The sequence below is a fragment of the Butyrivibrio proteoclasticus genome, assembly GCF_900115735.1.
GTDB classification, from domain to species: domain Bacteria; phylum Bacillota; class Clostridia; order Lachnospirales; family Lachnospiraceae; genus Butyrivibrio; species Butyrivibrio proteoclasticus_B.
On the sequence record NZ_FOXO01000011.1, the window covers coordinates 57,672 to 115,342 of the forward strand.

Genomic DNA, 57,671 nt, shown 5'->3' on the forward strand with positions numbered 1-57,671 from the left:
TTAGAAATGGCAGGTAGTGATTATGACAAAAAAGCAAAAGAAGACAAGAAACAGAATACTGATAGTGCTTGCACTTTTTATTATATTGCTTATTGCTGATAAGACAGGACTTTTGGATAACATTCCTGAAATCATCATATTTTTTGTTTATCTGATTCCATATATAATCATCGGATATGATGTTATCAGAAAAGCCTTTATAAATATCAGTCATGGCCAGGTTTTTGATGAGAATTTCCTTATGATGATAGCAACATTTGGTGCATTTGGAATCAGAGAGTATTCAGAAGCTTTGGCAGTTATGCTCTTTTACCAGGTAGGTGAGCTTTTCCAGAGTGTTGCTGTTGGAAAATCAAGACAGTCTATCTCAGATATGATGAGCATTGCACCTGACTATGCTGTGATCGTCAGGGAAGATGGACAGACTGATGAAGTTGATCCGGAAGAAGTTAGTGTTGGAGATACACTACTTATAAAGGCAGGTGAAAAGATTCCTGTTGATGCTATTGTCCTTGAAGGTGAATCCTTTATTGATACGGCTGCACTTACCGGCGAATCAGTTCCAAGGAAAGTTGTTAAGGGTGACGAGATCATAAGCGGCTGTGTTAACGGCGAGGGAGTACTTAAAGTTCAGGCAACAAAGGTTTACGAAGACTCAACAGTTGCCAAAATCTTAGAGCTTGTTGAGAACGCAAGTAATAAAAAGTCCAGAATGGAGAACTTTATTACAAGGTTTGCACGTTACTATACACCTGTAGTTACGATAGGTGCAGTAATTCTTGCGATACTTCCTCCAATCCTTGGCCAGATGGCTTTTTCAGACAGCATAAGAAGAGCCTGTGTATTCCTTATTGTTTCATGTCCATGTGCTCTTGTTATTTCTGTTCCTCTTGGATTTTTTGGAGGAATTGGTGCAGCTTCTAAGATCGGCGTTCTTGTTAAGGGAAGCAATTTCCTTGAAGCTGCTTCACTTATTGACAGAGTCGTTTTTGATAAGACAGGAACTCTGACACTTGGAGAATTCAAGGTTGCAAGCGTTAATCCCTTTAACGGAGTAACAGAGGATGAGCTTTTAAAGATTGCCGCTATCGGAGAGAGCATTTCCAATCATCCAATCGCCAAGTCAATCATTGCCGCATATAAAGAGAAATTCTCAGGTGCTACAGTTGACGCATCAAATGCCAATGCAAAAGAAATTGCGGGACATGGAATATCAGCTGTTTATGAGGGAAAAGAACTTCTTCTTGGAAATGCAGGGCTTTTAGAAGAAAACAATATCCCGTTTATGGCCCCCAATGAGTATGGAACTGTTGTATACGCATCTCTAGGAGGAGAGTTTATTGGTTCTATAGTAATATCTGATGTTATAAAGCCTGAGGCAAAAGAAGCGATACTGGCCATGAAGAAGGTCGGAGTTAAGAAGACGATAATGCTGACCGGAGACAGAAAATATACCGCTGATTATGTTGCTGCACAGGTTGGAATTGATGAGATACATTCAGAGCTATTACCTGCTGACAAGGTCGACAGGGTTGAAAAAATGCTTGATGAAGCGGATAATAAAAGTAATTTAGCCTTCGTTGGAGATGGTATCAATGACGCTCCGGTTCTGATGAGAGCAGATGTAGGAATTGCAATGGGCTCTCTTGGAAGTGATGCGGCAATTGAAGCAGCTGATATTGTTATTATGGATGATGATATCCGCAAGATTTCATCAGTAATAAAAATTGCACGTAAGACCATCAGAATTGTAAAAGAAAACATTGTTTTTGCTTTGTTTGTTAAAGTATTGATACTTATCCTTGGAGCCCTTGGAATTGCTTCTATGTGGCTGGCTGTTTTTGGAGATGTAGGTGTTGCAGTACTTGCAATCCTCAACTCTATGAGGGCTATGAAAATAGATAAGTGAGGTAATTAAATATATGGCGAGAGCAGGACTTGACGTTGGAGAACTTCTAGTGAAGCTGATGACCAGGGAAACCGGGGAAATCAGTAAGGTTGATTACGCTCCTCAAAAACCGGAATTTATTACTAATCCGGTTTTGGGTGAACAGTTCCTTGTAAGAAAAACACCAGAATCTCAAGGTTTGAGTTCTGCTTTTTTTACGGAACTTATAAGATTTTTATCTGAGAACAAAGAGTGCAATATGCATAAGCTCATGTTCGTAAGGCACGGCTTTGTTGTGGTAGAATGTGCCTTTGAGCCGTACGAGATGGATATCTGGCATGTTTCATATTCCATGTGCAAGAGTATTGTTGGAATGGCGATAGGTCTTTTGGTTGAAGATGGAAAGCTAAGTACTGACGATAAACTCAATGATATATTCAGCACAAGGATGGGACCTCTTGGATTCCTTAAAAAGAATGTAACTGTAGAAAATCTCCTTAATATGTCCAGCGGAGTTGAATTTAATGAGGCCGGTTCTATTAGTGGCAATGACTGGAGAAAAGAGTTTTTGAACTCTGGGTTTAAATTCGAGCCAGGAACTTCTTTTGAATACAATAGCATGAATACCTACATGCTGTCGGCTATCGTAACCGAGATTACAGGTAAATCTCTTTTTGAATTCTGTAAGGAAAGAATATTTGAACCAATGGGCATAAAGAGAGTGTATTGGGAAAGCTGTCCTCAAAGCATAACAAAAGGCGGCTGGGGACTTTTTATGCGTACTGAAGATATGGCAAAACTCGGAGTTATGTATCTTCAAAAGGGCAGGTGGAATGGACAGCAGATAATCCCTGAAAAGTGGGTTGAAAGGTCAACAGCCTGGCAGATTGAAACAGGCAAAGATGACAATGAGCACTATGGCTATCAACTTTGGATAAATGATGACAGGCCAGGTTCTTATGCCTTTAATGGAATGCTTGGACAAAATGTGTTTGTATATCCTGATCTTGATATGGTTGTTGTGACCAATGCCGGAAACAGCGATGTTTTCCAGACAAGTCTCATGGCTGTCAGCATTAGAAATCATATGAAAGAACTTACGGAAGTTTATGATAAACCTCTGCCGGAAGACTTTGCGGCATTATCAGAACTTAAGGCAATTTGCAAATCAGTCAGCGGAAGAACGGTAGATTTTCCGCAAATCTTAAATGGTGGTTACAAGAGAAAAAGTATCGCTATGACCAAGGGCCGCCCTCAAAAAACTGAAGTTATGGTGAATTCAAAGAGGGGAGCATTTAAAAAATCTCTTTATTCATATAACAATGTCAGCGAAAATATTTTAATAGACAGATGGCTCTCAAAGCTTGATGGGAAAACATATGATCTTGATATTAAAGGTATTGGACTGTTTCCTTTGATGATGCAGATAGTTCACAACAATTTTACTGATGGTATTCATAAGATTGGTTTCAGGAAGGGATACAACAATTCTTTTTATATTGAAGTTTATGAGGGTGAAACCATATTTAGCTTAAGGTGCGGATTTGGTGGTCGCAGATATAAAAGTGTAATTAATATGCATGGTGAGAAGTATATCGTATCTCTTTCTTCTGCATGTAAAAGAGATGAATATAACAGGCTGGTTCTTAGGAATGAGATCTATTTTCTTGAGGAAGCCTGCACCAGAGTTATGAATATTTACTTTGAAGATGATGCTGTGGACAGAGTAGATAGGAAAGGAACCTTTATACATCCATCAGTTCCGGGCTCTATTGAGATAAGATTTCATGAGATTCCGGGCACGGATATGCTTATGACAACCCTTGATAATCTGGCTCCTGATACACTTGGCGGAATGACAGGTATGATCTACAGCAGATTTTTAAAGGGCGGAATGAAGGGAATCCTCAACGAGGCAATAAAGACAACAATGCAGCCCGTTGTTAAGGGGACTTTGTGCAGCTTTTTACCTGATACCGAATAAAGGCTTAATATGCTATACTTTATCTGATGTTTGAAAAAGAAAGTAAGAGGTGACAAAACTATGAGTTATGAAAAATTATTAGCTTGCAAAGAAGCTGTTAGAAAGAAGACAGATTTTGTTCCGGATGTAGCACTTGTACTTGGCTCTGGACTTGGCGGATTTGCAGATAATATAAAGATTGAGACAGAGATTGAATATAAAGATATTCCGGGATTCCCTGTTTCTACAGTTCCTGGCCATGCAGGAAAGTTTATTTTTGGCTATCTTGGAGATGTTAAGATCGTATGCATGAAGGGACGTGTGCATTTTTATGAGGGATACGACGTTCATGATGTTGTTCTTCCCGCAAGACTTATGGGACTACTTGGAGCAAAAATACTATTCCTTACAAATGCTGCAGGAGGTCTTGGAGAAGGTTTTAATGCAGGTGATCTGATGCTTATTACAGACCATGTTTCTATGTTTGCTCCTAATCCGCTTATCGGACCTAATCTTGATGAGCTCGGAGCAAGATTCCCTGATATGTCTGAAGTTTACAAAAAGGACCTTCAGGATATCATCAGAAATACAGCAAAAGAAAATGGCATAGAGCTTAAAGAGGGCGTATATTGTCAGCTTACAGGTCCTTCATATGAATCACCTGCAGAGATCAGACTTCTTCAGAAGCTTGGAGTATCGGCAGTTGGTATGAGTACTGTCAATGAAGCAATCGCAGCTAATCATATGGGACTTAAGGTGTGCGGAGTATCCTGCATAAGTAATCTGGCTGCAGGTCTTTCAGAGAATCCTCTTTCGCACAAGGAAGTTCAGGAAGCAGCTGACAAGGCAGCTCCTTTATTTACAAAATTAGTTACAGAATCAATCAGGAAATTCAAGTAATATAAAGGAAAAACTTACATCTATGGAGAGCATAATTTTTTTATCTGTCCTTGTAGGCATATCTTTGATCGCTTATCTGCTAGGACTTAGAGACAGTAAAAGAGCTGAAAAAACTCTATTAACCAGATTAAAAAAGAACTTTGGAGAAGCACCAAAACGAAACTACAAACAAGATGACCTTGATCATTTGCAGGGGTATTTTAAAAATCATAAATCAGATTATCAGATTGATGATACAACCTGGAATGACCTTAATATGGATGGTGTATTTGCCAGGATGAATTACTGCCTTAGCGCTACAGGAGAGGAGTACCTTTATCATATGTTAAGGACACCCCTTCTTGATGATGATTTTGATTCTTTGGAAAAAAAGGTTTCTTTTTTACAGAAAAATGAAGATGCAAGGATCAGCCTTCAGCTTATTTTTTCTAAGATTGGCAGAAACATAAGGTATTCAATTTATGATTACATTGATTATCTCAAAGATGCCGGTAAATTCAGCAATAGAGAGCATTATTTGATGCTTGTTATGATGGCGCTCTCTATATGTGTCTGTTTTTTCAATTTTTCTATTGGATTTGTAGCTTTTGTTGTACTTGTAGTTATAAATCTACTTAGATATTTTGCCGTAAAGGGTGATATTGAGCCATATCTTGCTTCATACAGGTATATTCTAAGGGTCATCAGATCTGTTTCGTTTTTTGAAAAGGTGAATATTCCGGAACTTGAAGATGACATTTCAGCGCTCAAAAAAGCGGCTTCAGGATTAAAGGGCTTTTCAAAAGGCTCATATATTCTTATGTCTCAGAGCAGGATGAATTCAGGCGGCAACCCGGCCGAGCTTATTCTTGATTATATCAGGATCGCTACACATATTGATCTTATTAAGTTCAATCAGATGTACAAAGAGATAAACCTTCACAGAGATGATCTTGATACGATCCTTACTATTACAGGCAGGATCGAGGCATACATATCAATTGCCTGCTTTAGGGAGTCATTTAATGGTAGTTTTTGCATTCCTGCATTTGAAGGTGATCTCTTTGATGCAAAAGAGCTGATCCATCCGCTCATTCAAAATGCTGTAGCCAATGATATAACCACCAAGGAAGGAATACTTATTACGGGATCAAATGCTTCCGGTAAGTCCACATTCCTTAAAACCTGCGCTATAAACACTGTTTTGGCGCAGTCCATACATACAGTTCTTGGAAAAGAGTATAAGGCTCCTCTTTTTGAAGTTTATTCATCTATGGCGCTTAATGACAACATTTTTGAGGGCGACAGCTACTATATTGTAGAGATAAAATCGATCAAGAGAATTCTTGATGCTGCAGCAAAGTCCGGTAATAGAGTGCTTTGCTTTGTAGATGAGGTACTCAGGGGAACTAATACAATTGAAAGAATTGCAGCGTCAACTGAGATTCTGAAAACTTTTGTAAAAAGAAATGTGACCTGCTTTGCAGCTACTCATGATATAGAGCTTACATCTTTATTGAAGGACAGCCTTGGCATTTATCATTTTGAGGGCAATGTAACTGACAATGATGTCCATTTTGATTACAAGATGAAATCAGGACCTGCCACAAACAGAAATGCCATTAAACTCCTTGGAGTTTTGGGCTACGATGAGGCAATCGTTGATAATGCACAGGCTCTTGCTGATAAGTTTTTAGCTACAGGAAACTGGAACTGATTTTATTTTTTTGAATTTAGAGGTAATGAATTGAAAGTTGAATTATATTCAGATGGGTCTGCCAGGGGAAACCCGGATGGACCCGGAGGATTTGGAACAATACTAAGGTACGTAGATACCAAAGGCGCTATCCATGTAAAAGAGCTCAGCGCCGGATTTGACAAGACCACAAATAATCGAATGGAACTTTTGGGCGTAATATCAGGGCTTGAATGCCTTAACAGACCCTGTGATGTAGTTGTTACTTCGGATTCACAGTACGTACTTAAGCCATTTACTGATCATTGGCTTGATAACTGGATTAAAAAAGGCTGGAAAACTTCCGGCAATAAACCGGTTAAAAATGTGGAACTATGGAAGAGACTTCTAGAGGCAACAAAGCCTCACAATATAACCTGGAACTGGGTTAAAGGGCATAACGGACATCCGGAGAATGAGAGATGTGATGAGCTTGCAACCACAGCTGCAGACCAGCCCAAAGAGCTTTTGAGGCATGATGATGGTGGTGATCTTAGATGATTTACTATATTGCAGATTGCCATTTTTTTCATGCTACTCTCAATACCAAGATGGACAAGCGTGGCTTCGCAGATGTAACCGAAATGAATGAATACATGATAAAAAAATGGAATGACAAGGTTACAAATGCGGACACTGTTGTTATTTTAGGTGATTTGTCACTTGGAAATGTTCAGGAGACCAATGAACTTATTCACAGACTAAAAGGAAAGCTTTGCCTTATTGTTGGGAACCATGATAAATATATCGGAAAACCTGACTTTGACTTGGGGAGATTTGAATGGATAGATAATTACAAAGAGATTACAGATTCTCAAAAGAAAGTTATCTGCTGCCATTATCCAATACCATTTTATGAAGGACAATACAGAAAGCGTCATAATGGGGATACTAAGACGTATATGTTGTATGGCCATGTGCATGAGACGAGAGATGAAATGCTCATGCAGAGGATCATAGAGATGATCAGAAATACATCTTATTTTCCTATTGGGAGTGAAACAGAAGGGTTCATTCCCTGTAACATGATCAATTGTTTTTGCAAAAGATCCGATTACACACCACTAACTTTGACGGAATGGATCAGGTATGAAAAAGGGGAAAAATAAATTTAACTGTATAATAGCATCTTTAGCTTTAGTGTTCAGTCTTACAGGTTGTCTGCCGGGATATAATTCCGCAGATGTTTTGATAGTTGATGCAAAAGCTTGGGTAAATGGAGCAAGTTATCTTATTACCCATGAGGCATTTGCATTTCTCTACGATATTGACCATATTTCGATTTTTAATTTTTTATCAAAGAACCCTCTGCTTAATGTTTGCAGAGGGAAGTACTTTTATAAGTTTAAATCTCACAACTTATATGTAAATAATAATGATGGAAAAGTATATACAGATGAGCTCTTGCCTTACGCAAACAGCTGTTTTGAAGATCTGTTTAGAAATAGTCTTGAGCTGTCTGACTCTGAAAAGCTTGTCGTAGACTATGATCCAAACTATGAAATTCAGACTACAAGCTATATTAGAAATAATGGCTCTTTTTCAAAGAAATACTCAGGTAGTACAGATTATTATGTGAAAGCTTTTCCTGCTGAATATACCAAGGCAAATGTAGATAACTATATCTATTCGGAATACCCCTATTGTGGAGATATTGATGAATGCCACATCATTACTGATAAATCTTGTGAAAACCTTCAGGAGATAATCTCCCTAAAGGAATATGCAACGAATTTTAAAGACAGTGAGAGTTTAATGATCTATTGTCCTGATGGATATATGGAAGTGAATGTTATAGGCTTCGGTGATGATGGGGACATGGATATTTCTGCAGAAATATATAAAAAGGAATCAATTGTTTTTGATGATAAGGTGAAAATTGAGTTTTTTAATGAGTTTTCTCAGCATTATTCCTATGTTCGATCAGCTGACGATTATGAGCTTATGGAATCTGATTACTATTCGGCTAATAGAGATTTCAGAGTGATCTTTTCGAGTACTGATCCGGAACAGATATGTTCCATACATGTAAACGGTGATGAACCCTATGATATATATCTGGCCAATGCGCCCTACAGAAGGGTGCAAATAAAGAAGGCTTTAACAAATGAAGCTGTTTACTCTGAAAAATGTGCGACAAAAAAGTATGATGATAACTGGACAAAGCTGGTAACTTCTTCGCTAAGAGAGAAGGAAATTCATGAAGAGGGCCACCTGCAATCCAAAATGGATACAATGTTTTCCAATGATGGAGGATATACTTTAGAATTATATAAATAATGATTTTGAATTTAGAAGATTATAAATAAAGAGTCGCTCGCGACTCTTCGCGCACGAGCGGTATTGCGAAGCAATTAATTTCATTGCCGCGAGGTGCGCATCCTTAGCGGAGCGTTTTTTTATATCATAGGAAAGCAATTTCCTATGATATTAAAAAAGTCCACGCACCAAAAGCCGGTGTGTGGACTTTTTCTTTTTGAATGCAAATTTTTATTTTAAATGATTACTCGCCAAATACTGCAAGGTAGTCTTTCTGGAACTTCTCGATTCCTGCATCTGTAAGAGGATGATGAGTCATCTGCTCGATAACCTTGTAAGGAACTGTAGCGATATCAGCACCGGCAAGAGCACAGTCTGTTACGTGCATTGGATTACGGATAGAAGCAGCGATGATCTCTGTCTGAATGTTGTGGATGTTGAAAATCTCTGCAACTTCTGAAATAAGGTCTGTTCCACGAACGCTGATGTCATCAAGTCTTCCGAGGAATGGGCTTACGAATGCAGCGCCTGCTCTTGCACAAAGAAGTGCCTGGTTAGCAGTAAAGATAAGTGTCATGTTTACTTTAATTCCTTCACTTGAAAGAACCTTACATGCCTTAAGTCCTTCAACAGTCATAGGAATTTTAACAACCATGTTCTTGTGAAGCTTTGCAATTTCTCTGCCTTCTGCAATCATGCCTTCAGCATCTGTAGTTGTTGCCTTTACTTCTCCGCTAATAGGTCCGTCAACAATAGAAGCAATCTCTTTTACAACTTCATATACATCACGACCTTCTTTTGCTATGAGTGATGGGTTGGTTGTAACTCCGCAGATAACCCCCATGTCATTAGCTTTTTTGATTTCCTCAATGTTTGCTGTGTCAATAAAGAATTTCATACCTGTAACTCCTTTTATAAATAAATAGTTTCCGCATATGTAAAATAGTTTAGCACTTTTTGAGCATTATTTATGGCTTTTTATTGCTCAATTTCTATCATTTTGTGCTTAAGCGTCTTTTTTACGTGTTTGATGCAATTGTTTGAATTCTTAGATAATGCTTATTTTTTATATTGTGTACGATACATCGAATCCTTTCACACAATCTACACAAATCAAACACTATTTTTTCAATAAAAGTTTCCATAATACTAGTAATGAGTAGTATACAATTTAATTCATTTTAATTATGTACAATTTTTTAAAGGGGACTGTGTTAATGAAAAGTAGATTCGTAAAGGCATGTTTATGCCTTATTTTAAGTTTTAGTTTTAGTTTATTTGGTAGTAGTATCGTTACTTATGCAGAGGAAACTAATGAAATTTTTGATATTGAGAATATAGATGAGGAGAAATCTTCAAATGAAGAGAAATCTTCAAATGAGGAGAAATCTTCAAACGAGGAGAAATCTTCAAATGAGGAGAAATCTTCAAATGAGGAGAAATCTTCAAATGAGGTTCACGATATAGAAGAGATTGATAACGAAGAGTCTGATGACGAATCCAATGATAAGTCACAAGATATAATTCTGGATGATGATCAGGAAGTTGAAACTGAAGAAGCTGTAGATGATTCTGAGGGCAATGACTTTTTTGATGAAGTTAAGATTGATGATGTTAATGTATCTATAAAAGCAAATGATGGTGTTATTCCAAGCGGGGCATCACTATTGGTCACAGCTGATGATAACGAAGAGGCGGCTAAAAGTATTGTTCTTACACAGTTATCAGAGGGCGTAAGTATTTCATATGCCAAGATATTTGATATAAGTATAAAAAGTGGTGAAGACAGCAATTTTCAGCCAAATGGTGAAGTGAAAGTATATTTGGATTGCGATGATATAGAACAGGTCCTTTCCGATGAAACAAAAGAAATAAAGGTTTTCTATGTTACGGACAATTTTGATGGTGCAAAGCCTGTTGAATCCGGTATTGAAGATGGCAAGCTTTACTTTTCTCCAATGCATTTTTCTAAATATGTACTTGTTGTATTAAATAAAACTGAAAGTACTTCAAATGACGTAAATACAGGTAATGGCGATCAAGATGAGGAAAAAATTGCCATTTCTGATTTTGTTGAATCTATTAAAGTTTATGCTGATGGCCAGGAATTATCCAATGATCAGGTGGTTTCATTAAATGATACAACGTTTAGAGTTGAATACAAATTAAAGAGCAAAATTGGTGTAAATTTCCCTGACGATGAAAAATATGAAGACATTCCATATGTGAATACTGGTGATGTGTTTGTTATTCCAAAGATTGATTCTTTCTTTTCATTGACTACAGATAGTATTCCTGAAATTGTATCTAATGGAGAAAGTTTCGCAACTTTAAATGTAGAGGATGATGGGATTCACCTTACTGTTATAGATGATAACGAAGAAAGATTTATTACAGATGCTACTTTTGGATATGCATTCAGATTTAATTCATCTAATGAGGAGATAAAAGATAAAGGAACAATTAACATAGTAATTGGTGATGTGACATATTCAGTTCTAATAGCTGAGAATCAGCCCAAAGCGCCTAAAATAACAAAAACAGGTGTTTATAACGAAAATGATGAACTTATTCACTGGACTGTAAACATTACAAATGATTCCAATCCAATTCAGTATGAAAACGGATATAGTTTAGTTGATATATTTGATGATAAGCAGGAATATATTGTCGGGTCTTTTGAGATAAATGATGTAAATTCGGACGAAGTTGTATTCGATTCAGAGAATAATAAGTTAAGCTACTCAATAGATAACTCTTCTGCAAATGTGGCTGGCAGAAATATTAAAGTTTCATACAACACAAAGCCCTCTTTGGATTTTTTGGAGACTTCATTTAAGAATAATAAAAGTGGTGAGAACAGTGTTACATTTACAAATAAAGCTTCACTATATGATGGAGAAAAAGAAATTGTATCCTGTGATCCTGCTTCAGTTAAAATAAATAAGAATTTTGTAACATGGGTTACAAAGGACAAAACAACAATTAATGCTGATGGTACAGCAGATTGGAAAGTAACTGTAAATACTAATGGTTACGTACTTAAAAAGCTTACTCTATATGATAAATTCAATACAGATGATAAGACATCGATGAAGCTTGTTGAGGGCAGTCTTAAGATTGATGGAAATAATGCTGATGCAAGTTTATTTTCAAGTGGAGATACTTCCTATGATTTTAGTTATTGCTTAGGAAATACAACTTCTGCAAAAACAGAATACGTTATTACATATAGAACACAAATAGAAAACTTTGATGATTTCCAAAAAGGAAATCATACTATTCCCAGCAATAAAGTATGGCTATCCTATGAAACAACTGATGGCCAAAATGTCGAAATGATAGTTCGCCCCACTGCAGTAATTGATGGAATCAGTGCAAATGCAGGAATTGATAAAGTATACACAAGTTATGATGCCGCAAATCATCTGATTACCTGGACTGTGACTGCTAATAAAAATAAGCAGTTATTAAATGATCCTCATATTATTGAGACACCTGGCGAAGGCCTTGAGCTTGTTGAAATAAAAAACATTATTTTAACAGATGCTGAGGATCGTACTGAGAAAATTGATGATATATCACTTGATGATCAGGAAGATTATGATTTTAAGCTTGCCAGTCTTAGCGGCAAAACGGTTACTTTTGATGTAGTTACAAGGATTACAGATAAAACATTTTGGTCCAATAACTCAAAAAGATTTTTTAATAACAGTGTTGTTCTTAAAGGTAATGTAAGTGGAAACGATGAAGTGATTGCTGCGGATTCTGCGACTAAGGAACTAACCAGTACAGTTATTGAAAAAGAGGCAAGACCTTATAATTACATAGATCATACAATCGATTACACTATAAGTGTCAATCATAACAATATGGAAATGAAAGACACAGTTATTACTGATGATCTTGGAACAAATGGCCTTGAACTTGTCGAAGGAACTGTAAAGCTTGGAGGCGAAAGCATTTCATCAAATGGATCTGACGGCAACAGTTATACATATAACAATGGAACATTAGTGGTGAATCTTTCAGATATGGATGCTGATAATTCGCTGTCAGGTGCAAGAGCTGTGCTCACTTTTACTGCAAAGGTAACTGATGATAAGTTAAAATCCATTGAAAATAGTGTTGATGAAACTCTGGGATTGACTAATAAGAAATTTAAGGTTAATAATACAGCAAATATAACTTTTGATAATAACACATCAGGGCAGAATGTCTCTTGTGAGACTGATATAAATCACATCGTTCTTGTCAAGGAAGGTTCATTTGATAAAACTACAGGTGTGGCTAGTTATAGAGTTTCTTATAATGGTTCTGCATTGGAAATTCCTGTAGGAACCACAATTCAGGATACACTTGGTGCTAGTTTTGTACTTGATAAAAAATCTGTTAAAGTTTATGAAGCTACAGTCGAGTCCTCTGATGGTAAACTTAATGAAACCGATAAGGAAATTGATACGGATACAGCAGTAATCAGCTTTGAAAAGACCGAAGATGATGGTAAAAGTCATGATGTCATGAAGGTTACGTTCAAAAAGCAAATTAGTGTACCAATTATAATAAAATATAATGCAGCAGTTGAGTATCCGGAATACAACGATATTACTAATTCTGTTAGTGTCTATAGCGATACTGAGAGAACAACATCAGTTGCTAAAAAAACTATTTCATTAACAGGCTATTCTTCAGCTGGTGGATCTAGCCTTGTGAAAATTGTTGTGACAAAAGTTGATGAGGAAGACAGTTCTGTACTTTTACAGGGAGCAACATTTGTAGTTAGTAAAAATGGTAATGGTAGTGACCCTATAGATACAATTACAACCAATAAGAAGGGTATTGCAAAATGTCTTAGTGGTCTTACTGATGGTGAAACCTATTATCTTATTGAGACTGTAGCGCCTGAAGGTTATGTACTATCAAGTGTGCCTTACAAAGTAACTATTACAAACAGAGTTGGAAATGTAAAAATTGCAAATAAAAAGATTACTACAAGTGTTTATGTAGAGCTTCAAGACACATTTGGTGAAAAACTAAATGGTGGTTCTCTTGTATTAAGAAGAGCTGAAGATAACAAAATAATTGAATTAAACGGTGATAAAGGTGAAGTTAACTATAATACTGAATATATAGTTAGCGAAGAAAAAACACCTTATGGATATAATACGGCTGAGGATGTTTCATTTAAGATTGTAAAAGAAGATGAAAAAGACGTTATTTATATTAAACAGGATAGTGAGTTTAAAAAGATTACTGATGATAAGGTGATTCTGCAAAATTCCAAAAAAGAGAATGTTGAAGTTACGATCAATCTTGTATCCGATAGCCATAATGAGAATCTTACTGATGCAGAGTTTGTGGTTTCAATAAATGAAGATGGTCATGATCCTATATATGAATGGACAACAACGGGAATTGATAAAAAGTTAGAGTTGACACCTGGAACGTATTATTTGGTGCAGACGAAAGTTCCTGAGGGCTTTATTACATCATCAAAGTACAAGATTGAAGTATCTGATGGAAATAAAATATCTATATCTAAGAAAAATACTGAAACAGGTACTTATTCAGACTTGGTGGAAGATGACACGATTAGTGTAGTCAATGAAGTTGACGTATCAAAAACGAAAGTTGTAACATTTGTGAACAAAGATACAGAAGGAGTTCTTTTAAAAGGATCATCGCTTACTGTTTCTGAAGATACAGATGAATCAAAGACATTTAAGTGTGTGGTAGCAACTGAGGTTGAGCCCAATGTTGACGAGAAAGATAAAGTTTCACTTAACTATCAAACAGCTTATACAGTTGAACAATATGTTACGCCTGAAGGATATATTACTTCTGATCCTGTAAAGTTTAAAATTAGTAATGATGGAAGTGTTTTAAAACTAGTCGATGGTGTATATAAGCCAGATAATTCATCATCTGAAGTGTTGATTGTAAATGATAAGATTGTCGATGATGATGAAAATGAAGATAAGCCATCTGATATACCACAGTTTGGAAATGTTCCAAAGCCTGGTGATAAAGAACAGACTATAACACCTCCTGGGGATAAAGGTGATAAAGAACAGACTGAAACAAAGCCTGACAATACTGGCGATAAGGATAAGACTGAAATAAAGCCGGAAAATCCGGGCGATAAGGATAAGACTGAAATAAAGCCAGAGAATCCGGGCGATAAGAGTAAGACTGAAATTAAGCCAAAGAATCCGGGCGATAAGGATAAGACTGAAATAAAGCCAGAGAATCCGGGCGATAAGAGTAAGACTGAAATAAAGCCAGAGAATCCGGGCGATAAGAGTAAGACTGAAATTAAGCCAAAGAATCCGGGCGATAAGGATAAGACTGAAATAAAGCCAGAAAATCCGGGCGATAAGGGTAAGACTGAAATAAAGCCAGAGAATCCGGGCGATAAGGGTAAGACTGAAATTAAGCTAGAGAATCCGGGCGATAAGGATAAGACTGAAATTAAGCCAGAGAATCCGGGCGATAAGAGTAAGACTGAAACAAAGCCAGAGAATCCTGAAGATAAGAGTAAGATTGAACTAAAGCAAGAAAATCCGGGCGATAAGAGCAAAACTGAAATAAAGCCGGAGAATCCAGCTGACAAGGTTCAGATATCATTAATACCTGAAAATGGTAAGCCTGTAATGGATAGTGCTTCAGTTGAAAAAAATGAATTGACATCTATATTTGAGCCATTTGGTAATGATCATCAAGAGGATTCAAAAGATGAAACAGATGATGAAGAACAGAATAGTGAAAAATCTGAAAGTAATAATACATTAGTAATTGTTTCATCTCAAAAGGATTCTTCAGAGCAGGTTGTAGAGAAGAACAATGATATTTCAGATGGTGGCGAAACAAATACGTCTCAGGGTGATGTTAATAATGCGAAAAGACTTGCTAAAACAGGTGGATTTATTGGTACATTATTTGGTTATGCATTTGGTATTGCCTTCCTTATTGGTGGTTTGTACTTGATGTTTGGTAAGAGAAATGAGAAAAAATAATATTAGAAAACTGTCAGGGATTGCCCTGACAGTTTTTGGAATCATAATGATATCTGCTTCAATTGCCACTAATATTTATCAATACACTAAAAAGCAGGAGATTATAGCAACTTTTGATAATACTGTGAGTCATGAAGATATTCTTTCACCAATTCAAAGTAATCAGGATATTGATGAACAAGATAATAGTGATATTTCAGAATTCTCAGCAGACTATATTTTAGAGATACCATGTATAGATTCTTTGGAACCGGTTGTAGAGGGCACGGATAGAAGTGCCTTGTCTGCAGCTCTTGGACATGAAGAATCAACTGTTTTACCCGGTGAAGTCGGTAATTGCGTAATTGCAGGCCATAGAAATTATACTTTTGGTAAATATTTTAATAGATTAAATGAAGTTGAGATTGGCGATATGATATATATTCATACGCCTACAGACGAATACAGCTATCAAGTATCTGAAATAAAAACGGTAAGACCTGAAGATGTTGATATTCTTGAAAATACTGAGAACGAAATATTGACACTCTATACATGTACTCCAATCTATATTGCAACACATAGATTAGTTGTAGTGGCAGAAAGAGTCTATAACTAAAAAAGAAAAATAAAAGTTCCAATCGAAGTGAAATTGCACGATTGGAACTTTTTTGTTATATTTATTGACTTGTACGATTTAAAGCGTTAAAGTATTAAAAGAACATATCAAACTGATTGGGAGGTTTCTATGATTATTAAAGTATTGTTGCTTGTGGTGTTTTTTGCAGTGATGCTCTTTATTGGTTTTACCTGCAGGAAAAATTCGACAGATGTTAATGGATTTGTCCTTGGTGGAAGATCTGTTGGTCCATGGGTGTCTGCTTTTGCCTATGGAACAAGTTATTTTTCTGCTGTAATTTTTGTTGGTTATGCAGGACAGTTTGGATGGAAGTACGGAATAGCTGCTACTTGGGTAGGAATTGGAAATGCTATAATAGGATCGCTTATGGCATGGTCAGTTCTTGGCAGGAGAACAAGGATCATGACACAGCATCTTAATTCTGCTACAATGCCGCAGTTCTTTGCTTCCAGATTTGGAGGATCATCACTGAAAATTGCTGCATCTGTGATCACATTTATTTTTCTTATTCCATATACAGCATCTTTATACAATGGCCTTTCAAGACTCTTTGGAATGGCATTTAATATCGACTACTCTGTTTGCGTTGTAGTTATGGCAGTTCTTACCGGAATATATGTAATTGCAGGTGGTTATATGGCTACAGCCATCAACGATTTTATCCAGGGAATTATTATGCTCTTTGGAATATCAGCAGTAGTTATTTCTGTTCTTAACAGTCAGGGCGGATTTCTTGCATCACTTGACGGACTTGCAAGGATCTCTGATGAGTCTGTAAGTATAACTCCAGGTATTTTTGCTTCCTTCTTTGGACCGGATCCTTTGAACCTTCTCGGAGTCGTTATCCTGACATCTCTTGGAACCTGGGGACTTCCACAGATGGTACAAAAATTCTATGCAATAAAGAGCGAGAGAGCAATCTCTAAAGGAACTATAGTTTCTACATTCTTTGCCTTCGTTGTTGCTGGTGGATGCTATTTCCTTGGCGGTTTCGGAAGACTTTTTTCAGACAGGATAGATATTGCTGCAAATGGATATGACAGCGTGGTACCTGCAATGTTATCAGGACTTCCGGATATTCTTATTGCAGTTGTAGTAGTGCTTGTTTTATCAGCTTCTATGTCCACACTTTCATCACTTGTTCTTACAAGTAGTTCAACGCTTACTCTTGACCTTTTAAAGGGCCATATTATCAAAAAGATGGATGAAAAGAAGCAGATTCTCATAATGAGATGCCTTATTGTTGTGTTTGTAGCTGTTTCAGTTATTATAGCAATTATTCAGTACAAACAAAATGTGACTTTTATAGCTCAGCTTATGGGAGTTTCATGGGGAGCCCTTGCAGGAGCCTTTCTTGCACCTTTTTTATATGGACTTTACTGGAAGGGGACTTCTAAAGCCGGAGTGTGGTGTAGTTTTATCTTTTCAACTGTTGTAATGCTTGCAAATATGCTTGTAAGACCAAGTTTTCCAAATCTTTTACAGTCTCCTATAAATGCCGGATCTTTTTGTATGATAGCAGGACTTGTAATAGTTCCTCTGGTTTCTTTATTTACTAAAAAGCCTGATAAAGCCTTGGTTGATAGCGCCTTTGCATGCTACAATAAGGAAGTTATGGTTCATCAGAGTACATCACTTTCTGATGAAGAAAACATAGCTTAAAACTTATTTAGGAGATTTACTTTTTTATGATTAGAAGAGCAAAAGAAACAGATATTCCACGCATGATTACATTACTTAATCAGGTGCTTGAGATACATGCAAAGATAAGACCTGACATTTTTGTATCAGGCAAGACTAAGTATTCAGTAGCAGAGTTAAAAGAAATCCTGGCTGATGATAATAAGCCTGTTTACGTTTACACAGATGAAAATGATGAATGTATGGGCTATTGCTTCTGCGTTCTTAGGGGGATTCCCAAGGCAGATTTTATGGCTCCTATAAAGATTCTTTTTATTGATGATCTGTGTGTGGATGAGTCAAAAAGGGGAGATCATATAGGAAAGAAACTATTTGACCATGTTAAAGAAGAAGCTAAAAAGCTTGGATGCTATGAAGTTACTTTAAACGTCTGGGAAGGCAATGACAACGCTATTGCCTTTTATAACAGCCTTGGCATGAAGGTAAAAGAGTATCAGATGGAATTGATTTTATAATAGATACCTTTGTAAAAAGAGCTGACGAGGCTTTATACAATGCAAAAAAAACCGGAAGAAATAAAGTAGTATTTGCAAAATGACATAAATAAACCCTCTGGCCAAATGGTCAGAGGGTTTGTCTTTTAGATGTTTGCAATATCTTCCTGTGAAAGGAGCTTTAATCCTTTTCCTGTAAGTTTTGCTTCAGCAGCCTTTGTATCAGCAACTCTGAAGATCATGTAAGCGTGGTTGGAAGAACCTCTTCCGGGAAATGCATACATATACTCGATGTTAACAGATGCATCGGCAAAAACTTCCAAAAGCTTATCAAGTCCACCTGCCTCATCAGGAATCTCAACTGCAAGAACTGAAGTAAGGCTTGCGACGAAGTCATTTTCTTTTAAAGTATTTACAGCTTCTAAAGCGTCATCAACGATTATACGGGCAATTCCAAAATCCTTGGTCTCAGCAAGGGAAGTGGCACGCATATCTATGTTGTTTTTGGCCATTACGCTTGTGAGCTTTTTTAATGTGCCGGGTTTATTTTCAAGGAAAACTGATATCTGTTTTATACTCATGATAGAATCCTCCTATATTTCTAGTATAGAATAATTTTTGAATAAATACTGCAAAAATATAGATAAAACTCAGATTTTTCTCTTATCGATAACTCTTACGGCTTTTCCTTCGCTTCTTGCAATTGACTTTGGTGCAAGGAGAGAGATCCTTACCTTGATTCCAAGCATTGAGTACATATCTGTAGCAAGTTTTTTCTGACGTTCCTCGATTTCACCGACATTATCTGTGAACATCTCAGGTGTCATTTCTACCTGAACATCAAGAGAGTCAGTGTTGTTGGCTCTGTCAACAACTATCTGGTAGTTTGCAGCATATCCATTGTTCAAAAGAACTGTTTCAATCTGGCTCGGGAATACATTTACACCTCTTACTATAAGCATGTCGTCTGAGCGGCCCATTGGTTTAGCCATTTTGATGAATGTTCTTCCACAGGAGCACTTGCCTCTTGTAAGTTTGCAGATATCTCTCGTGCGATAGCGAAGCATTGGGAAAGCTTCTTTATCTACGGCTGTAAATACCAGCTCGCCCTGTGAACCTTCAGGAAGCACTTCCTCAGTGTCAGGATCGATGATTTCTGCAATGAAGTGGTCCTCATTTATGTGCATACCGTTTTGTTCACAGCATTCAAAGGCAACTCCGGGACCTGAAAGCTCTGTAAGACCATAAATATCATAGGCTTTGATTCCTAAAGTGGATTCTATTTCCTGACGCATTTCTTCACTCCAGGCCTCTGCACCAAAGATTCCTGCCTTAAGAGGAATATCTTCAGGCTTGTAGCCTTCTTCTTTGAAACGCTCTGAGATATATGCAGCATAACTTGGTGTGCAGCAGAGGATAGTGGCCTTAAGGTCATTTATAAACATCATCTGTCTGTCAGTGTTGCCGGAGCTTATCGGAACTGTAAGGCAACCAACTTTATGAGAGCCACCGTTAAGGCCGGCGCCGCCTGTAAAGAGACCAAAACCATATGCAATCTGGCAAATATCCTCGTTAGTTCCACCGGCAGCCATGATAGCTCTTGCGCAGCAGTCTTCCCAAAGATCAATGTCATGCTGTGTATAGAAAGCGACAACTCTTTTTCCTGTTGTTCCGGAAGTTGAGTGGATTCTTACGCAGTCCTTCATTGGAGCACCAAGAAGTCCTGTCGGATAAGCATCTCTTAGATCTTTTTTTGACAAAAATGGTAGCTTATGTAGGTCGTCAACTGACTTTATATCATCGGGAGTAACGCCTTTTTCCTCCATTTTTTTCCTGTAGTAAGGGACGTTATCCCAAACTCTTTTTACCTGCTTTACAAGCTTTTCACTCTGAATCTTTTTTATTTCTTCATAAGGTGCTGTTTCAATTTCTTTCTGAAAATATTGCTCCATATCTTTTTCTCCCCAAAACAATTCTTATTATGCGAAGTTTTTGCCAAGCTCGAAAGCTTTTTTATTCATATCGAGGAATTTGGCAGGTACATTGGCTTCAAGGCTCTTCATCCATTCATCTTCAGGAAGATCGAAGTAGTGTGAGAGTCTTCCAAGTAAAACAATATTTACAGCCTTTGAGGAACCGGCCTTTTCTGCAAGAGTAAGGCAGTCGAGAGCATCCACCTTTGCACCTGTAGATCTAATCTTATCAATAATATTTTCAGGATATTCAGCTGCTCCTGTAATTACCGGCATAGGATCTATCTGCTGAGTGTTTGTGACGATCTGTCCATCCTTTTTAAGGTATGGAAGCCATCTTGCAGCTTCTAAAGCTTCAAAGGAAACAATGTAATCAGCCTGACCTTTATCGATGACAGGAGAGAAGACTTTATCGCCGTACCTTACATAAGTTACAACACTTCCTCCTCGCTGGCTCATGCCGTGTACCTCAGAAACTTTTACATCAAATCCCTGAGCCATTAAAAGATGTCCTAAAAGTTTGCTGGCAAGAAGTGAACCCTGTCCGCCTACACCAACGATCATAATATTTTTAGTTTCCATTGTTTCAAGCCTCCTTTTCCGGAGCATTAAAGGCTCCAACCGGACAGAGCTGGCTACATACATTGCAGCCTACACACAGTGTTGTATCAATTCTGGCCTGTCCATCTTTCATGGAAATTGCAGGGCATCCAATTCTCATACAGGATTTGCAGCCCACACATTTATTCTTATCCACGCTAAGAGGAGGATTGTGTTTTACGTATTTTAACAGTGCACAAGGGCGTCTTGATATTATTACGGAAGGAGCGTCCGCAGAGAGTTCTTCCTTGAGGACTTTATCACATTCTTCAAGATCATAAGGATCAACTACGCGAACTCTTTCAAAGCCCATAGCTCTGCAAAGGGCTTCAAGATCGATCTTTCCTGCAGGGTCACCTTTTATGTTGTAGCCGGTTGTAGGATTTTGCTGGTGACCAGTCATTCCGGTGATGGAATTGTCGACAATTATGATAGTTGAGTTTGACTGGTTATAAGCAACGTTTGCAAGACCTGTCATTCCTGAATGCATAAATGTAGAATCACCGATAACAGCAACAGTTTTGTGCTCACTTTCGGCACCTCTTACTTTGTTAAAGCCATGGAGCGCGCCAATTGAAGCTCCCATACAAAGAGTCATTTCAATTGCACCAAGAGGTGGAACGGCGCCTAATGTATAGCATCCAATATCGCCTAAAACAGTGCAGTTATTCTTTTTAAGGGTATAGAAGAGTCCTCTGTGAGGGCAGCCTGCACACATAACAGGCGGACGATTAGGAATCTCGGCATCAAGGGCAAAAGAGTTCTCGACTTCTTTTCCGAATTTCTGTGCAATGAGGTTCTGTGAAAATTCATCAACGATTGGTAGAAGCTCTTTTCCTGTTACTTCAATTCCAAGAGCTTTTACATGATTTTCAATGATAGGATCAAGTTCTTCTACAACAAAGAGCTTCTCAAACTTTGCAGCAAAGTCCTTTATAAGCTTTTCAGGAAGAGGATTGGTCATACCAAGCTTAAGAACGCTTACGGAGTCTCCAAAAACCTCTTTTACATACTGGTAAGAAGTTGAACAGGTAATGATACCTATCTTTGTATCACCCATTTCAACTCTGTTGAGAGGACTCTCTTCAGCATAAGAAATAAGGTCTTTAGTTCTCTGCTCAACGATAGGATGGCGCTTTTTGGCATTGCCCGGCATCATTACGTATTTTGCGATATTTTTTTCGTATGGCTTATCGGGAACAGTTCTTTCGCCTGTACTTACGAGAGACTGAGAGTGTGCAACTCTTGTGCACATTTTTAAAAGAACAGGAGTGTCAAATTTTTCAGAAATTTCATATGCAAGCTTTGTGTATTCAAGGGCTTCGCTTGAATCAGAAGGCTCGATCATAGGAACTTTGGCAGCGATAGCGTGGTGTCTTGAATCCTGCTCGTTTTGAGATGAATGCATCCCTGCGTCATCAGCAACTACGATCACGAGACCTGCATTAACTCCTGTGTAAGACATTGTGTAAAGTGGATCTGCAGCCACATTAAGACCAACGTGTTTCTGAGCGCAGAAAGCTCTTTTTCCTGCAAGTGATGCGCCGAAAGCAGATTCCATAGCCACCTTTTCATTAGGAGCCCATTCACAGTATATATCATCATATTTTGCAGCTTCTTCAGTTACCTCTGTACTTGGAGTACCGGGATAGCTGGAAATGAAGCATACTCCGGCTTCATATAATCCCCGGGCAACAGCCTTGTTGCCAAGCATGAGCTGTTTGCCATTGTTTTTGCTCATTTATAATCCTCCTACCTTCTTGAATATTTCGCACAATTATATAAAACAGATATTGTTCTGATTTAAAGTGATAAAGTGCATATACAATTAGGATAATAAAAATAAAAAAATAAATCAAGGATGAAATAATCGAACTTCACTTGTATTGACCTTTTTAGCAAATGTCTTTATAATTAACTTTAGCGCTTTAAAGCGTACAAGAAGGGGATTACAATATGCCGATTACAGATTTACTAGAAAGAAACAGCAAACTTTATGGGGAAGAGGTTGCTCTTGTGGAGATAAATCCTGAAATAAAAGAAGAGCAGCGAGTAACATGGAAGGAATATGAGCTTATTCAGCCCACAAGTACTTCCTATTACAGAAGACAGATCACATGGTCTGTATTTGATGAAAAAGCTAACAGAGTAGCCAATATGCTCATGGAAAGAGGCATAAAAAAAGGACAGAAGTGCGCTATCTTGCTTATGAACTGTCTCGAATGGCTGCCTATATACTTTGGAATATTAAAATGCGGAGCTGTAGCTGTTCCGCTTAATTTCAGATTTACATCTGAAGAAATTGATTATTGCCTTAAAGCTTCTGATTCTGATGTCCTTTTCTACGGACCAGAGTTCATCGGAAGAATCGAGGATATTGCTGAAAAGTTGAAGAAGGAGATGCTTCTTTACTATGTTGGAGACCAGTGTCCATCCTATGCTGAGGATTATTACAAGCAGGTTTCAAACTCATCTTCAACAGCGCCAAGAGTCCTGATTGAAGATAAGGATGATGCAGCGATATATTTTTCCTCAGGAACTACAGGATTTCCTAAGGCAATTTTGCATATACACACTGCACTTATGCAGTCTGCCAAAATGGAAGCAATACATCATGAGACGACACATGATGACAATTTCCTCTGCATTCCGCCGCTCTATCATACAGGAGCCAAAATGCACTGGTTTGGATCACTATATACAGGAAGCAGAGCAGTTCTTTTGAAGGGCAATTCACCGGAAGCGATATTTAGAGCAGTTTCTGAAGAACACTGCACAATTGTATGGCTTCTTGTTCCGTGGGCGCAGGATATTCTTGCTGCACTTGATAGCGGAAAGCTTAAGATGGAAGATTACAAATTAAGTCAGTGGCGTCTGATGCACATAGGTGCTCAGCCGATTCCACCAAGTCTTGTTCGCCATTGGCTTCAGTATTTTCCTCATCATAAGTATGATACCAACTATGGCCTTTCAGAATCAACAGGCCCAGGCTGCGTGCATCTTGGAATGGAAAATGTCCATAAGGTAGGCGCCATAGGTGTTCCAGGTTATGGCTGGAAGACCAAGATAGTAGATGAAGAAGGAAATCCTGTTAAGCAGGGCGAAATCGGAGAGCTTTGTGTCAAAGGTCCGGGGGTTATGGTCTGCTATTATAAAAATCCTGAAGCAACAGCTGAAATCCTTAAAAACGGATGGCTCTTTACCGGTGATATGGCTCGTCAGGATGAGGATGGCTTTATATTCCTTGTTGACCGTAAAAAGGACGTTATTATTTCGGGTGGTGAGAATTTGTACCCTGTTCAGATTGAGAGCTTCCTGATGAAAAATGACAAGATTCACGACGCCGCTGTTATAGGTCTTCCTGATCAGCGTCTTGGTGAAATTGCTGCTGCAATTATCCAGGTGAAAGAGGGAATGACTCTTACTGAGGAAGATGTAGATGCTTTCTGTGTTGACCTTCCAAGATATAAAAGACCAAGAAAAATTATTTTTGACAAAGTAATCAGAAATGCTACCGGCAAGATTGATAAGCCTAAGCTCAGACTAAAGTATTGCGGCGATCATCTTGTAGAAAAGCAAAATCAGGGATGATCATATTACGGGCATACGTATTTGTGACAAAAATAAAGGGAAGTACCTTATTTGGCGCTTCCCTTTTTTCATTAGATTTTTTTATCTTTATCGGCAATCATCGCAAGGGTAAAAGAGATATCATTAAGAGTCTGAGTCATATTCTGTATCATTAGTTCTATTTTCTTAGAATCTGATACTTCTTCTTTTTGGAAGCGTTCCTTCATTTCTTTGATTCTCTTATCCTGCAATGTTTTAACTTCTGATACTCTGCTCATCACTACCTCCTTGATAATATGATTGATATTGAATAAATATCTTTACATTCAATTATAAAGGTTTTTCGATGGAAAAACTGATTTTATGTTTAATTTAATATCTTTTTAACTATTTGATAATCGATTATCTGTGATCCCATGATGCAACACTTAAATTTATTTCGATTTCAATTGCGATAACTGTTGCAAATGAGATTGAAATAATCTAAAAAATGTATAAAATTTATTGTTTGGTTTAATTTAATTTCAAAATATTCGTATAATAAAGTAATAGAGCACTTTAATTTGCAACTATTTATCTTTTTGTGCATATTAAAGGGATTTATAATCAAATATAAAATAATATTTTTATGGAGGAGTTATTATGTGGAACAGAAGTGAAGTTAAGGAAAATGGTAAAGCTAGTTTTAAGAGGAATTATTGGAAGTCTGTAATAGTTGCATTTATTTATACACTATTTTTTACATCAACTTCAGCTACATTTAAGAACAATCAGGAGCAGCTTTCAAGTTCTTTCTCTGAAGAGGCTGCAAGTGATCCATCATTTATGGTAATACTTCTTATTGCTCTTGGAATTGTTGGTACAATCTTACTTATCCTAAAGTTGGTTGACCTTTTTGTTTTCAATCCATTGGAAGTTGGATGCAACAGATTTTTCCTTGTTAATCAGGAAACTGATGCTGATTTTCCTGAATTATTGCATGCATTCAAAAACAATTACATAAATACAGTTTTAGGTCTTTTTATCAGAGATATAGTGATCGGACTTGGATGTATCTGCTTCCTGATTCCTGGATTTATCCTCATGTATTCATACAGGATGGTTCCATATATTCTTGCTGAAGATCCAACAATATCAGCTATTGATGCTCTTAAAAAGTCAAGAGCCATGATGAAGGGACAGAAATGGGCATGCTTTGTATATGATCTTTCATACATTGGATGGTATATTTTATCACTTATAACTATTGGAATTGTTGGTTTGTTCTATGTTAATCCTTATAAGCAGAATGCCGATGCTGAGCTTTATAGAAGAATCAGAGGGTAAAAGATATATAGCAACAATTTAATAATTACTGACATATCAAGGATAGGCTTGTAAATACGAGCCTATCCTTTTTGCCATTACAGGTGATCACTGCTCAATAATATTCCAAGAAAAAAATACTTGCATTATACCCCATGGGGGTATATTATGTTTTCAACAAATAAATTTTGTAAAATCTATCGTGTACAGGAGATTGTTTATGTCGTGTCCGAAATGCGATGCTAATGCATCAGTTAAGACAAAGGTTAGGGAAGAAAAAGAATATAAAGATCTTATCAACAGGCTTAAGAGAATTGAAGGCCAGATAAGGGGCATAGAAGGAATGGTTGAAAATAATTCCTACTGTACAGATATCCTTACTCAGGTCGCTGCTGCAAATAAGGCACTCAACAGTTTTGCAAAAGTTCTTTTATCTAATCATATAAAAACCTGTGTGACAAATGACATAAGGGCAGGCAAGGATGAGACTGTAGACGAACTTCTGGATGTTTTACAGAAAATGATGAGGTGATAAAAATATGGATAAATACATTGTTACAGGCATGAGCTGTGCAGCTTGTCAGGCAAGAGTTGAAAAGGCTGTAAGCAGTGTAGAAGGTGTTAAGAGCTGTAATGTTAATCTGCTTACCAATTCCATGGGTGTTGAGGGTTCTGCAAACGAAGCGGATATTATAAAAGCAGTAGAAAATGCCGGATATGGCGCACAGCCTATGTCACATAAGATAAATGCTCAAAGCGGTGAGTCTTCTGAAAATTTAAAATCAAATGATTTTGCGATGGAAGAAGAGGCTCTTAGAGATAAAGAGACTCCTATCCTTAAGAAAAGACTTATCACATCAATTGGATTTCTTGTGGTTTTGATGTACTTTTCCATGGGGCATACCATGTTTGGATGGCCACTTCCTTCATTCTTTGAAGGAAACCATGTTGCTATGGGTATGGTACAGATGATACTTACGATCATTGTCATGTTTATAAATCGCAAGTTTTTTATAAGCGGATTTAATGGGCTTTTCCATGGCGGCGCCAATATGGATACGCTGGTTGCCCTTGGAAGTTCAGCAGCTTTTGTGTACAGCCTTGTAGCTCTTTTTCTTATGACAGACGCACAGGTAAAAGGCGACTCGGAAGCAGTAATGTACTTCATGCATGAGTTTTATTTTGAATCTGCTGCAATGATCCTTACACTTATCACTGTTGGCAAGATGCTTGAAGCAATGAGTAAGGGCAGAACAACAGATGCCATAAAGAGCCTTATGAAGCTTGCCCCCAAGACTGCAAATATCATCAATGAGTCAGGTGAAGAAAAAGAAGTATCAATCGAAAATGTTCAGATCGGAACAGTATTTGTAGTAAGACCTGGTGAAAGCATACCTGTAGATGGCGTAGTCATTGAAGGAAACAGTTCTGTAGACGAGGCAGCCCTTACAGGCGAGAGTATTCCTGTTGATAAGGCTGTTGGAATGGAAGTATCTGCAGCAACCATTAATCAGTCAGGATTTATCAAGTGCAGAGCTACAAGAGTTGGAAGAGATACAACGCTTTCACAGATAATTCAGATGGTAAGCGATGCTGCATCAACAAAGGCACCTATCGCAAAAGTGGCAGATAGAGTTTCGGGAGTATTTGTCCCTGTAGTAATGGGAATAGCTCTTTTGACAATTATAGTCTGGCTCTTACTTGGAGCAGATTTTGGAAACGCACTTGCAAGAGGAATAGCGGTTTTGGTTATCAGCTGTCCATGTGCCCTAGGTCTTGCGACTCCTGTTGCCATAATGGTTGGTAATGGCATTGGTGCTAAAAACGGCATTATGTTCAAGACAGCAGCTTCACTTGAAATGCTTGGAAAGACTCAGATTGTTGCACTTGATAAGACGGGAACTATAACAAAGGGCGAGCCTATTGTCACTGATGTATTTTCTGCAGACTCAATTGATAAAAGTGGATATACCCCCAGTAAGTATGAAAATTTTGATGACAAACTAATTAAGATAGCAGGTCTCCTCGAGTCAAAAAGTGAACATCCTTTGGCAAAAGCAGTAATGAAGCATGTTAATGACCTTAACGTTGAGCTTGATGAAGAAATCACAGATTTCAAGGCGGTCTTTGGTAATGGACTTGAGGCAAACCTTGATGGTCACATTATACGAGGTGGTAAAAGACATTTCATAGAAAAATACGCAAGGATTCAGGGAGAAATACTTGAAAAGGCTGACGGGCTTGCAAGTGAAGGAAAGACACCACTTTATTTTTCTCAGGACAATAAACTTGTGGGCATAATCGCTGTTGCAGACACTATCAAGGATGATTCAGAAGAAGCAATCTCCCAGCTTAAGAACATGGGAATTAAAGTGGTCATGCTTACAGGTGACAATGAGAAAACTTCGATTGCTATTGGTAAAAAGGCCGGAGTTGACAACATTGTTGCAGAAGTCCTTCCTGAAGAAAAAGCGAAGGTGGTAGCAGACCTTTCAAAGCAGGGAATTACAGCCATGGTCGGTGATGGTATTAATGATGCGCCTGCACTTACAAGGGCTGATACAGGTATTGCCATAGGGGCAGGAACTGATGTGGCGATTGACGCTGCAGATGTCGTTTTGATGAAGAGCAGCCTTCTTGATGTTTCAAAAGCAATACGACTTTCAAGACAGACTCTTAAGAATATCCATGAGAACCTGTTTTGGGCATTCTTTTACAATGTAATAGGAATCCCGCTGGCCGCAGGCTGTTATATAAAGCTGTTTGGCTGGTCACTTAGTCCAATGTTTGGAGCTGCAGCCATGAGTTTATCAAGCTTTTTTGTAGTTACAAATGCTCTAAGACTTAATCTTTTTAATATAAATGATTCATCAAAAGATAAGGCTATCAGGCATAAAATTAAAAATATAGTTATAGAAGAAAGGAAAGATAAAATGACTAAGACACTTAAGATTGAAGGAATGATGTGTGGCCACTGTGAGGCTACAGTAAAGAAAGCTCTTGAAGGAGTTAGCGGAGTAGAAAGCGCTGTAGTAAGCCACCAGGACGGAACAGCTGTTGTAACAGTTTCAGAAGATGTTGCAAATGATGTTCTAAAAAAGGCAGTAGAAGATAAGGACTACAAAGTTACTGATATAGCATAAATAATAAAAAGGATTGGTTTGCCTCTTATGGCATACCAATCCTCTTTTAATAATAAGATTATATTTTTTACTGTTTTCCTGTTGTTCCAAAGCCGCCACGGTCTGTGTTTCCAAGGTGTTCACATTCATTAAAGATTATTTTGGGCTGGTTTTCCATAATGCGGAATTGGCAGATCCTGTCGTTGAAAGAAATATGAGTATCACGCATAGCGATAGCTGCCATGAACCATTGATCATTGTCACCACAGTATGAGTGATCAACTACGCCCATATGATTTGACTGGATAATGCCAAAGTTCTTATAAGTTGAACTTCTTGGTACAATGTGGGCTTCATAGCCTTCAGGTATTTCCATGGCTACGCCAAGCGGTATGAGATGAAATTCACCTTTTTTCAGGTCTACATCTTCGGCACTTCTTAGATCGATCCAGTCTGATTTTCCATCAATGTATGTAAGCTTTTCGATTTTGTCATTTAAATATTTGATCTTGATTTCTTTTTCCATTTTCTCTCCCAGCGTTATTCTTAATAGATATTATTGAACCATTATACAACGTCTTATGATGATTTGGGTAGAAGAGTAAGTATTGAAAAATATATTTGATATGGTAGAATGTCATTTGTTGTTTTGTTATAAAAAACGTGATATTACTATATAGAGACGCTTAAAGATAGTCATTTTCGGCGCCTCTAATAAAGAAGATAGGAGCAATTATGGTTAAGATTCGTACAAGATATGCACCGAGCCCAACGGGACGTATGCATGTAGGAAATTTAAGAACAGCTCTTTATGCTTATCTTATTTCTAAGCATGAAGGCGGTGACTATATATTAAGAATCGAGGATACTGATCAGGAACGTTTTGTAGAGGGTGCAACAGAGATCATCTACAGAACACTTAAGGAAACAGGTCTTATTCATGATGAGGGTCCGGACATTGGCGGACCTGTTGGACCATATGTTCAGAGTGAGAGACAGAAGGCCGGCATTTATATGCAGTATGCAAAAGAACTCATTGATAAAGGTGAGGCTTATTATTGCTTCTGCGATGAAGATAGACTTAAGACTCTTGTTCAGAAAATTGAAGTTGATGGTGAGACAAAAGAAATCAGTGTTTACGACAAGCATTGTCTTCACTTATCAAAAGAAGAAGTTGAGAAAAACCTTGCTGAAGGTAAGCCATTTGTTATCAGACAGAATAACCCAACAGAGGGAACAACTACATTCCATGATGAACTTTACGGAGATGTATCCGTTGAGAATAAAGAACTTGATGATATGATTCTCATTAAGTCTGATGGATATCCAACATACAACTTTGCTAACGTTGTAGATGACCATCTTATGGGAATCACTCATGTTGTTCGTGGTAATGAGTACATTTCATCATCACCTAAGTACAACAGACTTTATGATGCATTTGGCTGGGAAGTACCTAAATACATTCACTGCCCACTTATTACAGATGAAGAGCATCATAAGCTTTCAAAGAGATCAGGACATTCATCTTTTGAAGATCTTATCGAGCAGGGCTTTTTACCTGAAGCAGTTGTTAACTTTGTAGCTCTTCTTGGCTGGTCTCCTGAGGATAATGAAGAGATCATGAGCCTTGAAGACCTCATCAAAAAGTTTGACTACAAGAGAATAAACAAATCTCCTGCAGTATTTGATTATACAAAGCTTAAATGGATGAACGGCGAGTACTTAAAGAGAATGGATGATGACAGATTCTTTGAGCTTGCAAAGCCTTATCTTGAGAAAGCTATCACAAAGGATCTTGATCTTAAGAAAATCGCCAATATGGTTAAGACTAGAATTGAGATCTGGCCTGATATTGCACCAATGGTTGACTTCTTTAACGAAGTTCCTGAATATGACACAGCAATTTATTGCCACAAGAAGATGAAAACTGATGTTGAGAGCAGTTTAAAGGTTCTCAAGGAAGTTCTTCCTGTTCTTGAAGCACATGATGATTATACAAACGATGCACTTTATGCTTGTCTTTCAGATTTTGTTAAGTCTCACGAGTACAAGAACGGATATGTTCTCTGGCCAGTAAGAATCGCTCTTTCAGGAAAAGAGATGACCCCTTGCGGAGCTACAGAACTTATGGAAGTTATTGGCAAAGAAGAGTCAATTAAGAGAATTAAAGAAGGAATAGCATTACTTGAAAAATAATAATTTTCAAGGTAATTCCGCTCAAATGATGGCTATAAGTCATTACAAAGGCCCTGCAATGGTACTTGCAGGGCCCGGTAGCGGAAAAACCTTTGTTATAGTTTCGAGGATACGCTATCTCATAGAAGAAAGAGGCGTTGTACCATCCGGTATTCTGGTAATCACTTTTACCAAAGCGGCTGCTTTAGAGATGCAGCAGCGATTCATGAAAAATACGGATAGTTCTTATCCGGAAGTGACTTTTGGAACATTTCATTCTATCTTTTATCAGATAATCAAAAACTCTGGTCACTACAATTCCAAAAATATAGAAATTGCAAATGAAAGCTTTAAGCAAAAGATCATTTATAATATTCTTTTTTCTATTGCAGAAAAAGATCCGCTATTGAAAGAGGAAATGGACTCGGATACAGACATATGTAAGAATGTGCTCTCTGAAATATCAAGAATTAAGAACAGCTCTTTAAAGAGTGATGACTGCAACAGCTGTTTTGCCTTTTCAAAGTATTTTAATGAGATATTTGAGAAGTATAAAAGGGCATTAAAGGAATTTGAAAAAATAGACTTTGATGACATGATACTTTTGTGCTATGAGCTATTGTCTGAGGATGAGGCACTTCTTGAGCTGTGTAGAAAAAAGTATAGTTTTATCCTTATAGATGAATATCAGGATATCAATTTAATGCAGTATAAAGTTATTGAACTGCTGATGGGACAAGATAAGAATCTTTTTATTGTTGGCGATGATGACCAGTCAATTTATGGCTTTAGAGGTTCTGAGCCCAGGTTCATGCTTGAATTTGAGGATTCCTTTAAAGCTCATGACCCTAAAACCTATAATCTTAACATTAATTACAGGTGCGGCAGTGATATACTAAATAACGCACTTCTTGTTATTGGTGAAAATAAAGAAAGACTTTTAAAGAATCTAAAGGCAGATGGCTCAAATGGCACAGGATGTCTTGTTCCATTAAAGTTTACAACAAAAGAAAAACAGTATAATTCTATAAAATCTTTTCTTCACAGGCAAAAGGATAATCTTTCAAATATTTCTATAATCTGCAGAACCAATTCTGAATGTATGTCTATAGCAGCAATGCTAAAAGAAGAGAAAATCCCTACTAATCTTGATGAGTGCTCAAAGAGCTTTTTAGAGGCAGAAAGCGTTATGGTCTTAATTAATTATCTTAAGTTTTCGTGTGTAGAGAAAAGAAGAGAATTCTTTTACAAGATCATGAATAAACCTCTAAGGTATATTTCAAGAGAAGCAGTTCCTACAGAGATTGTAAATGAAATGGAAGTTAAAAGATTCTATAAGTCAAACAAAAGAATGCTTGAACAAGTTAATAAGCTTTTTTCCCAGATAAATATGATTTCGCATATGAGGCCGTCCTTGTCAATCAGGTATATAAGAAAAGAAATCGGGATAGACAGAGAATTTCAAAAAGAAAAAGAGCAACTTGATGAATTTGAAAGGCTTGCAAGAACATTTGAAGATACTAAGAGCCTTTTGAATGAAATTAACAAGAGATTTGGTGAAAGAGCTGATGAAAAAACTGTGATAAAAAGAAATAACGGAAATTTTGTAAAGCTACTCACTATGCATGGTTCGAAGGGGCTTGAATTTGATATGGTCTGGATTCCGGATGTTAATGAAGGAATCATTCCGAGCAGAGGTGCGGCTACAAACAATCAGATAGAAGAAGAGCGCCGCATGCTCTATGTTGCAATGACCAGGGCAAAAAAGGCGCTCATGATAAGTTATGTTACCGGAACTAAAGAAAATGCTATTCTTCCATCAAGATTCCTGCGGCCGATAAGATCAAAGTGGATGTTAAAATATGGTGATCAGCCGTCAAGTCCTTCTTCAGGAAGTTCTACAAGTTCATCAAATTCTACATCATCAAGATAGAGGTTGAAAGCTTCGGCAACAGCCTCATATTCAGCATCGTCACTTATATATCCAAGTTCAGGATCTTCATCCTCACCCTTGTAAATAAACTCATAAAACCAAACATTGCCATCGTTATTCTGTCCATTTTTATCGAGAGGAAGAAGCACAATGTAGTCTTTTGAATTAAAAGTAAGGACGATGATAATAGCACAAGTTACTACTTCGCCTCCGTCAAGCTCTACATCTACGGTCATCTGCTCATCGTTTTCAATCTTTGTATTCATGTCTGTGGCAATTTTAGAAAATTCCATTAATAATCCTCCTGAAAAAACTTTTCGATTTATACATCAAGATTATAGCACGATACGATGCAGCATGAGAAGTTTTGTGGTAAAATATTATGGCTTATGTTATTTTAGAGTTACTGTACAGACATAAAATGCGCACAGTGCTGCGCATTTTTAGATAATATGATCCAATGCAGAATGGAGCAAAGATGTCAGAAAAGCTAGAAATAATTAAGGAAAAACCTTATCCGCTTGGTTGTTATATTGATTATGATAAGAGTCTTGTGGTGCGAACAGTTTTTGAAGGTGATAAAAACTGTGGAATTGCATTATATAAGGGAACTTCGAATGATGGAGAAACCGCTCTTAAGATTAAGCTACCCAAATCTTTGAAGCGAGGCTCAATATATGCTGCGAGGATCAAAGGAATTAGTAATGTTGACGAATACTCATCTTATAACTATTTTGTTGATTCAACTTATTTTTGTGATTCCTATGCCAAGCATTTGATTGGACTTGAGACTTTTGGGCTTGATGTTCCAGATTGCGATATAAGAGCTAAACTTGATAATAGATCAACGTTAAAAGCTTCTGAGTATTCTTTTGACTGGGAAAATGATTCTTTCCCGGAGGTGCCATATGAAGACAGTTTTGTATATCTTCTTCATGTAAGAGGTTTTACAAAATCTTCCGGAAGTGGCGTTCCTGCTCAGCACAGAGGAACATTTCTGGGAATACTTGATAAAATACCTTATCTTAAATCAATAGGCGTTACTACTGTAGAAATCATGCCTGCCATAGAGATGAATGAAATTGAAACACCAAGGACTCATGGAGGTATTTTATCAAAAGAACTTTTGTATTCGAAGGATGGAAGCATTTCAAATACTAACAGTATCAAGCCAAGGCTTAATTTTTGGGGTTATAAAAAAGGCTTTTATTTTGCACCAAGGACGGCTTATTGTTCAAATCCTTATGATGCCGAAAATGAGTTTAAATTTTTTATTAAAACAATGCATGCAAACGGCCTTGAAGTCATTATGCAGTTCTTTTTTGAAGAGAGTGAAAATGAGAGCCTTATTATTGATGCATTAAGATACTGGAGATGTTCTTATCATGTTGATGGTTTTCATTTAAAAGGTGCCAGAATTCCTATCAGACTTATTACGAAAGAGCCTTTATTTTCAGATGCCAAGATATGGTATGACTGGTTTGAAGATGGTCCTGTTCCGTCAAAACGTTATCTTGCTATTTACAATAATTCATTTTTGTATGCCGGCAGAAGATTTTTAAAGAGTGACGATAACTCTGCAGGTGATTTTTTTCACGCAATGATTGCTAATGGAAATACACATGGTGTTATCAATTATATCTGCGATTATGAAGGGTTCAGGCTTTCTGATCTCGTTTCTTATGAACATAAGCACAATGAAGAAAATGGTGAAAACAATAAGGATGGAACCGACAACAATCTTAGCTGGAACTGCGGAATTGAAGGAAGAACCAGAAAGCAGAGTATATTGGAACTTAGAAAAAAGCAGGTAAAGAACATTCTTACTATGCTTCTTTTGGCGCAGGGAACACCGATGATATTTAGTGGTGATGAGTTCTGTTCTTCTCAGGGAGGTAATAATAATCCATATTGTCAGGATAATGAGACAGGATGGGTCGATTGGAAGGCACTTGAAAAAAACACTGAGATTTTTGAATATTTTAAGTTCCTGATCAGGTTCCGTTTTGAGCATAATATTCTTCATAATGCATCAGCATTTAAATTAATGGATTATATATCATGTGGTTATCCGGATTTATCATGCCATGGAAGAGAAGCCTGGAGACCGGATTTTACAGGACATAGTCATATTTTAGGGATGCTTTACTGCGGTAAATATGATAAGGACGATAAAAATAGTCCGTTTATATATGTCTGCTATAATATGTACTGGATGAAAGAAGAGATTGCCCTTCCTAAGCTTCCGGATGGACTTAGATGGAAGATGATTTCTGATACAGAAAGAGTTGACAAGATAGATAGTATAGAAAAAAAGGACAAAGCAGTTGAAAAAATGAGTGAAAGGTCAGTTAGAATCTACATGAGTGAAATTGACCCTGATAATAAAAGTAAAAGGAAGTTGAAAAGAAAATGAATAGACCCGATGTTATTTCAAAATTTTTAAACTATGTAAAATATGATACTCAGTCTGATGACACAACAGGAACTTCTCCTTCCACAATGAAACAGCATGAACTTGCGCGTTTCCTTGTAAAAGAATTAAATGAGATAGGTGCATCAGATGTTTATTATGATGAGGACCATTGCTACGTTTATGCTTCAATACCTTCTAACATAAACGACAACGTTGACAGACCTGCAATTGGTTTTATCTCTCATATGGACACATCCGATGAAGTTAGCGGTAAGGATGTTAAGCCTAGAAAAGTTGAAAATTATGATGGAAAAGATATTGTTCTTAATAAGGAACTTGGTGTTGTATTATCACCTGAAGATTTCCCTGAGCTTTCTAATCATGTGGGCGAAACACTTATTGTTACAGATGGAACAACACTTCTTGGTGCTGATGATAAGGCCGGTATTGCCGAGATTATGACTATGGCAGAAGTTCTTTTGACAAATCCTGATATTCCTCACGGCGATATCAAGATTGCGTTTACTCCTGATGAGGAAATTGGTGAGGGAACAGCTCACTTTGATATTGAGAAATTTGGAGCAAAATTTGCTTATACAGTTGACGGCGGAAAGCTTGGAGACCTTGAGTATGAGAACTTCAATGCTGCAGAAGGCAAGATAGTAGTAAATGGAAGAAGTGTTCATCCGGGCGATGCAAAAGATAAAATGGTGAATGCTTCACTTATCTGCTATGAGTTCCATTCTCTCTTACCTGTTCAGATGAATCCTATGTACACACAGGGAAGAGAAGGGTTCTTTCATTTGACAGAAGTAAGCGGATCAACAGAAAAGGCAAGTGCAAGCTATATTATTCGTGACCATGATGAAGCTTTGTTTGAGAAAAAGAAACAGCTCTTTATTGATGCTGCTGAGTATTTGAACAAAAAATATGGCGAGGGCACTGTAGAGGTCAAAGTTAGAGATCAGTACAAGAATATGATCGAAAAAATCAGACCTCATATGCATCTTATAGAAAATGCTAAAAAGGCTATGACAGATATTGGTGTTACACCTTTGGAATTCCCAATCAGAGGAGGTACAGACGGAGCAAGCCTTTCATATAAGGGACTTCCATGTCCAAACCTTTGTACAGGTGGTTACAACTATCATGGCAAGTATGAGTATGCATCAGTACAGGAAATGGAAAAGACTGTAGATATTCTGTTTGGAATTGTTAATGAGTACGGAAAGAGTTATAAGTAATGGAATTTAAGAAAGATATAAATATTTTAAACGCAAACAAAGAAGAAGTAACTGATGCCGAGAGCTTAAAGCAACTTGGCTTTATTGAAGAAGCAAAGGGCTATGTTGAAGAGCTGAAAAAAGAGCTTGGAAGAACACCAAAGGCCTGTGTTGTGACTTTTGGATGCCAGATGAATGCAAGAGATTCTGAAAAGCTTCTGGCTATCTTAAAGCTTGTTGGATATGAAGAGACTGATTCCGAGGAGGCTGATTTTGTCCTTTATAATACATGCACAGTCAGAGACAATGCAGATCAGAGAGTCTACGGACGTCTTGGTGCATGTGGAAGCCACAAGAAAAAGAATCCTCATATGAAAATAGCTATTTGTGGCTGTCTTATGCAGGAGGAGAGCGCAGTTGAAAAGATCAAGAAGAGCTATCGCTTCGTTGACCTTATTTTTGGAACACACAACATTTATAAATTCGCTGAACTTTTGTGTACAGCCCTTGTATCTGACAGAATGGTTATAGATATTTGGAAGGAAACAGACAAGATTGTCGAGGATCTTCCTGTTTTCAGAAAGTATCCATTTAAGTCAGGTGTGAATATCATGTTTGGATGTAATAATTTCTGCACATATTGTATCGTGCCTTATGTACGTGGTAGAGAGCGTTCAAGAAATCCAAAGGATATTATCAGAGAGTGTGAAAAGCTTGCAAATGATGGCGTAAAAGAGGTTATGCTTCTTGGACAGAATGTAAACTCCTATGGCCTTGATTTTAAAGAAGGTGATCCGGAGCGCATATCATTCCCTGAACTGCTTGAAGAAGTATCAAAGGTCAAGGGAATTGAAAGAGTGAGATTTATGACTCCTCATCCTAAGGATTTTTCTGATGATCTTTTGGATGTAATTGCTCGTAACCCTAAGATTGCAAGACATATTCATCTTCCTTTGCAGTCTGGAAATACTGAGATATTAAGGCGAATGAACAGAAAGTACACAAAGGAAAGTTATCTTGCACTTGTAGATAAGATCCACGAAAAGCTCCCTGACGTTGCTATAACTACGGATATTATCGTTGGTTTTCCGGGAGAAACAGAAAGTGATGTTGACGACACAATTGATGTAGTCAAGAAGGCTGGTTTTGATAATGCGTTTACCTTTATTTACTCAAAGAGAACAGGTACACCTGCTGCCACTTTTGAGAATCAGGTTCCTGAAGAAGAGGTAAAAAAGAACTTTGATAAGCTTCTTAAAGTTGTTCAGGAAACAGCACGAGCACAGTCTGAAAAGATGACAGGAAGAGTTGATAATGTGCTTGTTGAGAGCGTTAATGAACAGGATAGTTCGCTTATGACAGGACGTCTTTCAAACAATACATTGGTTCATTTCCCAGGAGATGAGTCACTTATTGGTTCATTTGTTGACGTCAGCCTCGATGAGTGTAAAGGCTTCTACTTCATGGGCCACATTGTTTAATGGTTTAGATGAATTACTATGGCTGTAGGTGAGTGTTAAGTGCGTAGGCAATTTTGCGAGCCTTTGTGCTCGTCGGTACTTGCGAATGTTTTTTATGAGCTAGTACCGCTACGAAGCACGAAGGAGCGGGAGCGTCCGCAAAATGAATACGCACGAACACAAACCTACATCATTGCGTTACATTGCACAACATAAAATAGAAATGGGGATATAAACGTGGAGAACACTACCATGTTTGAAAGTATAGATATTGCAAAAGTTTCACCTATGATGCAGCATTATCTTCAGACGAAAGCTGAATATAAAGATTGTATTCTATTTTACAGATTAGGTGATTTCTACGAACTCTTTTTTGATGATGCGCAGATAGCTTCAAAAGAATTGGAGCTTACTCTTACAGGAAAAGCCTGTGGTCTTGAGGAGAGAGCTCCAATGTGCGGAGTTCCTTTTCATGCAGTTGATTCTTACCTTACAAAGCTTGTTTCAAGGGGCTATAAGGTTGCAATTTGTGAGCAGACCGAAGATCCTAAACTTGCAAAGGGAATAGTAAAGAGAGATGTAACAAGAATAGTCACACCGGGAACGAATCTTAATATGCAGTCCCTTGAGGAAACAAAGAACAATTATATTATGAGTGTTCTTTATTCTCCTGACAACATTGGAATATCCATAGCGGATGTGACCACAGGTGATTATTATCTTACAGAGGTTGATAATTTAAGGGCCTGCAATGATGAAATCGTAAAATATATGCCATCTGAGATCATCTGTAATGAGGCCTTTACATTTTCCGGAATTGATATAAATGATCTAAAGAACAGACTTCAGATTTTTGTAAATCCTTTGGACTCAAGATACTATGATGAAGATTCCTGTAAGAAACTTCTTTTAAAGCATTTTAAAGTTTCTTCACTTATCGGTCTTGGTATAGATGATTTTCCTAATGGAATAGTTGCTGCCGGTTCACTGTTACAATATTTAACAGATATGCAAAAATCGGATATATCAAACATTACACACATATATCCGTATCTAACAAGTAAGTATATGCTTCTTGACAGTTCTACAAGGAGGAATCTTGAACTTGTTGAAACTATGAGAGACAAGCAGAAAAGAGGGACGCTCCTTTGGGTTCTTGATAAAACAAAAACTGCAATGGGAGCAAGAACATTAAGAAGCTTTATTGAGCAGCCGCTTATTGAAAAGGATGAGATTCTTTTGAGACAGGGGGCGGTAGATACCCTTTTAAAGAATGTTGTGACAAGGGAAGAGATAAGAGAGTACTTAAATCCTGTATACGATCTTGAAAGACTGATGTCCAAAATTATTTTCAAAACGGCTAATCCAAGAGATCTTTTAGCATTCAGGAATTCTATCAAGATGATACCTGCGATCAAAACAGCTCTTTTGGACATTCAGGATGATCCTGAAATAAAGAAACTTACTGAAAGACTTGATACTTTAAGTGATATACATGATCTTATTGATAGTGCAATTGTTGAAGAACCACCGCTTGCTATTAAAGAGAGTGGAATCATAAAAGATGGTTTTGATGCAGATATTGATCATTTTAGGGAAGCCGGAACCAATGGAAAAGTATGGCTTTCACAACTTGAAGAAGAAGAAAAAGAAAAAACCGGAATAAAGAACCTTAGGATCAAGTACAGCAATGTGTTTGGCTATTCCTTTGAAGTTACTAACTCATTTAAGGATAAGGTTCCCGATTACTTTATTAGAAAGCAGACTCTTACTAATTGCGAGCGATATACTACGCCTAAATTAAAAGAACTTGAGGATACCATTCTGAATGCACAGGACAAGCTCAACAATCTTGAGTATGATATGTTCTGCAAAATAAGAGATTCTATAGCACTTGAAATAAATAGGATACAGAGTACGGCAAAATCTATAGCTCTTTTGGATGTATATGCGTCTCTTGCTTATGTAGCTGAGAAAAACAGATATATAAAGCCTTCAATCAATGAAAAAGGGATAATAAATATTAAAAATGGAAGACATCCTGTTGTTGAGAGAATGCTTGATTCATCAGATATGTTCATATCAAATGACACATATCTTGACAATAAAAAGAACTGTATTTCAATCATTACAGGGCCTAACATGGCAGGTAAGTCAACATATATGAGGCAGACAGCATTAATTGTGTTGATGGCACAGATTGGCTGTTTTGTACCTGCAGATAAAGCGGATATATGCGTTGTAGACAGGATATTTACAAGAGTTGGAGCTTCTGATGATCTTGGTAGCGGTCAGTCTACATTTATGGTTGAGATGAATGAGGTTGCAAACATTCTTAGGAATGCAACACCGGATTCACTTCTTATCCTTGATGAGATAGGACGTGGAACCTCAACATATGACGGACTTGCAATTGCCTGGGCTGTTATAGAGCATATAAGCAACAGAAAGATACTTGGTGCAAAGACTTTGTTTGCAACCCATTATCATGAACTTACAGAGCTTGAAGGTAAGATGGATAATGTCAATAACTATTGCATTGCAGTCAAGGAAAATGGTGATGATATTGTTTTTTTACGTAAAATTATAAAAGGTGGTGCAGATAAGAGCTATGGTATTCAGGTTGCCAAGCTTGCAGGCGTGCCTGACATGGTAATTGACAGAGCGAAAGAAATAGTCACTGAACTTACTGACAATGATATTACTGAAAAGGTGCAGAGTATTGCCAAAGAATCCAAAAGTGATAAAAAAGTCAAAGTTCAGCACTATGATGATGTAGATATAGATCAGATGACTCTTTTTGATACTGTTACCGACGAGGATGTATTAAAGAGGCTTCAGGAAATTGATATAACAACTCTTACTCCAATGGATGCGCTTAACACACTTTATAAGCTTCAAAGTGATTTGAAAAACAGGTGGAAAAACTAAATGGCTTTCATAAATGAACTTGATAAAAATACCATAGATCAGATTGCTGCAGGAGAAGTTGTAGAAAGGCCTGCAAGTGTAGTAAAAGAACTTGTTGAAAATGCTATCGACAGTGGGGCGAATGCAGTTACTGTTGAGATAAAAGGTGGCGGAATCGATATGATTCGCGTGACAGATAACGGCAGTGGAATAGAGAAAAGTCAGATTCGTAAAGCTTTTAAGAGACATGCTACAAGTAAACTTACTTGTATAGATGACCTTTATACCATTCATTCACTCGGCTTTAGAGGTGAAGCACTCTCTAGTATTTCATCTGTTGCGCAGGTTGATATGATCACCAAAACAGCAGATGATCTTACCGGTACCAGGTATACAATAAATGGAGGAGAAGAGATTTCTTTTGAAGAAATCGGAGCTCCGGATGGGACTTCTCTTATTGTTAGAAATCTTTTTTACAATACTCCTGCAAGGAAAAAGTTCCTTAAAACTCCTCAGACTGAAGGAAGTTATGTTGGAGATGTCATGGAGCATCTTGCTCTTGATAACCCAACAGTTTCTTTTCACTACATAAATAATAAAGAGGATAAATTCTCTACAACAGGAAACGGTGATCTGAAGGAGATAATCTACAGGATCTACGGGAGAGATATTTCTGTAAGTCTTGTTCCTATAAATGTTTCAGATAATGGTTATACTCTTGAGGGGTATTTGGGCGAACCTTCCATAAACAGATCGAACAGGAATTTTGAAATCTTTTTTGTAAATGGAAGATATGTAAAAGATAAGGTGATGTCCAAGGCTTTGGAAGAAGGCTATAAGCAATATCTTATGATGCATAAGTTCCCTTTCGCCGTGCTACATCTTCGTCTGGATCCTTCTATGGTAGATGTTAATGTTCATCCAGCCAAACTTGAAGTTAGATTTGGCAATCAGCCTGCGCTTTATGACTTTATCAAAACGCACGTGGAAAACACGCTTCGAAGCCATGAAATGATACCGGATGCACTTCTTGGAGAAGATGAACCTGTAAAGAAAAAAGATGAAGCGTTAAATCATGACAAAAATGTTCAGGATGTTTTGAAGAGTACTAATAAGGAGCCGGAAATTATCAGTAATTTTGATGATGATAATGATGGCAGTAGGAAAACTGAAAAACCGCAGAAATACAATGCTCCACAGCCTTTTGAAAAAGTAAGGTTCGAAGAGAATAAATTAAAGGAAGATGAGCCGATATATGCAACAGGTATAAAGGCAGAACCTATAAAGATTGAGGATTCAAATAAGTCTGCAGTCTGGACCAGAATATTTGGTGATTCTGCTGGTTCAAAAGCAAAAGATTCATATAGATCATCACCTATAATCAAACAGGATGAGGCTATTATAGTTGAAAAGCCTGTTCAGCTTAATCTTTTTGATGAAAAAGTGCTAAGCAGAGACAATGTAAAAGAATATGATATAATCGGTCAAATCTTTGGAACATATTGGATAATAGGCTTTAAGGATAAGATTTTTCTTATGGATCAACATGCTGCTCACGAAAAAGTCAACTATGAGCGTATGATGAAAAGATATAAATCAGGAGAACAGCTTTCGCAGATGGTAAATCCTCCTGTAATTATTTCTCTTTCAGCTTCTGAAGAAGAATTGTTTCTTAAGTATAGACAGTATTTTGAAAAACTTGGATTTAATATTGAGAACTTTGGTGGACATGAATATGCCATGAGAGCAATTCCGATTGATCTTTTCGGTTGTGATAATGAGAAAGACATGTTTATTGAGATTCTTGATGAGCTTTCACATGAGACAAATCTTGACAGGACTCCTGACGTTATAAATTATAAAATTGCAAGTATGGCATGCAAAGCTTCAGTTAAGGGTAATACAAAAATGTCAAGGGCTGAACTTGAGGCACTTCTTGACGAACTTTTGACTTTGGAAAATCCTTATAATTGTCCTCATGGAAGACCAACAATTATATCTATGTCCAAGTATGAGATTGATAAGAAATTTAAGCGAGTAGTGGAATGAGTAAGCAAAAGCTTGTTGTATTAACAGGGCCAACTGCTGTTGGCAAATCCAAATTATCAATTGAACTTGCAAAAGCTATTGGCGGAGAGATAATCTCCGCTGATTCTATGCAGGTTTATAAATACATGAATATCGGAACTGATAAAATATCTACTGAAAAAATGGGAGGCGTGAAGCACCATCTTATTGATTTTCTTGATCCCAAGGAAGATTTTAATGTTTTTATGTTCCAAAAGCTTGTAAAAGAAGCTATAGAAGACATTTCCTTAAGAGGCAAAGTCCCGATTCTTGTGGGAGGTACAGGATTTTATATTCAGGCAGTCCTTCGTGATATTGATTTTACAGAGACTGATGAGGATGATTCTTACAGGAAAGAACTTGAAAAAAGAGCAGAAAATGGTGAAGGGCATGAACTTTTTGAAGAACTGAAAAAGGTTGATCCCCAGTCAGCTGAGATAATTCATGAAAATAATTCAAAGCGTGTTATAAGAGCTTTGGAGTATTATAAAAAAACAGGAAAGAAAATATCAGAGCACAATAAAGAACAGAGTAACAACAATTCTCCCTATGACTTTACATATTTTGTATTGACAGATGATAGAAAAACGTTATACTCACGCATAGACGCTCGTGTCGATAAAATGATATCTGATGGACTTGAGCAGGAAGTCAGAGAACTTGTTAAGATGGATATTCCTATGACTGCTACCTCAATGCAAAGTCTTGGCTATAGGGAAATGATCGGATATTTAAATGGTGAGTATGACCTTGATAGAGCTGTTTATCTGATAAAGCTTAACACAAGACACTTTGCAAAAAGGCAGTTGACATGGTTTAGACGTGAAAAAAATGTCATATGGTTGGATAAAGCAGCTTTCGGCCATGATGAAGATATAATATTGAAAGAGATGCTTAGGATTTATGGAAATGAACAGTAATATGTATGAAAACCTTGGTATTTCCAAGGAAGTTTATGAATTTGGTGAAAAGATTTTAAAGGAACTTGAGCCAAGATTTAAGGCTATAGATGAAACTGCTGAATATAATCAGCTTAAAGTTCTTAAAGCGATGCAGGATAACAAGGTTAGTGAAGCCTGTCTTCTTGGCACTACAGGTTACGGCTACAACGACATAGGAAGAGAAAAACTTGAAGCAGTCTATGCATCAGTTTTTCATGCAGAGGATGCTCTTGTAAGACCGCAGATTACATGTGGGACACATGCACTTGCACTTGCTCTTATGAGTAACCTTCGCCCTGGAGATATGCTTTTTTCTCCTGTGGGAAAACCATACGATACTTTGGAAGAAGTTATTGGGATAAGACCTTCAAAAGGTTCACTTGCTGAGTATGGTGTTTCATATTCACAGGTTGATCTTCTACCGGATGGAAGTTTTGATTTTGAGAATATCAAAAAGGTATTGCTTGAAAACGACAATATAAAGCTTGTCACTATTCAGAGATCAAAAGGATATCAGACTAGACCTACACTTTCTGTAGAGAGGATTGGAGAACTCATAAGCTTTATCAAGGGCATTAAAAAGGATGTACTTTGTATGGTAGATAACTGCTATGGTGAGTTTGTTGAAAGAATTGAACCTACAGATCTTGGAGCAGACATGGTTGTTGGTTCACTTATCAAAAATCCCGGTGGCGGACTTGCACCAATAGGCGGATATATTGCAGGTAAAAAAGAGTGCGTTGAAAATGCAGCTTTCAGACTTACTTCTCCCGGACTTGGTAAGGAAGTAGGAGCTTCTCTGGGAATCCTTCCTCAATTTTATCAGGGGTTTTTCCTTGCCCCTATCGTAACAGCTTCAGCTTTAAAGGGAGCGATTTTTGCAGCAAATATCTACGAAAAGCTTGGCTTTGAAGTTTGCCCAAATGGTAGTGAGGACAGATTTGATATCATTCAGGCAGTTACATTTGGAAAACCTGAGGGAGTTATTGCTTTTTGTGAGGGAATTCAGGCGGCAGCACCTGTTGATTCTTTTGTTACACCAGAGCCTTGGGATATGCCTGGTTATGATGCACAGGTTATCATGGCTGCAGGTGCGTTTGTATCAGGCTCATCTATCGAGCTTTCAGCAGATGGGCCTATTAAAGAGCCATATTCAGTATTTTTCCAGGGGGGACTTACATGGCCTCATGCTAAATATGGTATTTTAAAGACTTTGCAAAAGCTTTATGATGTAAAAATGGTATCTTTGTGATAAACTATTAGCTGTACCATTTTGTACTTTTCTGATCGTCTGGAGAAGCGGCGCATTGCGTTATGTCAGAAAGGTTGAGATGAATACAATTAATAAAAAGATATTTGGTAGCGATGCATATAAAGAAATGCTTCCTTATGAACGCTTTTTAAGTGCGGGACCAGAGAGTCTTACAGATGCAGAGCTTCTTGCAATCATTATTCGTACAGGCAGTGGTGAGAATTCTCCTATTGAGATTGCTCACAAGGTTTTATGTTTATCCAATGGCAAAGAAAGAGGACTAAACGGTCTATTTTCTCTGACAGTCGATGAGCTAAAAAGTATACACGGTATTGGTGAAGTTAAGGCTGTTAAACTTAAATGTCTTACGGAACTCGCCAAGAGAATGTCTGTTCAGAGCTCTTTTAGTGGTACTTTTTTTGATTCTCCGAAGCAGATTGCACTCTTATATATGGAAAAGATGAGACATGAAGAGCGTGAAAAAGCGATACTTCTTTGTTTAAATAACAAGCATAAGCTTTTAAACGAAACTGTTTTATCCATAGGAACAGTCAATTCAGCTTTGGTGTCTCCAAGAGATATTTTTACACATGCGCTTAAAAGTGGAGCATCTTTTGTAATTCTTTTACATAATCATCCCAGCGGGGATCCAACTCCTTCAAGGGCTGATGCGGAACTTACCAAAAAGATCAGCGAATCAGGCATTATGCTTGATATCAGGCTTATAGATCATATTATTATAGGAAATCAGTCATATTACAGCTTTAGTGAAAAAGGGCTTTTATGGCAATAAGGAGAAGAAATGGCTAATATTTTTGGAATTGATCTTGGAACCAGCAATATCAAAATCTTTAACAGAGATGAAGACAGTCTTACAGTAGAAAAGAACATGATTGCTATTGAGAATAAGACAAATATCTTCGCTTACGGAAATTCTGCATATGAGATGTATGAGAAGGCTCCTGACAAGATTAAGATATCATATCCGCTTAACAGCGGTGTTATTGCGGATATTGAACATATGGAAACCCTTGTTAAACTTTTTATAACGGATCAGATGAAGGGCAGTGTTAAGCCTTGTGATGTTTATATTGCTGTACCTAAGGATGTTACAGAAGTTGAAAGGAGAGCTTTCCATGATCTGATAAATGATGCAGGAATTAAGGCTAAAAAGATCATGATGGTTAAAAAACCTCTTGCTGACGGACTTGGTATGAATGTTGACGTTATGAACTCTCAGGGTGTCTTAGTTGTGAATGTTGGATATGACACTACAGAGATTTCGATATTATCTCTTCGCGGTATCGTTGTAAGTAAGCTTATTAAGGTCGGCGGCAAAAAATTTGATGAATCTATAAGAAATGTTATCCGTAAGGAATTTGGCCTTTTAATCGGTGAAAAGACATCTGAAAGTGTTAAGATTTCATTAAAAGAGCTTGAAAAAGAAGGCAAGGATGCTGTTGTTTATGGCAGAGATATCGTTACAGGTCTTCCTGTTGAAAGAAAGATACCTATCGATCTTCTTAATCAGGCGCTTGTTGAGAACTTTGATGTTATTCTTGATAATGTTAAAGCTACTCTTGAGAAAACACCACCAGAACTTGCTGCTGATATTTTTAAGCATGGCTTATATCTTACAGGTGGTGCTTCACAGGTTTGCCATCTTGCACAGAGACTTAGCAATGGCGTAGGTCTTAATGTGAACCTTGCAGAGAATCCAATTGGTTCAGGTGCTCTTGGACTTGCTAAGATTATTAAAGATGATCAGTACAAACCTCTTGCATATGGAATCGAAGAGGATAGATAAATGAGTCCCATCATAAGGCAAAGAGGAGAAGAATTTACCCTTCCAAGTAAATATCTCCTCTTTATTTTGACAATTCTATGTACAGCGTTAATTGTAATTACATTTAATACTAATCTGTTTACGGGTCCATTGAATTCGTTTGCAGGTATTTTTGTTGTACCATTTCAAAAGGGAATAACTATCTGCTCAAGTTATATTAAAGAGAAAACAGATAAGCTTGCATCTATAACACAGCTTCTTGATGAAAATGAACAACTAAAAAATCAGATTGACGAACTTACTATTGCGAATACGAATCTCGAGCAGGAAAAGTATGAACTTACTGAACTTAGGGAATTGTATGAGCTTGATTCCAAATATAATGATTATCCTAAGACAGGAGCCAGAATAATCGCAAAAGATGCCGGCAACTGGTATTATTCTTTTGTTATTGATAAGGGTTCTGATGACGGAATTACTATTGATATGAACGTTATTGCCGGAGCAGGACTTGTTGGAAGAGTTATTGATGTGGGACCGGATTGGGCAAAGGTTCAGTCTATTATTGCTGATAATTCAGCAGTGAGTGGAATGGTTCTTTCTTCTTCTGACAATCTTATTGTCACAGGCGATTTGGAGCTTTACAGAAGTGGATATATAAGTTTTTCAAAACTTGTGGATGATGCAGACAAAGTTAGCATCGGCGATAAGATAGTGACTTCTAATATCAGTGACAAGTACCTTCCTGGAATTTTAATCGGATATATATCTACTTTGGAAGATGATTCAAATAATCTTACCAAGTCAGGAACTCTTTCTCCTGCAGTAGACTTTGAACATATGAATGAAGTACTTGTAATATTACAAGTCAAGAATAATGGCGGAAATTAAGATTTTTTATGAATATTAGGCGTATACTTGTAAACTTCATATTTATAATAGTTTCGTTTATTTTACAGACTACGCTTTTCAGGGCTCTTGATTTTGGTGGCATAGCGCCCAATATCCTTATGATAATGACTTCTTCTACTGCATTCATCAAAGGAGATAAAGCGGGACTTTTAACCGGCTTTTTTTGTGGCCTTCTAATCGATATTTTCTTTGGAACATATCTGGGCTTTTTTGCACTTATCTACATGTATATTGGATTTATTGTAGGAAAGCTTCATATTATCTTTTTTTCACAAAACGTTGCAATCCCGATTTTGGTAATAACGATATCAGACTTTGTTTATGGCTTTGTCTGTTATATTCTCATGTTTTTGTTTAGAACAAAATTTAATATTGGCTATTATATGCAGACGGTAATAATACCGGAAGTGGTTTATACGGCGATAGTGGCAATATTTATTTATCCTATCATCCTAAAGATCAATAATATTATTGATGAAAAGGAACAAAGGAGCGCTAAGAAATTTGTTTGATGAAATAAAAGAAAACATTATTAAATTCATAACTTCCAGAGCAGTCATAGTTTCTTTTGTTCTGTTTACTTTGGCATGTGTAATGATATACAGGCTTTTTTCGCTACAGGTTATTAATGGCGAATACTACCTTGATACATTTAAACTCAGAATTAAAAAAGAGAAGACTATAGCTGCAGCCAGAGGTAATATTTATGACAGAAATGGTAATCTTCTTGCTTATAATGAGCTTGCCAACTCTGTCACAATAGAAGATGTATATAAGTCTGGATCAGGCAAAAATGCGGCAATCAATCAGACATTAAATTCACTTATCGATATTATCGAAGAAAATGGTGATACGGTTGATCAGGATTTTAATATAGTACTTAATGAAAGTAATGAATATGAATTTAAAGTAACCGGTAATTCACTTTTAAGATTTTTGGCCGATGTTTATGGACATACATCAGTCAATGATCTTAAATACGAAGAAAAAACTAAAACACCGGAAAATGTAATTGATGATCTGTGTAAAAAGTTTGGAGTTGGGGAGTACGAAACCCCGGGTGTTTCATCTTCTTTCGTGGCTCGTAGAGGTTACACCAATGACAGAGCACTTAAAATCCTGACTGTTCGTTATAATATGGATTCAAACAGCTATCAGAAATATATCGATACAACAGTTGCTTCTGATGTAAGTGATCAAACGGTTGCTGATGTAATGGAGAATCTTGGCATGCTTGATGGCGTTTCCATTGAGGAAAGCACAGCAAGAAAGTATGTTGATTCCCAGTATTTTTCGCATTTACTTGGTTATACGGGTAAAGTTTCAGAGGATGAGCTTGCTGAACTCCAGCAAATAAGCTCCAGCTATGGAATTAACGATACTGTCGGAAAGTCCGGTATAGAGCAGGCAATGGAATCTGTTCTACAGGGAACAAAAGGATCTGAAACAGTTTATGTTGACAATACCGGTCAGGTAATAGAAACCAGCAATTATGTTGATTCAATTGCCGGAAATGATGTCTATCTTACTATAGATAAAGACCTGACAGAAGCCTGTTATGATATTATTGAGCAATCACTTGCGGGTATTCTGGTTTCAAAAATTCAAAATGTAAAAACATATACATATACTGAGACAAGTAGTTCAAGTAGTATTGTAATTCCAATATATGATGTATATTATGCAATATTTGATAATGATGTTGTTGACATTCCTCATTTTGCTGAAGATGATGCAAAAGATACTGAAAGAGCTGTATATGAAGCTTTTATTTCAAAGAATGCATCTGTTCTTGCAAATTTAAGAGAAGAATTTGAAGTAACAAAAACACCATATAATGCACTTACCAGTGAATATCAGTGGTATATGAGCCATATTGCAGCAATGCTTTATTCTGATGGTGTTATCAATTCTTCACTTGTTGATAAAGAAGATGATGTATATGTTGCATGGACTACAGATGAGACAATTTCACTTACAGAGTATTTAAAATATGCCATAGCAATGAACTGGATTGATGTTTCAAAGCTAAGTATTGATAATCAGTATGCTGATTCTGAAGAAATCTTTGCGCAAATTGTAGACTATACTATCAATGAATTGTCTTCTGATTATGATTTCCAGACAAGACTTTATAAATATCTTTTATTGGAAGGCACTATCAGCGGCACACAGGTTTGTAATCTGCTTCTTGAACAGGGCAAAGTTACTTTATCTGATGAAGAACAGGGAATATGGGATAGAGGAGGAGAAACTGCTTATTCCTTTATGACAAACAGGATATCCAATCTCGATATTACGCCTGCTCAGCTTGCTCTTGATCCATGTACAGGATCAATGGTGGTTACTGATGTTAATTCAGGTGATGTGCTGGCTATTGTTTCATATCCAGGATATGACAACAATAAGATGGCCAATGGAGTTGATGCTGAGTATTATGCAAAGCTCAGAAGTGATAATTCAAATCCTTTGTACAACTATGCTACACAGCAGAAGACGGCTCCAGGTTCAACATTTAAGATTGTTTCGGCAACAGCTGGACTTACAGAAGGTGTTATTACAACGGATTCCACAATCTTTTGCGGTGGTATTTTTGATAAGCTTGATCATCCACCGAGATGTTGGATTTACCCAAGTGGACATGGTAATTTAAATGTTTCAGGTGGTATCCGCAATTCTTGTAACGTATTTTTTTATGAAGTTGGATACAGACTTGGCCTTTTAGGAAACTCTTATTCCTCAGAGACAGGTCTTGAAAAACTGGCAAAATATGCTGATATGTATGGCTTGACAGAAAAGTCCGGTATAGAAATTGCTGAATCAGAACCGTCAGTTTCTGATCAGGATGCCGTGCGTTCAGCAATTGGTCAGGGTAGTCATTCATATACCACTATTGGACTTGCAAGATATGTAACGACTATAGCTAACAGCGGCACTTGCTATAACCTTTCTCTTATAGACAAAACAACTGACTCAAATGGTAATCTGCTTGAAGAATATAGTGCTTCTGTCAGAAATACAATTGATATGCCTCAGTCTTATTGGAATGCTATTCATTTAGGTATGAGACAGGTTGTACAAGATAAATCATATTATGCAAATCTGGGAGTTAATGTAGCAGGTAAGACAGGTACAGCTCAGGAATCAAAGAGCAGACCTAACCATTCACTTTTTATTTGTTATGCTCCATATGAACAACCTGAAATTGCCATAGCAACAAGAATTGCCTATGGTTATACATCCAGTTATGCGGCTCAGATCACTAAAGAAGCTCTGGCATATTATTTTGAGCTTAGAGACGAGGATGATATTCTTTCAGGTACAGCAAGAGAACTTCAGGATGGCGCTACCAACGCTGACTAATGGAGGAGAAATGTTAAAGAAATACAAGATAATGGATTATGACTTTCCTCTGGTCATAATGGTAATGAGTCTTACAATATTTGGAATAATGGCCATCAGTTCTGCCAACCCATCATATGTCTCTAAGCAGACAGCTGGTATGGTTTTTGGTGTGGTTTTGATGGTGTTTATATCACTGCTTGATTATTCTGTTCTGATAAAATTATATATTCCGTTTTACATATTGAATGTAGCTCTTTTGGGGCTGGTTTTATCACCTTTGGGAAGTAGTACAAACGGTGCTCAAAGATGGATAAATCTGTTTGGGATAACGTTCCAGCCATCAGAGGCAGCCAAAATTTTATTGATTTTATTTTATGCTCAGTTTATCATGAAATATAAAGACAAAGTTAAAACCATAAGCTTTGTGATGATTTGTTTGGCGCTACTTGCACTTCCTTTAGGGCTTATTTTTAAACAGCCTGACCTTTCTACCTGCATTATGGTCATGATGATATTTTCATCTATGATATTTGTAGCAGGAGTAAACTGGAAATTAGTGGCCGTTGTTTTATCAGTTTCCATTCCGTCAGTATTATTTGTTATTTATAATGCTGTTCAGGAAGACAGCAGTATTCTTAAGGATTATCAGCAGCGAAGAATTCTTGCCTGGTTGCATCCTGAAGAGTATGCTAATTCAGAAGCTTATCAGACACTTAATTCTATGATGGCTATAGGTTCAGGGCAGCTTTACGGCAAAGGTTACAACACAAATGAGATAAGCTCTGTTCTAAATGGCGGATTTATTTCAGAATCCCAGACAGACTTTATTTTCACTGTTATTGGTGAGGAGTTTGGTTTTATTGGGGCTTGTATTGTTGTGATTTTAATTCTTGGAATTGCTGTAGAGTGCTTTATGGTTTCCATGAGAGCCAAAGATAAGGCCGGAGAGGTTATTGCCGCAGGTGTTGGCGGCTGGATTGGTTTTCAGGGTATTATAAATATGGGAGTTGCAACCGGAGTTCTGCCAAATACAGGACTTCCACTTCCTTTTGTTAGTGCCGGTCTGACGTCACTTTTAAGTGTTTATGTTGGCATTGGTTTTGTGCTTAATGTCAGACTTCAAGGAAATAAATATATTTTGGGGAGAGGTTAAAGTATATGAATATAGCTTTAATTGCACATGATGCTAAAAAGAAACTTATGCAGAATTTTTGCATAGCTTATAGAGGTATCCTTAGTAAAAATGATCTTTATGCTACTGGAACAACGGGCAGACTTGTTGAAGAAGTAACAAATCTTTCAATTCACAAATATCTTGCAGGACATCTTGGAGGAGCTCAGCAGCTTGGTGCAGCTATCGAGCACAATGAAATCGACCTTGTGATCTTTTTAAGAGATCCGCTTACTGTAAAATCTCATGAACCTGATATCAGTAATATCATGTCACTTTGTGATATGCATAATATTCCTGTTGCCACTAATCTGGCCTCAGCAGAGCTTTTACTTAAGTCATTGGATAGGGGAGATTTTGAGTGGCGTGAGATGTATAAGTAAGTTAGCTTTATTATGTCTTCTAGTAGGAACAATCGGACTTACCGGCTGTTCTTACTTTTCATATTCAGCAAAGTATTCGGTATCAACATCAGATGAAGATACCAGAAAAACTCTTTTTTACCCAACTTTTGCTTCAGAACTTTGTGTTGCAGACGGTGATATTTCAGGAGAGGAAGATACAATTTCTTCTAATATCAGCGCTGGGCTTTTTGACCTTAATAATAGGGAAACATTATACGCAAAAAATGTTAATATTCAAGTTCATCCCGCAAGTCTGACAAAGGTAATGACGGCGCTTGTTGCTTTAAAATATGGTAAACTTGATCAGGTTCTCGTAGCAGATAACAATGTATATGTGAACGAGAGTGGGGCACAAAAGGTTAATCTTAAAGAGGGTGACAGACTTACTCTTGATCAGGCGCTTAGGATTCTTCTAATTTATTCTGCAAATGATGTTGCAAATCTTATCGCAACAAATATTGGTGGTTCAATCGAAGGGTTTGCTGATTTAATGAACAAGGAAGCTCTTGCAATTGGTGCTACTAATTCTCATTTTACAAATCCTCACGGATTAACTGATGAAGATCACTATGTAACAGCATACGATATGTATCTGATTTTTAATGCTGCAATGGAATATGAAGCATTCAGTGAAATAATAAACATGACTGAATATAGCACAAATTATCTCGATTCTTCCGGTAATTCCATAGAGGTATCAGTATCTACTACTAATGCATATCTTTCAGGAAGTCAGTCAGCTCCTATGGGGGTGACTGTTATTGGTGGTAAAACAGGTACGACAACAGCTGCAGGGCATTGCCTTATTCTACTTGCAAGGGATACAAATGGAAGTCCTTACATTGCAGTTATTATGCGTGATACAGACAGTGGCACACTTTACTCAGATATGTCATCATTGCTTGGAGAAATAACTAAATAGAGTTGTTTTTTAACATGTAATATTCTATAATTAGTACAAGAATTTAAATTCTAACTAGCAGGAGGGTATGCCGATGGTTCAGTTAATTGTTGGGAAAAAGGGTAAAGGAAAGACAAAATGTTTATTGGACAAGGTTAATACCGAGGTTAAGAATGTACTCGGAAGCGTAGTATTTCTTGATAAGAACACCAAGCACATGTATGAATTAAACAATAAGATCAGACTTATTGTAGTTCCAGAGTTTATGATTTCAAATTCTGATGAGTTTATCGGATTCGTAAGTGGTATTATTTCTCAGGACCACGATCTCCAACAGATGTATTTTGATGGATTTTTAAATATCTCTTGTCTAGAAGGTAAGGACATAACAGATACTATTGAAAAACTCGAAAAGCTTTCTGAGAAGTTCAATATTGATTTCATTTTAAGTGTATCAATGGATGAATCAGAACTTCCAGAAAATGTTAAATCCAAGGTTGTAATTTCGCTTTAATTTTAAAGTATATGTATATAGGCCGCGGGCTTTCCGCGGCTTATATATTGTGAAAAAGTATAAAAGGTTAGGACAATGGCTAAGAGGAACAGCCGAGTAACAAAATATCCGGGCAATATAAATAATATAAACATTGGAATGATTTTCTTTTCTGTAATGGCTATATATATCATTATCAGTGTTGTTACTTATATGCGAAGGGATCATATGGTCGGATATCAGGTCAAAGAGGGAGCTCTTTCAACTAATAATATCTATGATGCAGTGGCAATACGTACAGAAAAAGTTATAACAAGTGATAATGCCGGTTACGTAAATTATTTTGCAACAGAGGGCGGAAGAGTTGCAGTAGGTAACCTGGTTTATACAGTTGATGAATCAGGACAGCTTCTTGAGTATCTTAAATCCCAGGGTTCTGAAGAAGTCGCTCTTGGAGATGAGGATTTATCTGAATTACGAAGTCAGATTGTAAATTTTGATTCATCATTTGATCCTCAGAATTTTTACACTGTATATGATTTTAAAGTCAGCATAGACGGAACTGTACAAAAGTTATCAAATAGTAGTATTTTACAGAATATCCAGTCTCTTAATTCAAATAGAGGAACGCTTTCATCAATTGTATATAAAAACGCTCCTGATACAGGGATTGTAGTTTATTCCATTGATGGCTATGAAGATCTGACGCTTGAAACGATGACTTTAGATAAGCTTGATCAAAAGAAATATGAAAAAACGCAGCTTATCAATAATACACTTGTAAAACCAGGAGATCCTGTATACAAACTTTGTACAAGCGAAGAATGGTCCATTATTATAAATGAGCAGGATCCTGAAAGATTGCAAGAATTTGAAGATCTTGAATATATTAAAGTAAGATTTATTAAAAACCAGGATGAATCCTGGGGGAAAGTAACTACCTACACAAATGTTGATGGCGAAAGTTTTGTGCAACTCACATTTACCAATTCTATGATCACATTTTGTAGAGACAGATTTTTAAATGTTGAGCTTATCACAGAGGATGAAACAGGACTGAAGATTCCGAATTCCTCCATTGTAAATAAAAGCTTTTTCCTTATACCAAAGGCTTATCTGATTAATAATAATGACAATACTTCAGGCGTATTAAGAGAGAAATATGACGAGCAGGGTAACGCAACAACTGAGTTCGTTACTCTGGCAGTATACAATGAAACAGATACTGAGTATTATATTGATACGGACACTTTGAGGGCAGGGGATACTCTGATAAAACCTGATTCTAATGAACGGTATACAGTCAGTAAGACTGATACTCTTATTGGCGTTTATAACATTAATAAGGGTTATGCAGATTTTAGACAGGTCAAGATTCTGTATCAGAATGATGAGTATGCAATCGTTCGATCCAACACTATGTATGGATTGAATGTCTATGACTATATTGTTCTTGATTCATCTACTGTTGATGAAAATGCAGGCAAAGCTGATGTGGATACAGAAGCTACTGTTGAAGAAAACAGTGATAATAATGAAAGTTCTTCTGATGGAAGCCTTGATTTGGATGGTAGTGGTGATGATGCATCAACAGAGTTTTCGTCAGAAACACTGGTTGAAGATGTCCAAGAGTCTTCATCTGAAAGTTCATCTACAGAATCATCAAAAGGCGCATCGGATAATTCATCTGAAGCAGTCTCAGATGGGATGTAAAAATTTAGCAAAAACATCATATAAATTTGACATATTACGTAAAACTACGATAATATTATATGTGATTTTGTTGGGAAAATAATTGTGAGGAGCATTAGATAAAATGAATGTAATGGATAAATTCTTAAAAGCAATTCAGCTTAATGGGGATGAAGATGGTTATTATGACGAGGACGATACCTATTATGATGGTGGATCTAAAGGTGAGTCTATAAATAATCAGTCTCCAATAGGCAAGGATGATCCTACTATAGATGTTTCCGAGGATAAACCAAAGAAATCAGCGCCTAAAGTTGTTCCTTCCAGATCAAAAAAGGCTTTATCAGCTGCCGGAATGGAAGTTTGCGTGATTAAACCTACATCTGTTGAGGATGCCAGGGAGATTACAGAAACGCTCTTGGCTAATCGTACTGTAGTGCTTAATTTAGAGGGGCTTGACATGGATATTGCGCAGAGAATCATTGATTTTACTTCTGGTTCTACTTTTGCAATTTCAGGTAACCTTCAAAAGATATCAAGATATATCTTCATTATTACACCTGCATCAGTTGATATTTCAGGCGATTTCCAAAATATTTTGAGTGGCTTTGGGAATGGAATACCAGAGGGACCTCATCAAATTGATTAATGTTTAAAAAGCTGCTGCATTCGCAGCAGCTTAATTTTTGTTTAGAAGAATAGAGGGTACTAGGAATGGAAAGTTTAGTTGTTAACTATGGTGGGAAGCCATGTTATGAAATTATGTTTGAAAAGGATTTTGGGGGCCTTAGTGATAAAGTTAGAGAGCTTGGTTTTGAGGGCAGGAAAATAGCCATTATTACTGACAGTAATGTTGAGAAGCTCTATGCTAAGGATGTTGAGGGTGAGCTTTCAAAGGTTTCAGATAAGGTATTAACTTATGCAATCCCTGCAGGTGAAGAGAATAAGAATCTTAAAGAAATTGAGAAAATATATAAAGTTTTGATCGATAGTCATTTTGACAGACATGACCTTGTTGTTGCACTTGGTGGCGGTGTAGTCGGTGATATGGCCGGATTTGCCTCAGCTACATATCTTAGGGGAATTGATTTTATTCAGATTCCTACAACTCTTTTGGCACAGACAGACAGTAGTATTGGTGGTAAGACAGGAGTTGATTTTGACGAGTATAAAAATATGGTAGGCGCTTTTCATATGCCCAGACTTGTTTATATGAATATTTCTACACTTAATTCCTTAAGCGGCAGGCAGTATGCTTCAGGATTTGCTGAAGTTATGAAACACGGCCTTATCAAAGACGCTTCTTTCTATACATGGCTTATTGAGAATATGTATGAGATTGAAGATAAGGATGCAGATGTTGTTCTTGAGATGGTAAAAAGAAGCTGTGAAATAAAAAAAGCTGTCGTTGAAAAAGATCCTACAGAAAAGGGAGACAGAGCTCTTCTTAATTTTGGGCATACACTTGGACATGCAATTGAAAAGGCAAAAGGATTTTCGTTAACTCATGGCGAATGCGTAGC

General features: G+C 37.1%; 44 protein-coding genes (1 of these 44 only partly in view). 36 read left to right on the forward strand and 8 right to left on the reverse strand.

What is annotated here, in order from left to right:
- Positions 1 to 22: 22 nt before the first annotated feature.
- From BM146_RS08575 to BM146_RS08605, 7 genes are read left to right on the forward strand one after another with little or no spacing between them, the layout of a single operon-like run.
- Positions 23 to 1,909 carry a heavy metal translocating P-type ATPase gene (locus BM146_RS08575; protein WP_074887313.1) on the forward strand — a complete coding sequence of 629 codons (1,887 nt, stop codon included), beginning with the start codon at positions 23 to 25 and terminating at the stop codon, positions 1,907 to 1,909.
- A gap of 13 nt (positions 1,910 to 1,922) precedes the next feature.
- A complete protein-coding gene (locus BM146_RS08580) occupies positions 1,923 to 3,872 on the forward strand; it encodes a serine hydrolase domain-containing protein (RefSeq protein WP_074887317.1) in 1,950 nt (649 codons plus the stop codon).
- A 60-nt stretch (positions 3,873 to 3,932) separates the two neighbouring features.
- Complete coding sequence (locus BM146_RS08585) at positions 3,933 to 4,751, forward strand: purine-nucleoside phosphorylase (protein ID WP_074887320.1); 819 nt, start codon at positions 3,933 to 3,935, stop codon at positions 4,749 to 4,751.
- Positions 4,752 to 4,773: 22 nt separating this feature from the next.
- The gene (locus BM146_RS08590; protein ID WP_074887325.1) at positions 4,774 to 6,447 is read left to right on the forward strand and encodes a MutS-related protein; all 1,674 of its coding nucleotides are present in this window, start codon (positions 4,774 to 4,776) and stop codon (positions 6,445 to 6,447) included.
- A gap of 30 nt (positions 6,448 to 6,477) precedes the next feature.
- Positions 6,478 to 6,966: a ribonuclease HI gene (gene rnhA, locus BM146_RS08595; RefSeq protein WP_074887328.1), complete on the forward strand. Its 489-nt coding sequence runs from the start codon at positions 6,478 to 6,480 to the stop codon at positions 6,964 to 6,966.
- Positions 6,963 to 7,574, forward strand: coding sequence for a metallophosphoesterase (locus BM146_RS08600; protein WP_074887331.1), 612 nt, complete (start codon positions 6,963 to 6,965; stop codon positions 7,572 to 7,574). Before rnhA ends, BM146_RS08600 begins: the two co-directional genes overlap by 4 nt.
- On the forward strand, positions 7,555 to 8,745 hold the full coding sequence (locus BM146_RS08605; RefSeq protein WP_074887334.1) for a hypothetical protein: 1,191 nt from the start codon (positions 7,555 to 7,557) through the stop codon (positions 8,743 to 8,745). Before BM146_RS08600 ends, BM146_RS08605 begins: the two co-directional genes overlap by 20 nt.
- Positions 8,746 to 8,968: 223 nt before the next feature.
- On the opposite strand, the gene fsa is transcribed toward BM146_RS08605, so the two are convergent.
- Positions 8,969 to 9,622: a fructose-6-phosphate aldolase gene (gene fsa, locus BM146_RS08610; RefSeq protein WP_074887338.1), complete on the reverse strand. Its 654-nt coding sequence runs from the start codon at positions 9,620 to 9,622 to the stop codon at positions 8,969 to 8,971.
- Positions 9,623 to 9,941: 319 nt separating this feature from the next.
- On the opposite strand from fsa, the gene BM146_RS08615 reads away from it, so the two are divergent.
- The 4 genes from BM146_RS08615 (at position 9,942) to BM146_RS08630 (ending at position 18,515) form a co-directional block, all read left to right on the forward strand.
- A complete protein-coding gene (locus tag BM146_RS08615; protein ID WP_074887341.1) occupies positions 9,942 to 15,740 on the forward strand; it encodes a SpaA isopeptide-forming pilin-related protein in 5,799 nt (1,932 codons plus the stop codon).
- Positions 15,727 to 16,338, forward strand: coding sequence for a sortase (locus BM146_RS08620; protein WP_074887344.1), 612 nt, complete (start codon positions 15,727 to 15,729; stop codon positions 16,336 to 16,338). The genes BM146_RS08615 and BM146_RS08620 overlap by 14 nt, the downstream gene beginning before the upstream one ends.
- A 129-nt stretch (positions 16,339 to 16,467) precedes the next feature.
- Positions 16,468 to 18,021, forward strand: a complete 1,554-nt coding sequence (locus BM146_RS08625; protein WP_074887349.1) for a sodium:solute symporter family protein — start codon at positions 16,468 to 16,470, stop codon at positions 18,019 to 18,021.
- Between the two features lie 26 nt (positions 18,022 to 18,047).
- Positions 18,048 to 18,515 (forward strand): GNAT family N-acetyltransferase, encoded by a 468-nt coding sequence (locus tag BM146_RS08630; RefSeq protein ID WP_074887352.1) that lies wholly within the window; start codon positions 18,048 to 18,050, stop codon positions 18,513 to 18,515.
- Positions 18,516 to 18,640: 125 nt separating this feature from the next.
- Here the strand turns inward: BM146_RS08630 and BM146_RS08635 are convergent, their stop codons facing one another.
- From BM146_RS08635 to iorA, 4 genes are all read right to left on the reverse strand, one after another.
- Positions 18,641 to 19,075 (reverse strand): acetolactate synthase, encoded by a 435-nt coding sequence (locus BM146_RS08635; RefSeq protein ID WP_074887355.1) that lies wholly within the window; start codon positions 19,073 to 19,075, stop codon positions 18,641 to 18,643.
- Between the two features lie 69 nt (positions 19,076 to 19,144).
- Positions 19,145 to 20,446, reverse strand: a complete 1,302-nt coding sequence (locus BM146_RS08640) for a phenylacetate--CoA ligase family protein (protein ID WP_074887358.1) — start codon at positions 20,444 to 20,446, stop codon at positions 19,145 to 19,147.
- A 27-nt stretch (positions 20,447 to 20,473) separates the two neighbouring features.
- Complete coding sequence (locus tag BM146_RS08645) at positions 20,474 to 21,049, reverse strand: indolepyruvate oxidoreductase subunit beta (protein ID WP_074887361.1); 576 nt, start codon at positions 21,047 to 21,049, stop codon at positions 20,474 to 20,476.
- A 4-nt stretch (positions 21,050 to 21,053) separates the two neighbouring features.
- Positions 21,054 to 22,808, reverse strand: coding sequence for an indolepyruvate ferredoxin oxidoreductase subunit alpha (gene iorA, locus BM146_RS08650; protein WP_074887365.1), 1,755 nt, complete (start codon positions 22,806 to 22,808; stop codon positions 21,054 to 21,056).
- Positions 22,809 to 23,023: 215 nt separating this feature from the next.
- Between iorA and BM146_RS08655 the strand changes: the two genes are divergently transcribed.
- Entirely contained in the window at positions 23,024 to 24,658 is a 1,635-nt protein-coding gene (locus BM146_RS08655; protein WP_074887369.1) for a class I adenylate-forming enzyme family protein, read from the forward strand.
- Between the two features lie 71 nt (positions 24,659 to 24,729).
- Here the strand turns inward: BM146_RS08655 and BM146_RS08660 are convergent, their stop codons facing one another.
- Positions 24,730 to 24,915: a hypothetical protein gene (locus BM146_RS08660; protein ID WP_074887372.1), complete on the reverse strand. Its 186-nt coding sequence runs from the start codon at positions 24,913 to 24,915 to the stop codon at positions 24,730 to 24,732.
- Between the two features lie 364 nt (positions 24,916 to 25,279).
- Between BM146_RS08660 and BM146_RS08665 the strand changes: the two genes are divergently transcribed.
- The 3 genes from BM146_RS08665 (at position 25,280) to BM146_RS08675 (ending at position 29,085) form a co-directional block, all read left to right on the forward strand.
- On the forward strand, positions 25,280 to 25,963 hold the full coding sequence (locus BM146_RS08665) for a DUF975 family protein (protein ID WP_074887375.1): 684 nt from the start codon (positions 25,280 to 25,282) through the stop codon (positions 25,961 to 25,963).
- Positions 25,964 to 26,162: 199 nt separating this feature from the next.
- Complete coding sequence (locus BM146_RS08670) at positions 26,163 to 26,474, forward strand: metal-sensing transcriptional repressor (protein ID WP_074887379.1); 312 nt, start codon at positions 26,163 to 26,165, stop codon at positions 26,472 to 26,474.
- Between the two features lie 7 nt (positions 26,475 to 26,481).
- Positions 26,482 to 29,085: a heavy metal translocating P-type ATPase gene (locus BM146_RS08675; protein ID WP_074887382.1), complete on the forward strand. Its 2,604-nt coding sequence runs from the start codon at positions 26,482 to 26,484 to the stop codon at positions 29,083 to 29,085.
- Positions 29,086 to 29,152: 67 nt separating this feature from the next.
- On the opposite strand, the gene BM146_RS08680 is transcribed toward BM146_RS08675, so the two are convergent.
- The gene (locus BM146_RS08680) at positions 29,153 to 29,590 is read right to left on the reverse strand and encodes a dUTP diphosphatase (RefSeq protein WP_074887385.1); all 438 of its coding nucleotides are present in this window, start codon (positions 29,588 to 29,590) and stop codon (positions 29,153 to 29,155) included.
- 209 nt (positions 29,591 to 29,799) lie between these two features.
- Between BM146_RS08680 and gltX the strand changes: the two genes are divergently transcribed.
- Both gltX and BM146_RS08690 read left to right on the forward strand, forming a co-directional pair.
- Complete coding sequence (gltX, locus tag BM146_RS08685) at positions 29,800 to 31,263, forward strand: glutamate--tRNA ligase (protein WP_074887389.1); 1,464 nt, start codon at positions 29,800 to 29,802, stop codon at positions 31,261 to 31,263.
- 25 nt (positions 31,264 to 31,288) lie between these two features.
- Entirely contained in the window at positions 31,289 to 33,175 is a 1,887-nt protein-coding gene (locus BM146_RS08690; RefSeq protein WP_177201626.1) for an ATP-dependent helicase, read from the forward strand.
- On the opposite strand, the gene BM146_RS08695 is transcribed toward BM146_RS08690, so the two are convergent.
- Positions 33,112 to 33,468 (reverse strand): DUF1292 domain-containing protein, encoded by a 357-nt coding sequence (locus BM146_RS08695; protein ID WP_083413464.1) that lies wholly within the window; start codon positions 33,466 to 33,468, stop codon positions 33,112 to 33,114. The two genes, BM146_RS08690 and BM146_RS08695, sit on opposite strands and share 64 nt — an antisense overlap.
- A gap of 185 nt (positions 33,469 to 33,653) precedes the next feature.
- Between BM146_RS08695 and BM146_RS08700 the strand changes: the two genes are divergently transcribed.
- The 19 genes from BM146_RS08700 to aroB all read left to right on the forward strand — a co-directional run.
- Positions 33,654 to 35,591 carry a hypothetical protein gene (locus tag BM146_RS08700; RefSeq protein ID WP_074887396.1) on the forward strand — a complete coding sequence of 646 codons (1,938 nt, stop codon included), beginning with the start codon at positions 33,654 to 33,656 and terminating at the stop codon, positions 35,589 to 35,591.
- Positions 35,588 to 36,835, forward strand: coding sequence for a peptidase T (gene pepT, locus BM146_RS08705; protein ID WP_074887399.1), 1,248 nt, complete (start codon positions 35,588 to 35,590; stop codon positions 36,833 to 36,835). The genes BM146_RS08700 and pepT overlap by 4 nt, the downstream gene beginning before the upstream one ends.
- Positions 36,835 to 38,295, forward strand: a complete 1,461-nt coding sequence (gene miaB, locus BM146_RS08710) for a tRNA (N6-isopentenyl adenosine(37)-C2)-methylthiotransferase MiaB (RefSeq protein WP_074887403.1) — start codon at positions 36,835 to 36,837, stop codon at positions 38,293 to 38,295. Before pepT ends, miaB begins: the two co-directional genes overlap by 1 nt.
- Positions 38,296 to 38,526: 231 nt before the next feature.
- Positions 38,527 to 41,205 (forward strand): DNA mismatch repair protein MutS, encoded by a 2,679-nt coding sequence (mutS, locus tag BM146_RS08715; RefSeq protein ID WP_242949369.1) that lies wholly within the window; start codon positions 38,527 to 38,529, stop codon positions 41,203 to 41,205.
- Positions 41,206 to 43,233, forward strand: coding sequence for a DNA mismatch repair endonuclease MutL (mutL, locus tag BM146_RS08720; RefSeq protein WP_074887406.1), 2,028 nt, complete (start codon positions 41,206 to 41,208; stop codon positions 43,231 to 43,233). It abuts the gene before it with no gap.
- Positions 43,230 to 44,171 carry a tRNA (adenosine(37)-N6)-dimethylallyltransferase MiaA gene (gene miaA, locus BM146_RS08725; protein ID WP_074887410.1) on the forward strand — a complete coding sequence of 314 codons (942 nt, stop codon included), beginning with the start codon at positions 43,230 to 43,232 and terminating at the stop codon, positions 44,169 to 44,171. Before mutL ends, miaA begins: the two co-directional genes overlap by 4 nt.
- On the forward strand, positions 44,155 to 45,444 hold the full coding sequence (locus BM146_RS08730; RefSeq protein WP_074887413.1) for a methionine gamma-lyase family protein: 1,290 nt from the start codon (positions 44,155 to 44,157) through the stop codon (positions 45,442 to 45,444). Before miaA ends, BM146_RS08730 begins: the two co-directional genes overlap by 17 nt.
- Before the next feature lie 55 nt (positions 45,445 to 45,499).
- On the forward strand, positions 45,500 to 46,237 hold the full coding sequence (gene radC, locus BM146_RS08735; RefSeq protein ID WP_242949370.1) for a RadC family protein: 738 nt from the start codon (positions 45,500 to 45,502) through the stop codon (positions 46,235 to 46,237).
- Between the two features lie 9 nt (positions 46,238 to 46,246).
- On the forward strand, positions 46,247 to 47,251 hold the full coding sequence (mreB, locus tag BM146_RS08740; protein WP_074887416.1) for a rod shape-determining protein: 1,005 nt from the start codon (positions 46,247 to 46,249) through the stop codon (positions 47,249 to 47,251).
- Positions 47,252 to 48,121, forward strand: coding sequence for a rod shape-determining protein MreC (gene mreC, locus BM146_RS08745; RefSeq protein ID WP_074887419.1), 870 nt, complete (start codon positions 47,252 to 47,254; stop codon positions 48,119 to 48,121).
- A gap of 8 nt (positions 48,122 to 48,129) precedes the next feature.
- A complete protein-coding gene (gene mreD / locus BM146_RS08750) occupies positions 48,130 to 48,654 on the forward strand; it encodes a rod shape-determining protein MreD (protein ID WP_177201627.1) in 525 nt (174 codons plus the stop codon).
- A complete protein-coding gene (locus BM146_RS08755; protein ID WP_242949371.1) occupies positions 48,617 to 51,505 on the forward strand; it encodes a penicillin-binding transpeptidase domain-containing protein in 2,889 nt (962 codons plus the stop codon). The genes mreD and BM146_RS08755 overlap by 38 nt, the downstream gene beginning before the upstream one ends.
- Before the next feature lie 10 nt (positions 51,506 to 51,515).
- Positions 51,516 to 52,640: an FtsW/RodA/SpoVE family cell cycle protein gene (locus BM146_RS08760; RefSeq protein ID WP_143087454.1), complete on the forward strand. Its 1,125-nt coding sequence runs from the start codon at positions 51,516 to 51,518 to the stop codon at positions 52,638 to 52,640.
- 5 nt (positions 52,641 to 52,645) lie between these two features.
- Positions 52,646 to 53,041: a methylglyoxal synthase gene (mgsA, locus tag BM146_RS08765; RefSeq protein ID WP_074887428.1), complete on the forward strand. Its 396-nt coding sequence runs from the start codon at positions 52,646 to 52,648 to the stop codon at positions 53,039 to 53,041.
- Entirely contained in the window at positions 53,025 to 53,984 is a 960-nt protein-coding gene (locus tag BM146_RS08770) for a D-alanyl-D-alanine carboxypeptidase family protein (protein ID WP_074887431.1), read from the forward strand. The genes mgsA and BM146_RS08770 overlap by 17 nt, the downstream gene beginning before the upstream one ends.
- Positions 53,985 to 54,057: 73 nt before the next feature.
- Positions 54,058 to 54,477 (forward strand): twitching motility protein PilT, encoded by a 420-nt coding sequence (locus BM146_RS08775; RefSeq protein ID WP_074887433.1) that lies wholly within the window; start codon positions 54,058 to 54,060, stop codon positions 54,475 to 54,477.
- Between the two features lie 75 nt (positions 54,478 to 54,552).
- Positions 54,553 to 56,169: an HlyD family efflux transporter periplasmic adaptor subunit gene (locus tag BM146_RS08780; protein WP_177201628.1), complete on the forward strand. Its 1,617-nt coding sequence runs from the start codon at positions 54,553 to 54,555 to the stop codon at positions 56,167 to 56,169.
- 103 nt (positions 56,170 to 56,272) lie between these two features.
- A complete protein-coding gene (locus BM146_RS08785; protein ID WP_074887436.1) occupies positions 56,273 to 56,797 on the forward strand; it encodes a cell division protein SepF in 525 nt (174 codons plus the stop codon).
- A 65-nt stretch (positions 56,798 to 56,862) separates the two neighbouring features.
- Positions 56,863 to 57,671 carry the 5' portion of a 3-dehydroquinate synthase gene (gene aroB, locus BM146_RS08790; RefSeq protein WP_074887438.1) on the forward strand. 292 nt of this gene lie beyond the right edge of the window, so only the first 809 of its 1,101 coding nucleotides appear in the window; it begins with the start codon at positions 56,863 to 56,865; the stop codon falls past the right edge of the window.

Excerpts from the sequence above, each read along its gene's own strand:
- BM146_RS08575 (WP_074887313.1), top strand. The coding sequence starts at position 23 with ATGACAAAAAAGCAAAAGAAGACAAGAAACAGAATACTGATAGTGCTT.
- BM146_RS08580 (WP_074887317.1), top strand. The coding sequence starts at position 1,923 with ATGGCGAGAGCAGGACTTGACGTTGGAGAACTTCTAGTGAAGCTGATG.
- BM146_RS08585 (WP_074887320.1), top strand. The coding sequence starts at position 3,933 with ATGAGTTATGAAAAATTATTAGCTTGCAAAGAAGCTGTTAGAAAGAAG.
- BM146_RS08590 (WP_074887325.1), top strand. The coding sequence starts at position 4,774 with ATGGAGAGCATAATTTTTTTATCTGTCCTTGTAGGCATATCTTTGATC.
- BM146_RS08600 (WP_074887331.1), top strand. The coding sequence starts at position 6,963 with ATGATTTACTATATTGCAGATTGCCATTTTTTTCATGCTACTCTCAAT.
- BM146_RS08605 (WP_074887334.1), top strand. The coding sequence starts at position 7,555 with ATGAAAAAGGGGAAAAATAAATTTAACTGTATAATAGCATCTTTAGCT.
- fsa (WP_074887338.1), bottom strand. The coding sequence starts at position 9,622 with ATGAAATTCTTTATTGACACAGCAAACATTGAGGAAATCAAAAAAGCT.
- BM146_RS08615 (WP_074887341.1), top strand. The coding sequence starts at position 9,942 with ATGAAAAGTAGATTCGTAAAGGCATGTTTATGCCTTATTTTAAGTTTT.
- BM146_RS08620 (WP_074887344.1), top strand. The coding sequence starts at position 15,727 with ATGAGAAAAAATAATATTAGAAAACTGTCAGGGATTGCCCTGACAGTT.
- BM146_RS08625 (WP_074887349.1), top strand. The coding sequence starts at position 16,468 with ATGATTATTAAAGTATTGTTGCTTGTGGTGTTTTTTGCAGTGATGCTC.
- BM146_RS08630 (WP_074887352.1), top strand. The coding sequence starts at position 18,048 with ATGATTAGAAGAGCAAAAGAAACAGATATTCCACGCATGATTACATTA.
- BM146_RS08635 (WP_074887355.1), bottom strand. The coding sequence starts at position 19,075 with ATGAGTATAAAACAGATATCAGTTTTCCTTGAAAATAAACCCGGCACA.
- BM146_RS08640 (WP_074887358.1), bottom strand. The coding sequence starts at position 20,446 with ATGGAGCAATATTTTCAGAAAGAAATTGAAACAGCACCTTATGAAGAA.
- BM146_RS08645 (WP_074887361.1), bottom strand. The coding sequence starts at position 21,049 with ATGGAAACTAAAAATATTATGATCGTTGGTGTAGGCGGACAGGGTTCA.
- iorA (WP_074887365.1), bottom strand. The coding sequence starts at position 22,808 with ATGAGCAAAAACAATGGCAAACAGCTCATGCTTGGCAACAAGGCTGTT.
- BM146_RS08655 (WP_074887369.1), top strand. The coding sequence starts at position 23,024 with ATGCCGATTACAGATTTACTAGAAAGAAACAGCAAACTTTATGGGGAA.
- BM146_RS08660 (WP_074887372.1), bottom strand. The coding sequence starts at position 24,915 with ATGAGCAGAGTATCAGAAGTTAAAACATTGCAGGATAAGAGAATCAAA.
- BM146_RS08665 (WP_074887375.1), top strand. The coding sequence starts at position 25,280 with ATGTGGAACAGAAGTGAAGTTAAGGAAAATGGTAAAGCTAGTTTTAAG.
- BM146_RS08670 (WP_074887379.1), top strand. The coding sequence starts at position 26,163 with ATGTCGTGTCCGAAATGCGATGCTAATGCATCAGTTAAGACAAAGGTT.
- BM146_RS08675 (WP_074887382.1), top strand. The coding sequence starts at position 26,482 with ATGGATAAATACATTGTTACAGGCATGAGCTGTGCAGCTTGTCAGGCA.
- BM146_RS08680 (WP_074887385.1), bottom strand. The coding sequence starts at position 29,590 with ATGGAAAAAGAAATCAAGATCAAATATTTAAATGACAAAATCGAAAAG.
- gltX (WP_074887389.1), top strand. The coding sequence starts at position 29,800 with ATGGTTAAGATTCGTACAAGATATGCACCGAGCCCAACGGGACGTATG.
- BM146_RS08690 (WP_177201626.1), top strand. The coding sequence starts at position 31,289 with ATGATGGCTATAAGTCATTACAAAGGCCCTGCAATGGTACTTGCAGGG.
- BM146_RS08695 (WP_083413464.1), bottom strand. The coding sequence starts at position 33,468 with ATGGAATTTTCTAAAATTGCCACAGACATGAATACAAAGATTGAAAAC.
- BM146_RS08700 (WP_074887396.1), top strand. The coding sequence starts at position 33,654 with ATGTCAGAAAAGCTAGAAATAATTAAGGAAAAACCTTATCCGCTTGGT.
- pepT (WP_074887399.1), top strand. The coding sequence starts at position 35,588 with ATGAATAGACCCGATGTTATTTCAAAATTTTTAAACTATGTAAAATAT.
- miaB (WP_074887403.1), top strand. The coding sequence starts at position 36,835 with ATGGAATTTAAGAAAGATATAAATATTTTAAACGCAAACAAAGAAGAA.
- mutS (WP_242949369.1), top strand. The coding sequence starts at position 38,527 with ATGTTTGAAAGTATAGATATTGCAAAAGTTTCACCTATGATGCAGCAT.
- mutL (WP_074887406.1), top strand. The coding sequence starts at position 41,206 with ATGGCTTTCATAAATGAACTTGATAAAAATACCATAGATCAGATTGCT.
- miaA (WP_074887410.1), top strand. The coding sequence starts at position 43,230 with ATGAGTAAGCAAAAGCTTGTTGTATTAACAGGGCCAACTGCTGTTGGC.
- BM146_RS08730 (WP_074887413.1), top strand. The coding sequence starts at position 44,155 with ATGGAAATGAACAGTAATATGTATGAAAACCTTGGTATTTCCAAGGAA.
- mreB (WP_074887416.1), top strand. The coding sequence starts at position 46,247 with ATGGCTAATATTTTTGGAATTGATCTTGGAACCAGCAATATCAAAATC.
- mreC (WP_074887419.1), top strand. The coding sequence starts at position 47,252 with ATGAGTCCCATCATAAGGCAAAGAGGAGAAGAATTTACCCTTCCAAGT.
- mreD (WP_177201627.1), top strand. The coding sequence starts at position 48,130 with ATGAATATTAGGCGTATACTTGTAAACTTCATATTTATAATAGTTTCG.
- BM146_RS08755 (WP_242949371.1), top strand. The coding sequence starts at position 48,617 with ATGAAAAGGAACAAAGGAGCGCTAAGAAATTTGTTTGATGAAATAAAA.
- BM146_RS08760 (WP_143087454.1), top strand. The coding sequence starts at position 51,516 with ATGTTAAAGAAATACAAGATAATGGATTATGACTTTCCTCTGGTCATA.
- mgsA (WP_074887428.1), top strand. The coding sequence starts at position 52,646 with ATGAATATAGCTTTAATTGCACATGATGCTAAAAAGAAACTTATGCAG.
- BM146_RS08775 (WP_074887433.1), top strand. The coding sequence starts at position 54,058 with ATGGTTCAGTTAATTGTTGGGAAAAAGGGTAAAGGAAAGACAAAATGT.
- BM146_RS08780 (WP_177201628.1), top strand. The coding sequence starts at position 54,553 with ATGGCTAAGAGGAACAGCCGAGTAACAAAATATCCGGGCAATATAAAT.
- BM146_RS08785 (WP_074887436.1), top strand. The coding sequence starts at position 56,273 with ATGAATGTAATGGATAAATTCTTAAAAGCAATTCAGCTTAATGGGGAT.